Origin of the sequence: Paucibacter sediminis (assembly GCF_030254645.1) — a bacterium.
GTDB lineage: Bacteria > Pseudomonadota > Gammaproteobacteria > Burkholderiales > Burkholderiaceae_C > Paucibacter_B > Paucibacter_B sediminis.
Window position 1 is genome coordinate 3,822,841 of the sequence record NZ_CP116346.1, and the last position, 54,087, is coordinate 3,876,927.

The 54,087-nt window shown below is 67.3% G+C and carries 57 protein-coding genes and 1 other RNA gene (2 of these 58 cut by a window edge); 31 read left to right on the forward strand and 27 right to left on the reverse strand.

Going from position 1 to position 54,087, the window contains the following annotated elements; genetic code table 11:
• On the forward strand, positions 1-707 hold the 3' portion of the coding sequence (locus PFX98_RS17715; RefSeq protein ID WP_285231813.1) for a patatin-like phospholipase family protein. Its footprint begins 595 nt before the window's first position; 707 of the gene's 1,302 nt are visible here — the last part of the coding sequence; the start codon falls outside the window, past its left edge; it ends in the stop codon at positions 705-707.
• On the opposite strand, the gene PFX98_RS17720 is transcribed toward PFX98_RS17715, so the two are convergent.
• Together PFX98_RS17720 and msbA are read right to left on the reverse strand one after the other, a co-directional pair.
• Complete coding sequence (locus PFX98_RS17720) at positions 668-973, reverse strand: ComEA family DNA-binding protein (protein WP_285231814.1); 306 nt, start codon at positions 971-973, stop codon at positions 668-670. The genes PFX98_RS17715 and PFX98_RS17720 overlap by 40 nt on opposite strands.
• Before the next feature lie 3 nt (positions 974-976).
• Complete coding sequence (gene msbA, locus PFX98_RS17725; protein ID WP_285231815.1) at positions 977-2,722, reverse strand: lipid A export permease/ATP-binding protein MsbA; 1,746 nt, start codon at positions 2,720-2,722, stop codon at positions 977-979.
• Between the two features lie 73 nt (positions 2,723-2,795).
• Here msbA and PFX98_RS17730 point away from each other — a divergent pair, with 73 nt between their 5' ends.
• Positions 2,796-3,932, forward strand: a complete 1,137-nt coding sequence (locus tag PFX98_RS17730; protein WP_285231816.1) for a glycosyltransferase — start codon at positions 2,796-2,798, stop codon at positions 3,930-3,932.
• Here PFX98_RS17730 and PFX98_RS17735 read toward each other — a convergent pair.
• The 13 genes from PFX98_RS17735 to gyrA all read right to left on the reverse strand — a co-directional run bounded on the left by PFX98_RS17735 (position 3,919) and on the right by gyrA (position 18,868).
• The gene (locus PFX98_RS17735; RefSeq protein WP_285231817.1) at positions 3,919-4,908 is read right to left on the reverse strand and encodes a glycosyltransferase family 2 protein; all 990 of its coding nucleotides are present in this window, start codon (positions 4,906-4,908) and stop codon (positions 3,919-3,921) included. The genes PFX98_RS17730 and PFX98_RS17735 overlap by 14 nt on opposite strands.
• Positions 4,905-5,867, reverse strand: coding sequence for a glycosyltransferase family 32 protein (locus tag PFX98_RS17740; protein ID WP_285231818.1), 963 nt, complete (start codon positions 5,865-5,867; stop codon positions 4,905-4,907). Before PFX98_RS17740 ends, PFX98_RS17735 begins: the two co-directional genes overlap by 4 nt.
• Positions 5,864-6,607 carry a glycosyltransferase gene (locus PFX98_RS17745; RefSeq protein WP_285231819.1) on the reverse strand — a complete coding sequence of 248 codons (744 nt, stop codon included), beginning with the start codon at positions 6,605-6,607 and terminating at the stop codon, positions 5,864-5,866. The genes PFX98_RS17740 and PFX98_RS17745 overlap by 4 nt, the downstream gene beginning before the upstream one ends.
• On the reverse strand, positions 6,607-7,764 hold the full coding sequence (gene lapB / locus PFX98_RS17750) for a lipopolysaccharide assembly protein LapB (RefSeq protein ID WP_285231820.1): 1,158 nt from the start codon (positions 7,762-7,764) through the stop codon (positions 6,607-6,609). Before lapB ends, PFX98_RS17745 begins: the two co-directional genes overlap by 1 nt.
• A 2-nt stretch (positions 7,765-7,766) precedes the next feature.
• Positions 7,767-8,060, reverse strand: coding sequence for a LapA family protein (locus tag PFX98_RS17755; protein WP_285231821.1), 294 nt, complete (start codon positions 8,058-8,060; stop codon positions 7,767-7,769).
• Positions 8,061-8,100: 40 nt separating this feature from the next.
• The gene (locus tag PFX98_RS17760; protein ID WP_285231822.1) at positions 8,101-8,421 is read right to left on the reverse strand and encodes an integration host factor subunit beta; all 321 of its coding nucleotides are present in this window, start codon (positions 8,419-8,421) and stop codon (positions 8,101-8,103) included.
• Positions 8,422-8,550: 129 nt separating this feature from the next.
• Complete coding sequence (gene rpsA, locus PFX98_RS17765; RefSeq protein WP_285231823.1) at positions 8,551-10,263, reverse strand: 30S ribosomal protein S1; 1,713 nt, start codon at positions 10,261-10,263, stop codon at positions 8,551-8,553.
• Between the two features lie 150 nt (positions 10,264-10,413).
• Positions 10,414-12,417 carry a bifunctional 3-phosphoshikimate 1-carboxyvinyltransferase/cytidylate kinase gene (locus tag PFX98_RS17770; protein WP_285231824.1) on the reverse strand — a complete coding sequence of 668 codons (2,004 nt, stop codon included), beginning with the start codon at positions 12,415-12,417 and terminating at the stop codon, positions 10,414-10,416.
• Between the two features lie 18 nt (positions 12,418-12,435).
• Positions 12,436-13,314 carry a prephenate dehydrogenase gene (locus PFX98_RS17775; RefSeq protein ID WP_285231825.1) on the reverse strand — a complete coding sequence of 293 codons (879 nt, stop codon included), beginning with the start codon at positions 13,312-13,314 and terminating at the stop codon, positions 12,436-12,438.
• A 6-nt stretch (positions 13,315-13,320) separates the two neighbouring features.
• Positions 13,321-14,451, reverse strand: coding sequence for a prephenate dehydratase (gene pheA / locus PFX98_RS17780; RefSeq protein WP_285231826.1), 1,131 nt, complete (start codon positions 14,449-14,451; stop codon positions 13,321-13,323).
• A complete protein-coding gene (gene serC / locus PFX98_RS17785) occupies positions 14,444-15,553 on the reverse strand; it encodes a 3-phosphoserine/phosphohydroxythreonine transaminase (RefSeq protein WP_285231827.1) in 1,110 nt (369 codons plus the stop codon). Before serC ends, pheA begins: the two co-directional genes overlap by 8 nt.
• Before the next feature lie 34 nt (positions 15,554-15,587).
• Positions 15,588-16,202: a DUF2059 domain-containing protein gene (locus PFX98_RS17790; RefSeq protein WP_285231828.1), complete on the reverse strand. Its 615-nt coding sequence runs from the start codon at positions 16,200-16,202 to the stop codon at positions 15,588-15,590.
• The gene (gyrA, locus tag PFX98_RS17795) at positions 16,199-18,868 is read right to left on the reverse strand and encodes a DNA gyrase subunit A (RefSeq protein ID WP_285235625.1); all 2,670 of its coding nucleotides are present in this window, start codon (positions 18,866-18,868) and stop codon (positions 16,199-16,201) included. Before gyrA ends, PFX98_RS17790 begins: the two co-directional genes overlap by 4 nt.
• A gap of 265 nt (positions 18,869-19,133) precedes the next feature.
• Here gyrA and ompA point away from each other — a divergent pair, with 265 nt between their 5' ends.
• The 11 genes from ompA (at position 19,134) to PFX98_RS17850 (ending at position 26,164) form a co-directional block, all read left to right on the forward strand.
• Positions 19,134-19,793: an outer membrane protein OmpA gene (ompA, locus tag PFX98_RS17800; protein ID WP_285231829.1), complete on the forward strand. Its 660-nt coding sequence runs from the start codon at positions 19,134-19,136 to the stop codon at positions 19,791-19,793.
• Between the two features lie 90 nt (positions 19,794-19,883).
• On the forward strand, positions 19,884-20,585 hold the full coding sequence (gene ubiG, locus PFX98_RS17805) for a bifunctional 2-polyprenyl-6-hydroxyphenol methylase/3-demethylubiquinol 3-O-methyltransferase UbiG (RefSeq protein WP_285231830.1): 702 nt from the start codon (positions 19,884-19,886) through the stop codon (positions 20,583-20,585).
• Entirely contained in the window at positions 20,582-21,283 is a 702-nt protein-coding gene (gph, locus tag PFX98_RS17810; RefSeq protein WP_285231831.1) for a phosphoglycolate phosphatase, read from the forward strand. Before ubiG ends, gph begins: the two co-directional genes overlap by 4 nt.
• A 14-nt stretch (positions 21,284-21,297) precedes the next feature.
• Positions 21,298-21,670, forward strand: a transfer-messenger RNA (tmRNA) gene (ssrA, locus tag PFX98_RS17815).
• A 173-nt stretch (positions 21,671-21,843) separates the two neighbouring features.
• The gene (locus PFX98_RS17820) at positions 21,844-23,133 is read left to right on the forward strand and encodes a tyrosine-type recombinase/integrase (protein WP_285231832.1); all 1,290 of its coding nucleotides are present in this window, start codon (positions 21,844-21,846) and stop codon (positions 23,131-23,133) included.
• 23 nt (positions 23,134-23,156) lie between these two features.
• Complete coding sequence (locus tag PFX98_RS17825) at positions 23,157-23,783, forward strand: hypothetical protein (RefSeq protein WP_285231833.1); 627 nt, start codon at positions 23,157-23,159, stop codon at positions 23,781-23,783.
• Between the two features lie 134 nt (positions 23,784-23,917).
• On the forward strand, positions 23,918-24,148 hold the full coding sequence (locus PFX98_RS17830; protein WP_285231834.1) for a helix-turn-helix transcriptional regulator: 231 nt from the start codon (positions 23,918-23,920) through the stop codon (positions 24,146-24,148).
• Positions 24,149-24,157: 9 nt separating this feature from the next.
• Positions 24,158-24,469 (forward strand): helix-turn-helix domain-containing protein, encoded by a 312-nt coding sequence (locus PFX98_RS17835; protein WP_285231835.1) that lies wholly within the window; start codon positions 24,158-24,160, stop codon positions 24,467-24,469.
• Complete coding sequence (locus PFX98_RS17840) at positions 24,466-24,612, forward strand: hypothetical protein (protein WP_285231836.1); 147 nt, start codon at positions 24,466-24,468, stop codon at positions 24,610-24,612. Before PFX98_RS17835 ends, PFX98_RS17840 begins: the two co-directional genes overlap by 4 nt.
• A gap of 3 nt (positions 24,613-24,615) precedes the next feature.
• On the forward strand, positions 24,616-25,209 hold the full coding sequence (locus PFX98_RS17845; RefSeq protein ID WP_285231837.1) for a hypothetical protein: 594 nt from the start codon (positions 24,616-24,618) through the stop codon (positions 25,207-25,209).
• A 331-nt stretch (positions 25,210-25,540) separates the two neighbouring features.
• Entirely contained in the window at positions 25,541-26,164 is a 624-nt protein-coding gene (locus PFX98_RS17850; protein WP_285231838.1) for a hypothetical protein, read from the forward strand.
• On the opposite strand, the gene PFX98_RS17855 is transcribed toward PFX98_RS17850, so the two are convergent.
• Entirely contained in the window at positions 26,161-26,892 is a 732-nt protein-coding gene (locus tag PFX98_RS17855) for a hypothetical protein (RefSeq protein WP_285231839.1), read from the reverse strand. The genes PFX98_RS17850 and PFX98_RS17855 overlap by 4 nt on opposite strands.
• Positions 26,893-27,489: 597 nt before the next feature.
• Between PFX98_RS17855 and PFX98_RS17860 the strand changes: the two genes are divergently transcribed.
• Entirely contained in the window at positions 27,490-27,786 is a 297-nt protein-coding gene (locus PFX98_RS17860; RefSeq protein ID WP_285231840.1) for a GYD domain-containing protein, read from the forward strand.
• A gap of 100 nt (positions 27,787-27,886) precedes the next feature.
• Here the strand turns inward: PFX98_RS17860 and PFX98_RS17865 are convergent, their stop codons facing one another.
• Positions 27,887-30,700, reverse strand: a complete 2,814-nt coding sequence (locus PFX98_RS17865) for a TonB-dependent receptor (RefSeq protein ID WP_285231841.1) — start codon at positions 30,698-30,700, stop codon at positions 27,887-27,889.
• 241 nt (positions 30,701-30,941) lie between these two features.
• On the opposite strand from PFX98_RS17865, the gene PFX98_RS17870 reads away from it, so the two are divergent.
• Together PFX98_RS17870 and PFX98_RS17875 are read left to right on the forward strand one after the other, a co-directional pair.
• Positions 30,942-31,325 carry a VOC family protein gene (locus PFX98_RS17870; protein ID WP_285231842.1) on the forward strand — a complete coding sequence of 128 codons (384 nt, stop codon included), beginning with the start codon at positions 30,942-30,944 and terminating at the stop codon, positions 31,323-31,325.
• Positions 31,326-31,329: 4 nt separating this feature from the next.
• Positions 31,330-31,791, forward strand: a complete 462-nt coding sequence (locus PFX98_RS17875) for an EVE domain-containing protein (RefSeq protein ID WP_285231843.1) — start codon at positions 31,330-31,332, stop codon at positions 31,789-31,791.
• Here PFX98_RS17875 and feoB read toward each other — a convergent pair.
• Together feoB and PFX98_RS17885 are read right to left on the reverse strand one after the other, a co-directional pair.
• Complete coding sequence (feoB, locus tag PFX98_RS17880; RefSeq protein ID WP_285231844.1) at positions 31,784-33,658, reverse strand: ferrous iron transport protein B; 1,875 nt, start codon at positions 33,656-33,658, stop codon at positions 31,784-31,786. The two genes, PFX98_RS17875 and feoB, sit on opposite strands and share 8 nt — an antisense overlap.
• Before the next feature lie 18 nt (positions 33,659-33,676).
• Positions 33,677-33,934 (reverse strand): FeoA family protein, encoded by a 258-nt coding sequence (locus PFX98_RS17885; RefSeq protein WP_285231846.1) that lies wholly within the window; start codon positions 33,932-33,934, stop codon positions 33,677-33,679.
• Positions 33,935-34,250: 316 nt separating this feature from the next.
• Here PFX98_RS17885 and PFX98_RS17890 point away from each other — a divergent pair, with 316 nt between their 5' ends.
• The 11 genes from PFX98_RS17890 to dut are packed head-to-tail and all read left to right on the forward strand — an operon-like array spanning position 34,251 to position 44,736.
• Positions 34,251-35,234: a BMP family lipoprotein gene (locus tag PFX98_RS17890; protein ID WP_285231847.1), complete on the forward strand. Its 984-nt coding sequence runs from the start codon at positions 34,251-34,253 to the stop codon at positions 35,232-35,234.
• A gap of 26 nt (positions 35,235-35,260) precedes the next feature.
• A complete protein-coding gene (locus tag PFX98_RS17895; RefSeq protein WP_285231849.1) occupies positions 35,261-36,817 on the forward strand; it encodes an ABC transporter ATP-binding protein in 1,557 nt (518 codons plus the stop codon).
• Positions 36,814-37,935 (forward strand): ABC transporter permease, encoded by a 1,122-nt coding sequence (locus PFX98_RS17900; RefSeq protein WP_285231852.1) that lies wholly within the window; start codon positions 36,814-36,816, stop codon positions 37,933-37,935. The genes PFX98_RS17895 and PFX98_RS17900 overlap by 4 nt, the downstream gene beginning before the upstream one ends.
• The gene (locus PFX98_RS17905) at positions 37,928-38,893 is read left to right on the forward strand and encodes an ABC transporter permease (protein WP_285231853.1); all 966 of its coding nucleotides are present in this window, start codon (positions 37,928-37,930) and stop codon (positions 38,891-38,893) included. The genes PFX98_RS17900 and PFX98_RS17905 overlap by 8 nt, the downstream gene beginning before the upstream one ends.
• Positions 38,893-39,315, forward strand: a complete 423-nt coding sequence (gene cdd, locus PFX98_RS17910; protein ID WP_285231854.1) for a cytidine deaminase — start codon at positions 38,893-38,895, stop codon at positions 39,313-39,315. Before PFX98_RS17905 ends, cdd begins: the two co-directional genes overlap by 1 nt.
• A 23-nt stretch (positions 39,316-39,338) precedes the next feature.
• The gene (locus PFX98_RS17915) at positions 39,339-40,184 is read left to right on the forward strand and encodes a purine-nucleoside phosphorylase (RefSeq protein WP_285231855.1); all 846 of its coding nucleotides are present in this window, start codon (positions 39,339-39,341) and stop codon (positions 40,182-40,184) included.
• Position 40,185: 1 nt separating this feature from the next.
• A complete protein-coding gene (deoC, locus tag PFX98_RS17920) occupies positions 40,186-40,971 on the forward strand; it encodes a deoxyribose-phosphate aldolase (protein WP_285231856.1) in 786 nt (261 codons plus the stop codon).
• A 5-nt stretch (positions 40,972-40,976) separates the two neighbouring features.
• On the forward strand, positions 40,977-42,284 hold the full coding sequence (deoA, locus tag PFX98_RS17925) for a thymidine phosphorylase (protein WP_285231857.1): 1,308 nt from the start codon (positions 40,977-40,979) through the stop codon (positions 42,282-42,284).
• 35 nt (positions 42,285-42,319) lie between these two features.
• Entirely contained in the window at positions 42,320-43,042 is a 723-nt protein-coding gene (trmB, locus tag PFX98_RS17930; RefSeq protein ID WP_285231858.1) for a tRNA (guanosine(46)-N7)-methyltransferase TrmB, read from the forward strand.
• A 27-nt stretch (positions 43,043-43,069) separates the two neighbouring features.
• Positions 43,070-44,287, forward strand: a complete 1,218-nt coding sequence (gene coaBC / locus PFX98_RS17935) for a bifunctional phosphopantothenoylcysteine decarboxylase/phosphopantothenate--cysteine ligase CoaBC (RefSeq protein WP_285231859.1) — start codon at positions 43,070-43,072, stop codon at positions 44,285-44,287.
• On the forward strand, positions 44,284-44,736 hold the full coding sequence (gene dut / locus PFX98_RS17940; protein ID WP_285231860.1) for a dUTP diphosphatase: 453 nt from the start codon (positions 44,284-44,286) through the stop codon (positions 44,734-44,736). Before coaBC ends, dut begins: the two co-directional genes overlap by 4 nt.
• Positions 44,737-44,746: 10 nt before the next feature.
• Here the strand turns inward: dut and PFX98_RS17945 are convergent, their stop codons facing one another.
• Positions 44,747-45,268 carry an FKBP-type peptidyl-prolyl cis-trans isomerase gene (locus PFX98_RS17945; RefSeq protein ID WP_285231861.1) on the reverse strand — a complete coding sequence of 174 codons (522 nt, stop codon included), beginning with the start codon at positions 45,266-45,268 and terminating at the stop codon, positions 44,747-44,749.
• A gap of 42 nt (positions 45,269-45,310) precedes the next feature.
• Here PFX98_RS17945 and PFX98_RS17950 point away from each other — a divergent pair, with 42 nt between their 5' ends.
• From PFX98_RS17950 to PFX98_RS17960, 3 genes are all read left to right on the forward strand, one after another.
• Entirely contained in the window at positions 45,311-46,435 is a 1,125-nt protein-coding gene (locus PFX98_RS17950; protein WP_285231862.1) for a JmjC domain-containing protein, read from the forward strand.
• Positions 46,436-46,442: 7 nt separating this feature from the next.
• A complete protein-coding gene (locus PFX98_RS17955) occupies positions 46,443-46,943 on the forward strand; it encodes a hypothetical protein (protein ID WP_285231863.1) in 501 nt (166 codons plus the stop codon).
• Positions 46,944-47,108: 165 nt separating this feature from the next.
• Positions 47,109-47,306 (forward strand): hypothetical protein, encoded by a 198-nt coding sequence (locus PFX98_RS17960; RefSeq protein WP_285231864.1) that lies wholly within the window; start codon positions 47,109-47,111, stop codon positions 47,304-47,306.
• Positions 47,307-47,366: 60 nt separating this feature from the next.
• On the opposite strand, the gene PFX98_RS17965 is transcribed toward PFX98_RS17960, so the two are convergent.
• The 7 genes from PFX98_RS17965 to PFX98_RS17995 form a co-directional block, all read right to left on the reverse strand.
• Positions 47,367-48,152 carry an MBL fold metallo-hydrolase gene (locus tag PFX98_RS17965; RefSeq protein WP_285231865.1) on the reverse strand — a complete coding sequence of 262 codons (786 nt, stop codon included), beginning with the start codon at positions 48,150-48,152 and terminating at the stop codon, positions 47,367-47,369.
• A gap of 19 nt (positions 48,153-48,171) precedes the next feature.
• Complete coding sequence (gene bamC / locus PFX98_RS17970) at positions 48,172-49,239, reverse strand: outer membrane protein assembly factor BamC (protein WP_285235626.1); 1,068 nt, start codon at positions 49,237-49,239, stop codon at positions 48,172-48,174.
• Positions 49,240-49,413: 174 nt separating this feature from the next.
• Entirely contained in the window at positions 49,414-50,295 is an 882-nt protein-coding gene (gene dapA / locus PFX98_RS17975; RefSeq protein ID WP_285231867.1) for a 4-hydroxy-tetrahydrodipicolinate synthase, read from the reverse strand.
• A gap of 45 nt (positions 50,296-50,340) precedes the next feature.
• On the reverse strand, positions 50,341-50,898 hold the full coding sequence (locus PFX98_RS17980) for a class I SAM-dependent methyltransferase (protein WP_285231868.1): 558 nt from the start codon (positions 50,896-50,898) through the stop codon (positions 50,341-50,343).
• Positions 50,898-51,032, reverse strand: a complete 135-nt coding sequence (locus PFX98_RS17985) for a hypothetical protein (protein WP_285231870.1) — start codon at positions 51,030-51,032, stop codon at positions 50,898-50,900. Before PFX98_RS17985 ends, PFX98_RS17980 begins: the two co-directional genes overlap by 1 nt.
• Positions 51,029-52,258 carry an MFS transporter gene (locus PFX98_RS17990; RefSeq protein ID WP_285231871.1) on the reverse strand — a complete coding sequence of 410 codons (1,230 nt, stop codon included), beginning with the start codon at positions 52,256-52,258 and terminating at the stop codon, positions 51,029-51,031. The genes PFX98_RS17985 and PFX98_RS17990 overlap by 4 nt, the downstream gene beginning before the upstream one ends.
• Before the next feature lie 18 nt (positions 52,259-52,276).
• On the reverse strand, positions 52,277-53,698 hold the full coding sequence (locus PFX98_RS17995) for an amidohydrolase family protein (RefSeq protein WP_285231872.1): 1,422 nt from the start codon (positions 53,696-53,698) through the stop codon (positions 52,277-52,279).
• 87 nt (positions 53,699-53,785) lie between these two features.
• Between PFX98_RS17995 and PFX98_RS18000 the strand changes: the two genes are divergently transcribed.
• On the forward strand, positions 53,786-54,087 hold the 5' end (the start) of the coding sequence (locus tag PFX98_RS18000) for a DNA topoisomerase IV subunit B (protein WP_285231873.1). It continues 1,687 nt past the right edge of the window; the window shows 302 of its 1,989 coding nt (coding positions 1-302); its start codon is at positions 53,786-53,788; its stop codon lies beyond the right edge, outside the window.

The window sequence follows — 54,087 nt, forward strand, 5'->3', positions numbered from 1 at the left end:
ATCTGCTGGCGTCCTCGGCAATTCCCTTCATCTTCCCGGCCCAGTTGCTCGACCTGGAGGGGCAGGCCGAATGGTTTGGCGACGGTTCGATGCGCCAGAGCGCGCCGATCTCGCCGGCCATCCACCTGGGCGCCGAACGCGTGCTGGTGATAGGTGCCGGCCGCATGCATGAGCCGCCCGGGCGGCGCAGCACCCTGGTGGAGGGCCACCCCAGCATGGCGCAGATCGCCGGCCATGCGCTTTCCAACATCTTTTTGGATGCGCTGGCGGTGGACGTGGAGCGCCTGCAACGCATCAACAACACGCTCAGTCTGCTGCCCGCGGCGGCGCGCGAGGCCACGCCGCTGCGGCCGGTCGAGGTGCTGGTGATCGCGCCCAGCCGCCGCATCGATGAACTCGCCGCCGAGCACCAGCACAGCCTGCCGCCGCCGATACGCGCGATGCTGCGCAGCGTGGGCGTGGCCGGCGAGGGCAAGGCCGCCACCGGCTCGGCGCTCACCAGCTATCTGCTGTTCGAGCCCTCGTTCACCGGCGAGCTGATCATGCTGGGCATGTCCGACACCCTGGCCAAGCGTGCCGAGGTGCAGCGCTTCTTCGGCTGGCCGGCGCAGGCGCCCAAGGTCGACCCGCGCTCGATGCGCAAGCGCAGCGCCGGCTTCGCCGAGGCTCAGTCCGCCGCGGTGGCCGAGGCTGCCGAAGCTGCCTGAGCGCCCCAGGCCCGGCCCTGCACGCGCAGGCCCTGGGCCGAGAGCTTGGCGGCCAGCTTGGGGCCGATGCCCGCGACGCGGCGGCGCAGATCCTGCCAGTCCTTGAAGGGGCGCGCCGCCAGCAGGCGCTCGGCCAGCTCCGGGCCGATGCCGGTGAGCGACTCCAGCTCGGCGCGGCTGGCGCTGTTGATCTCCAGCGGGGTCGGGTCTTGCGCCCAGGCAGGCAGTGCCAGCAGGGAGGCCAGCAGTGCCAGACGCCGTCTCATGCCTCAGTCCGCAAACTGGGCCTGCACCATGGCGGCGTAGGCGCCATCGCGCGCCACCAGCTCCGCATGGCTGCCGCTTTCCAGCACGCGGCCCTGCTGCAGCACATGGATGCAATCGGCCGAGCGTATGGTGGAGAGGCGGTGCGCGATCACGATCAGGGTCTTGCGGCCCTGCCAGGCCTCGATGGCCTGCTGCACGGCGCGTTCGCTCTCGGTGTCCAGCGCCGAGGTGGCCTCGTCCAGCACCCAGATCGGCGCGTCCTTGTAGAGCGCGCGCGCGATCGCCAGGCGCTGGCGCTGGCCGCCACTGAGCTTGCTGCCGTTGGCGCCGACGGTGGTGTCCAGCCCCTCGGGCAGGGTCTGCACGAAGTCCCACAGATGGGCGGCGCGCAGCGCCTGCTCCAGCCGGGCCGCATCGCGCGGCTGGGCGTAGGCGATGTTGTCGGCCACCGAGGCGTCGAACAGCACGATGTCCTGCGAAACCACCGCGAACTGGCGGCGCAGGCTGGCGCGCGTGAGCTCGTTGATGGGCGCGCCGTCCAGCAAGACCTGACCCTCGTCGGGCTCGGCAAAACCCAGCAGCAGGTTGACGATGGAACTCTTGCCCGAACCCGAGGCGCCCACCAGGGCGGTGGTCTGGCCGGCGGCGAAGCGCAGGTCCAGGGCTGCCAGGGCGGGCTGTTCGGCGCCGGGGTAGCGCAGCGTCACGGCCTGCAGCGCGATCTCGCCGCGGCATTCGGCCAGCGCGCGGCTGCCGCGGTCGTTCTCGGCCGGGATGTCCAGCAGGCTCAGGCTGCCCTGGGCGGTGATGAGGGCATTGGTGATGGGCTGGGCCAGCTCGCTGAGATGGCGCAGGCGCGAGGTCAGCAGCAGCAGGGCGGCGATGAAGGCGGCGAACTCGCCCACGCCGCTCTGGTTCTGGCGCGCCTGCAGCAGCGCCAGGCTCAGGATGACCGACAGCCCGATGCTGGCGATCAGCTGCGAGACCGGCTGGGTGAGCGCGTTGGCGGCCGCGGTCTTGAGGGTGGCGCGCTGCACCTCGCGGGCGCGCGCGGCGAACTGTTCGCGCTCGTGGTCGGCGGCGTCGAAGCTGCGCACCACGCGCCAGGCGCGCGTCAGGTCGTCGACCTTGTTGACCAGCCGCAACTGCGCGTCGTAGGCCCAGCTGCCCATGCGACGCACGCGCGCGTTGACGCGCTTCACCACCACCGCCATCACCGGGGTGGTGATCATCGACAGCAGCGTCAGCTGCCAGTTCAGCCACAGCAGATAGCCCAGCATGGCCAGCGCCGGCAGGCCGTCGCGCAGCAGCGTGATGAGGGCGCCGCCGAGCTGGGCGACGATCTGCTGCGGGTCGTTCACCACCTTGGTGACGGCGGTGCCCGGCTGCAGGCTGGTGTAGATGCGCGCATCGGCCTTCAGCAAGGCGTTGAGCAGGGCGGCGCGCAGGTCGAACACAGTGCGCGAGACGGTCCAGTTCAGCAGGTACTGGCCCAGAAAGCTGAACAGGCCGCGCGCCGCAAACAGGCCGATCAGCACCACCGGCACCCACCAGACCGAGAAGCTGTTGGCCTTGAAGCCCTCGCCCAGCACGGTCTTGAGCAGCTGCGGTATCAGTGGTTCGGTGCAGGCGGCGCCGATATAGGCCAGGATGGTCAGCACCACGCCCCTGCCATGGGGTTTCAGGTAGACCGCCAGGCGGCGGGCGGTGGCGCTCAGGGGCTCACGGTCGGTGGGAGGCTGACTCATCTCGTTGCAAACGTTGCGAGGGGCCGATTGTCGCCGCTGCGCTGGGCCGAGGCGCCTGCCTATACTGCCCGGCATGTCTGAAAACAACATGGTCGCTGGGAGCCCGGCCGGCGCGCCGCGGCGCGTGCTGCACTTCGTCACCGGCGGTTTTTCCGGGGCCACGCAGGTCGCGCTGGACCTCTGCCTGTCGGCGCAGATGGCCACGCAGATGGGTGCGCAGATGGAGGTGCTGCTGGTGCTGCGCCGCAAGCGCAACACCGATGCGGCGCGGGTGGAGGCGATCCGCGCGCGCGGCCTGCGCGTGGAGGTCGTGCCGGGCTGGTCGCATCTGGCGACGATCTGGGCGCTGTGGCGGCTGTGCCGCGCCTGGCGGCCCGAGCTGCTGGTGGCGCATGGCTTTCCCGAGCACCTGATCGGCCGCTGGGCCGGGCTGCTGGCCGGCGTGCCCAAGCTGGTGCAGGTGGAGCACAACTCGCGCGAGCGCTACACGCGCTGGAAGCTGGCGCAGGCGCGCTGGCTGGCGGCGCGCAGCGCCAAGCTGGTGGCCGTGTCCGAAGGGGTGAAGGCGGTCCTGCTGAAGCTGGGCATGCCGGCGGACAAGACCATGGCCATACCCAATGGCGTGGACCTGCGGCCATTCGCCGAAGGCGCCGGCAAGCCCTTCGAGGAGCGCGTGGCCGGCATCGTGATGTCGGCCCGCTTTGCGCGCCAGAAGGACCATCTGACGCTGATACGCGCGCTCGGCCTGCTGAAGGGCCGCGGCCTGCGCCTGCCGCTGAAGCTGGCGGGGGCGGGCAAGGCCGCCTACCGCCAGCGCGCCGAGGCCGAGGTCAAGCGCCTCGGCCTGGAGGGGCAGGTGCAGTTCCTGGGCCATTACGGCGGCATGCCCGAGCTGCTGATGTCGCACGCTGTCTGCGTGCTGGCCACCCATTACGAGGGCATGCCGCTGGCCCTGGTGGAGGGCATGGCGGCGGGCTGCGCCTGCATTGCCTCCGACGTGGCGGGCGTGAGCGAGGTGTTGGCGCATGAGCGCAGCGGCCTCTTGGTGCCCGAGGGCGATGCCAAGGCGCTGGCCGATGCGCTGGAACGCGTGTTCTGCGAGCCGGGGCTGGGCCAGCGGCTGGCGGCCGCGGCGCGCGAGCGCGCCCTTGCCGAACATGGCGTGGAGCTGATGCGCCTGCGCTACCAGGCCCTGCTCACGACGCTCTGAAATGAAGCCACCAGCGCAGCTGCAGCCAGCGCAGCAGGCGGCCGCGCCGCAGATAGGCTTGCAGCAGTTGTTCGGGCGTGAGCGGCGAGCTGGCGCGCCACTGGCGCGCGAAACGCCGCAGCGCCTCGCTCAGGCCCTCCTGCCCAATTCGCCCGAGCCTGCTGCGCCGCTTGCTGGCACGCAGAAAGGTGCGGGCGCAGAAATGCGCGATCTCGAAGCGGGTGGCCTCGCTCAGCGCGGGCAGTTCGGCGGCATAGCCGTCCAGCGCGCTCATCCATTCGTCCAGCCTGGCGGCGCTCAGGTTCGTCAGCGCGCTGCCGGCACGTTGCCGGTAGGCGATCCAGACCTCGGGCACATGCACGAAGCGGCGCACTTGCAGGGCCAGGCGCGGATAGACCGCGAGGTCTTCGAACACCCGCCCGACCGGGAAGCGCAGGCCCGCGGGCCAGCTGGCGCGGCGCACGATCTTGGACCAGGGGTGCAACTGCCCGGCCTGAAACAAGCCGCTCAGCAGGGCATCGAGGTCCTCGCCCCGCGCCGCCCCGACGAAGCTGGGGATGTGCTGGTAGCGTGGCTTGGCGGGCTTGCTGCTGCCGTCATCGAAGGCACGGAAGTCGCACATCACCAGGTCGGGTGCCTGCGGCTGCTCGAGCAGCGTGCGGAGCCGGGGGATCGCGCCGGCTTCCATCAGGTCGTCGGGATCGACGAACCAGAGGTAGTCGCCGCGCGCGGCGTCCAGCAAGGTGTTGCGCGCGGCGCTGACGCCCTGGTTGCTCGCATGCCTGATCAGGCGCACGCGCGCATCCCCGGCCGCCAGCGTCTCGATCAGCGCGGCCGAGCCATCGGGCGAGGCGTCGTCCACGAAGACCAACTCCACGCCCGCATCGGCCTGGTCGAGGATGGAGGCCGCGCAGGCGAGCAGGTAGGGCTCGACCCGGTAGACCGGCAGCAGGATGCTGAGCCAGGGCGCCGTCATGCGCGCAAGTCCAGCAGGCGGGCGATGGCGCTGCCGCGCAGCCAGCGGCCCTTGGCCAGGCCGCGCTCCAGCACCTGGCGGTCGCCGCCGCGCAGCTTGATCAGGGCGGGCAGGCGGCGCGGGCAGGGCGTGAGCGCCAGGCGGGCGTAGAGATGGCGCTTGCGCCAACGCAGCGCGTCCAGGTAGGCGAAGGCCGAGTCCTCGGCGCGCAGCAGCGCCAAGCGGTAGATCTGGGGGGAGGCCTGGTGAGCGCGGTCCAGCAGGTCCGAGGCGGCCACATGCATGAGCAGGTAGCGCTGGAAGTCGGGGGTCAGGTCTTGCACCACGCGCGCCAGCCGGCCCTGCGCGCGCAACTCGTCCAGATAGGCTTCGGCGCCCAGATCCAGCGCATGGTCGAAGGCCGCGGCCAGGTCGCGCACAAAGGCGCTGCGGGGCACCGCGGCCATGCACCAGTTCTCGACGATGGGCAACTCGGCGCGGCTGCTGTAGCGCTGGATGTAGAAGCCGGCGTACTCGGCCTGGGCGGCCGCCCGCGCCTCATGCAGCCAGGCCAGGTCGCGCGTCAGCAGGGTGGAGGCGTCCAGCCAGATGCCGCCGTGGCGGGCCAGCAATTGCACGCGCAGCCAGTCGGCCTGGCGATAGGGCGGCAGGCTGTCGAAATCCGGCCGCAGCGCGCTGGCGGGGATCCATTGCAGCAGGCTTTGGCGGTCCAGCAGGCGCAACTCGTGGTCGGGCGCGTGGTGCCGCCAGTTGGCCAGGCATTGCTGGATGAAGGCCGGCGCCGGCGCGGGATGCCAGTAGGTCCAGAGGACCTTGGGTATGTCTGCGGCGGCGCGCGGCGCGGCAGCGCCGACCAGCAGCTCGCGAACCTGCGCCGGGGCCTGCGCGCGCAGGATCTGCCAGCACTCGCGCCCCAGCAGCGCCAGCAGCAGCAGGACCGGCAGCCCCAGCCAGATCATTCGCGCCAGTGCTCGGCGATCCAGTGCGCCGGGCGGGCGTGGCGCCAGTTGCCGTTGTTGCGGCCGGCCAGCGCGTCGGGCGGATTCATCACGCCGTGGAAGATCAAGATGCGCGCGTCCTTGGGGATGATGGGGTCGCGCCAGTAGCTGGTCGGCCAGGCCGGGATGCAGTGGTATTTGTAGCTGGCGCACCAGGACGCGTCCCAATACTTCAGCTTGCCCTGCTTGTGCATCTCGTCGGAGAGGTAGGCCTGTTCGTTGCGCACCTGCTTGCGTATCGCCTCGGCCTCGCGGCGGAACTTGGCCAGCACGTCGGCATGGGCGCCCAGCTCGAAGCGGTAGACCGAGCTGTTGCCGGTGATGCGCCAGGGGCGCTTCCAGTCATGGATGATGAGGAACTCGCCCGGCACCTCGAAGAAGGGCGTGATGTCGTCGACGATCACCACGTCCAGGTCCAGGAACAGCGCCGTGCCCTTGAGGCCGTGCAGATCTGCTTCAAAGGTGGTGAGCTTGGTCCAGCCGCGCTCCGGGATGCCGGGCGGCAGCTTGAGCTCGGGGATGGGCAGGCACTGCACCTCGGCGCGAATGCCCTCGCTGCGGTCGGTCAGGCAGACGAACTTGAAGGGCCCGCGCAGATGCCGCGCCACCATCGCATAGAGGCGATTGACGTACTCGGGGCCGTACTTGGTGCCCCATTTCATGCACAGGATGACGCGCTCGGTGGCCTTCTTCTCTTGCATCAAAGTTCTTCCACGTGACGCGGTGGGTAGCTGTCCCAGTTCAGGCAGCCGGGGCATTGCCAGAAATAATGCTGGGCTTCGAAGCCGCAGGCGGCGCAGCGGTAGCGCTGCAACGGCCGGCCGGCGCGCTCGATGGCGCTGCCCAGCAGGGTGGTCTCTTCGTCGCTGAGCTGCGCACCGGACTGCGCCAGCAACTGGCGTGCGGCCGACAGGCTGGGGTCCTGGCGCAGATGCGCCAGCAGGCGCTGGCGCTGCGCACTAGCGGCCGGTTCCAGCTTGGCGATGGCCTGCAGCAGGTGCATGCCGGGATGGCGCTGGTACTGGGCCTGCAGGGTCTGCAGGGCGGCCGGGGCGGCGTCGCAGGCGAGTGCCGCGCTGGCGTAATCGCTGGCCACCAGATTGAAGGCCTCGGGGTTGGCGGCGAGCAGCTCGGCATAGGCGGCCATGGCCTGCTGGGGCTGCTCGCGGCGCATCAGCAATTGCCCGGCCAGCACATGGGCGCGCGCGGCCTGGGGCGCGACCTTGCGGGCCTCGGCCAGCAGGGCCTGCGCCTTGTCGACGTCGCCCTCCTGGTTGCGCGCCTGCGCTTCCAGCGCCAGCTCGCAGAGGTAATGCGCGATGCGCGAGGCAAAGGAGCCCGTGCCCACCTGTTCCAGATGCTTGGCCACCTCGGCGGCCTTGCGCCATTCGCGCGAGCGCTCGTAAAGCGAGAGCAGGGCCAACTCGGCCTCGCTCTCGAAGCTGCTGCCGCGCAGCACCGCAAAAGCCTCCTCGGCGCGGTCGAACAGGCCGGCCTTGTAGAAGTCCTGCGCCAGCGCGTACTGGGCGCGCTCGCGCTCGGCCTTGGGCAGGTCGCCGCGCTGCAGGAGGTGCTGGTGCACGCGCACCGCGCGCTCGTACTCGCCGCGGCGGCGGAACAGATTACCCAGCGCGAAGTGCAGCTCGGAGGTGTCGGGGTCGGCCTGCACCGCCTCGATGAAGGCGTCGATGGCCTTGTCCTGCTGCTCGTTGAGCAGCAGATTCAAGCCCTTGAAGTAGGCCTTGGGCGCGTCGCGCTGCTCGCGCTTCCACTGGCGCGTGTCGAGCTTGGAGGCCAGCCAGCCGAGGCCGAACACCAGCGGCAGGGCAATCAGCAGCCAGCTGAGATCGAAGCCCATGGTCAGAGCCCGTCCCGCACGATCGGGGCGCTGGCGGGGTCAGGTGTTGCCGCGGCGGGCAGATCCAGCGCCACCTGGCGGGCGGCGGCACGGCGGTGGTGCCACCAGGCCGGCACCATGGCCAGCACGCCCAGGGCGCAGCCGAAGCCGAAGGCGATCAGCACGATGATGACGAGGGGCGCGCTCCAGGCGCGGCCGAAGAACCAATGCACCACCACCTCCTGGCTGTTGTTCAGCGCGAAGGCGAAGAGGGCAAAGAAGAGGAAGGCCCGGAAGAGCCAGACGAAGAGGCGCATTGGCGTGGATTCTAGAGGCTCGGCAGGCTGCCGAGGCGGCTCAATCCAGCGTGCGCGGGAGGCTGGCGTCGTCCAGCGGCAACTGCTCGTCCACCGCTTCGCGCAGGGCCTTGCCTGGCTTGAAATGGGGCACCAGCTTCTCGGGGATCAGCACCTGTTCGCCGCTGCGCGGATTGCGGCCCATGCGGGGCGGGCGGCGGTTGATGGAAAAGCTGCCAAAGCCGCGGATCTCGATGCGGTGGCCGCGGGCCAGGGCATCGGACATCGCGTCCAGTATCGTCTTGACGGCGAACTCGGTGTCGCGCTGGGTGAGCTGGCCAAAGCGCTCTGCCAGATGGGCAACGAGGTCGGAACGTGTCATGACGATCGAATTCTTGAGTGGGAGACGAAGGGAAGGAAATCAGGCTCGCCCTCGGATGAGTGGCGAGCCTGATCAGGTCACCTGACAGGGGCAGAGGCTACCAGAGCCGCCGCCCCTGCGGAGCAACGATTAGTTGCCGCCTTGATCCAGCTTGGCACGCAGCAGGGCGCCCAGGCTGGTGGTACCGGCGTTCTCACGCTCGCTGGTAGCCGACAGGCGCTGCATCGCTTCTTGCTGGTCGGCGCTGTCCTTGGCCTTGATCGACAGCTGGATGTTGCGCGTCTTGCGGTCGATGTTGACGATCACCGAGGTGACTTCGTCGCCTTCCTTCAGCACGTTGCGGGCGTCTTCCACGCGGTCGCGGGAGATTTCCGAAGCGCGCAGATAGCCGGTCACGTCGTCAGCCAGTTCGATCTCGGCGCCACGCGCATCGACCGTCTTGACCTTGCCGGTCACCGTCATGCCGCGGTCGTTGACCGAGGTGTAGGTGGTGAACGGGTCGCTGTCCAGCTGCTTGATGCCCAGGGAGATGCGCTCGCGCTCGACGTCCACGGCCAGCACGATGGCTTCGACTTCCTGGCCCTTCTTGAAGTTGCGCACGGCAGCTTCGCCAGTCTCTTGCCACGACAGGTCGGACAGGTGCACCAGACCGTCGATGCCTTGAGCCAGGCCAACGAACACGCCGAAGTCGGTGATCGACTTGACGGGGCCCTTGACGCGGTCGCCGCGCTTGACGTTCTCGGCGAACTCTTCCCAAGGATTGGCCTTGCACTGCTTCATGCCCAGGGAGATGCGACGCTTGTCTTCGTCGATTTCCAGGACCATGACTTCGACTTCGTCGCCCAGGGAGACGATCTTCGAAGGTGCCACGTTCTTGTTGGTCCAGTCCATTTCGGACACGTGCACCAGACCTTCGATGCCGGGTTCGATTTCCACGAACGCGCCGTAGTCAGCAATGTTGGTGACCTTGCCGAACAAACGGGTGTTGGTGGGGTAGCGACGTGCCACGCCGAACCAGGGGTCGTCGCCCAGCTGCTTCAGGCCCAGCGAAACGCGGTTCTTCTCGGCGTCGAACTTCAGGACCTTGGCGGTCAGTTCCTGGCCAACCGTCACCACTTCGCTCGGGTGACGCACGCGGCGCCATGCCATGTCGGTGATGTGCAGCAGGCCGTCGATGCCGCCCAGATCCACGAAGGCACCGTATTCGGTGATGTTCTTGACCACGCCCTGGACGATCGCGCCTTCCGACAGCGTTTCCAGCAGCTTGGCGCGCTCTTCGCCCATCGAAGCTTCGACCACGGCACGGCGCGACAACACGACGTTGTTGCGCTTGCGGTCCAGCTTGATGACCTTGAATTCCATGGTCTTGCCCTCGTAGGGGCTCATGTCCTTCACCGGGCGGGTGTCGAGCAGCGAACCGGGCAGGAAGGCGCGGATGCCGTTCACCAGGACGGTCAGGCCGCCCTTGACCTTGCCGGACACGGTACCGGTCACGAAGTCGCCCGACTCCAGTGCGGTTTCCAGCGACAGCCACGAGGCCAGACGCTTGGCCTTGTCGCGCGACAGGATGGTGTCGCCGTAGCCGTTTTCGATCGCATCGATCGCCACCGACACGAAGTCGCCGACGTTGACTTCAAGCTCACCTTGGTCGTTCTTGAACTCTTCGATGGGCACGTAGGCTTCAGACTTGAGGCCGGCGTTGACCACCACGAAGCTGTGCTCGACACGCACCACTTCGGCGGAGATGACCTCGCCGGCGCGCATGTCGGAGCGCTGCAGCGATTCCTCGAACATGGCTGCAAACGAGTCCATGGCGGGGGTGGCGTTCTGGGTTTGGGACATGGTATTTCCTGAGCCGTCTGGCAAGGCGTTTGCCCGTCGGCAGTTGCAAGCGAACTTGCGGGTTAAGGTTATAGAGTTCGCCGCCCTCGATGAGCAGACGCTCGGAGGGAAGGGCGGCGGGCCCGGATGCTGTGCTGATTCAACGCTGTCTCAGAACGGCCTGCGCTCGGCCCACCAAGCCAGCACCAGATCACGAGATTCTTCGATGGTCTGGGCCGAGTTGTCGAGGCTTTGCGCGTCTTGCGCGGGCTTGAGAGGCGAGGCGCTGCGACCCTTGTCGCGCGCGTCACGTGCCTCAAGATCCGCACGCAAGCCTTCCATGCTAGCCGAAATTCCCTTGGAAATCAACTGCTTATAGCGCCGCTCGGCGCGCGTGGCGGCACTCGCGGTGAGGAAGACCTTGAGCGGCGCATCCGGGAAGACGGTGGAGCCCATGTCGCGGCCGTCGGCCACCAGGCCGGGCACGCGGCGGAAGTCCAGCTGCAGCTGGTTCAGCGCGCTGCGCACCTGGGGATGGGCGGCCACCTGCGAGGCCATCAGGCCGGCGGCCTCGGCGCGCAGGGCGTCGGTGATGTCTTCCTCGCCCAGGGTGACGCGGCCCTTGCGGAAATGCAGGTCCATCGCCGGCACGATGGCGGCCACGGCCGCGCCGTCGTCCAGGTCCAGGCCGGCACGGTGGGCGGCCAGGCCGGTGGCGCGGTACAGCATGCCGGAGTCCAGGATCACGTAGCCGAGCTCATGCGCCACCTCGTCGGCCAGCGTGCCCTTGCCGGAGGCGGTGGGGCCGTCGATGGTCAGCACCGGGATGTCCTCGGGGCGCGCCGTCACCACCTCGAACAGGGTCTCGAAATAGTCCGGGAAGGTCTTGGCCACGCAATGCGGCTCGAGGATGCGCACCGGCACGGCCGAATCGGTGACCAGGCCGTTGAAGGCGGCCAGCGAGAAGCACATGGCGACGCGGTGGTCGTCGTAGGTGTGGATGCTGGCCGGCTTCCAGGCGCGCAAGGGGTGCACGCGCAGCCAGTCCGGGCCTTCCTCCACGCTGGCGCCGAGCTTGCGCAGCTCGGTGGCCATGGCGGCGATGCGGTCGGTCTCCTTGACGCGCCAGCTGGCAATGTTGCGCAGGGTGCTGGGGCCATCGGCGTAGAGCGCCATCACCGCCAGGGTCATGGCGGCATCGGGAATGTGGTTGCAGTCCAGGTCCAGGGCCTTGAGCGGCCAGGCGCCGCGCTTGACCTCCAGGGCATTGGCCTCGGCGCGCACCTCGGCGCCCATCGCCTGGGCGGCCTCGACAAAGCGCACATCGCCCTGCAGCGAGGCACTGCCCACCCCTTCGATGCGGATGGGCGTTTCCGCGGCCGCGATGGCGCCCAGCGCCACGAAGTAGGAGGCCGAGGAGGCGTCGCCCTCCACATGCACCTCGCCGGGCGAGCGATAGCGGCTGCCGGCCGGGATGGTGAAGCGTTGCCAGCCGTCCGCGCGCACCTCGATGCCAAAGCGCTTCAGCAGCTCCAGCGTGATGTGCACATAGGGCTTGGAGATCAGCTCGCCGACCACCTCGATCACCACATCCTGCGTGGCGACCAGGGGCAGCGCCAGCAGCAGGGCGGTGAGGAACTGGCTGGAGACATCGCCGCGCACGCGCACCGGCTCGGCCAGCCTGAGCCGGCTGGGGCCGCTGAGGCGCAGCGGCGGATAGCCTTCGCTGCCCAGGCAGGCGATCTCGCAACCCAGCTCGCGCAGGGCATCGACCAGATCACCGATGGGGCGCTCGTGCATGCGCGCCACGCCGGCCAGCTCGAAGGCGCCGCCCTGCGTGGCTGCCAGCAGGGCCAGTGCCGCGGTGAGCGGGCGCATCGCGGTGCCGGCATTGCCAAGGAAGAGCTGGGCGTCCTTGTTGACCAGGCGGCCACCGATGCCGGTGACCTTGAGCGGGCCACCCGGCACTTGCTCGAGCTGGCAACCCAGCACCTTGAGCGAGGCCAGCATCACCGCGGTGTCGTCGGAATCCAGCAGGTCATGCACCAGGGTCTGGCCCTCGGAGAGGCCGGCCAGCAGCAGCACGCGGTTGGAGATGCTCTTGGAGCCGGGCAGGCGCACGGTGCCGGCGGCTGCGCGCAGGGGCGGCAGGTCGAGGAAGGGGATCTTGAACATGGCGGGGAGAAAGCGGGGTCAGTTGCGGGTGCGGGGCACACCCATCTGCCATTGGCTGCGGCCTTCGGAGGCCTGCCTGAGCAGGGTCTCGAGGCCTTGCGCGTCGTCGTTCTGCATCACCTGCTCCAGCAGGTCCAGCATGTCGCGAAAGCGCTTGGACTGCGCCATCACCTCGGCCTTGTTGGCCAGCAGGATGTCACGCCAGATCGCGGGATCGCTGGCGGCGATGCGGGTGAAGTCGCGAAAGCCCGGGCCGGCCAGGCTCAGGTAGTCGCGTCCGGCGGGCTGCTTGGCGACGGCGCTGAAATAGGCATAGGCGAGCAGATGCGGCAGATGGCTGACGGCGGCGAAGGCCGCGTCATGGTTCTGCGGTGTCATCTTCAGCACCTGGCAGCCCAGCGCCGACCAGACGTCGGTGGCCTTCTGCACCAGCGCCGCATTGGTCTGCGGCAGCGGTGTCAGGATGACCTGGCGACCCTGGTAAAGCCCGGCATCGGCGTTCTGCACGCCGGCCGATTCCTTGCCGGCGATCGGGTGCGCCGGCACGAAGGAGCCGAACTGCTTGCCCAGCACGCGGCGCGCGGCCTCGACCACATCGCATTTGGTCGAGCCCACGTCCATGAAGAGCACGCCGGGGTCCACCATGTGCTTGACGGCCTTCAGCGTGGCCTCGGTGGCGGCCACCGGCACGGCCAGCAGCACGATGTCCGAGCCCGAGACGGCCAGCAGGGCCGATTCGGCAGCGATGTCGATCACGCCCAGCTTCTTGGCGGTCTCGGTGGTGGAGGGCGACTTGCTATAGCCCACCACCCGCTTCACCAGCCCGGCCTTCTTGAGTGCAAGCGCGAAGGAGCCGCCCATCAGGCCGCATCCGATCACGCCGAGTTGGTTGAACATGCTCAATCAAGCCTTTACCGGGTAGGTGCCGATCACCTTGTAGAAGGCGCACAACTGGCGCAGCTCGGCCAGCGCCGCCGCCACATGGGGCTGCGAGGGATGGCCCTCCAGATCGATGTAGAAGTAGTACTCCCATTGGCCGGTGCGCGCCGGGCGCGATTCCAGCCGCGTCATCGACACGCCATGGTTCTTCAGCGGCACCAGCAGGTCGTGCATGGCGCCGGGGCGGTTGGTCACCGAGACGATCAGGCTGGTGCAGTCGCGGCCGGTGGCTGGCGGCACGTCCATGGTCTGCGGCAGGCAGATCACGGCGAAGCGGGTGCGGTTGTAGGCCTCGTCCTGCACCGCATGGGCCACGATGTGCAGGCCGAACAGGGTGGCGGCGCGTTCGCTGGCGATGGCCGCCCATTCCGGGTGCTCGGCCGCCAGGCGCGCGCCCTCGGCATTGCTGGAGACGGCGCGGCGCTCGGCGTCCGGCAGGTGCTTGTTGAGCCAGTTCTGGCATTGCGCCAGCGCTTGCGGATGCGCCAGCACCGCCTTGATGCCGCGCAGCGAGTTGTCCTTGCACAGCAGGTTGTGGCGAATCAGGAGGCTGACCTCGCCGACCACATGCGTCGGCGTGTGCAGGAACAGGTCCAGCGAGCGCGTCACCACGCCCTCGGTCATGTTCTCCACGCCCACCACGCCGTACTGGGCGCTGCCGCTGGCGGTGGCGTGAAAGACCTCGTCGAAGCTTGAGCAGTAGATCAGGTCGGCGGCGCCGCCGAAATACTCGATCGCCGCCTGCTCGCAGAAGGTGCCCACCGGGCCCAGCACGGCCACGCGCTGCGGCGATTCCAGCGCCAGACAGGCCGACATGATCTCGCGCCAGATCGCTGCCACATGCTCACCCTTGAGCGGGCCGGTGTTGGCCTGCTGGATCTTGGTGATCACCTGGGCCACGCGGTCGGGGCGGAAGAAGGGCGTGCCGTCGCGGCGCTTGATCTCGCCCACCTGCTCGGCCACATGAGCGCGGCGGTTCAGCAGGTCGAGCAGCTCTTGATCGAGGGCGTCGATCTGGTCACGCAGTTTCAGCAGGGCCGGGTCGGCGACCGGCAGGGGAGGGTTAGGAGGAGTCGCGGGGGCTCCATCAGCCATGTTGTGCCTCAAAGTCTCTCAGATACGCCGTCAGGGCTTGCACACCCTCGAGCGGCATGGCGTTGTAGATCGATGCACGCATGCCGCCCACCGACTTGTGGCCTTTGAGTTGCAGCAGTCCACGTTCCCTGGCACCGGCCAGGAAGGCGTCGTTCAGACGTTCGTCGCGGAGGTAGAACGGTACGTTCATGCGCGAGCGGCAGCTGGCCGCCACGCGGTTTTCAAACAGGTTCGAGCCGTCGAGCGCGGCATACAGCAGTTGCGCCTTGTCGATATTGCGTTGCTCGATCGCGGCCAGGCCGGTCTTGCCGGCGTAGCCGAAGCCCTTCAGCCACTTGAACACCAGGCCGGCCACATAGATGCCAAAGGTGGGCGGGGTGTTGTACATCGACTGGGCCTCGGCCACGGTCTTGTAGTCGAAGGCGCTGGGGCAGATCGGCAGGGCATGGCCCAGCAGATCCTCGCGCACGTAGACGAGGGTGAGGCCGGCCGGGCCGATGTTCTTCTGCGCGCCGCCAAACGCCAGCCCGACGCGCGACCAGTCGATGCTGCGCGAGAGCTGGTGCGAGGAGCAGTCGATCACCAACGGCGCGTCCGAGCCGAGGGCCTTGAGGTCCGGCAGCTCATGGAACTCCAGCCCATCGATGGTCTCGTTGCTGCAGATGTGCACATAGGCGGCATCAGGGCGCAGCTGCCATTCGGCGGCGGCGGGGATGTGGCGCTGGCCTTCCGAGGCATTGGTGGCGGCGATATGCACATCGGCATAACGCCGCGCTTCCTGGGCGCTCTTCTTCGACCAGGAGCCGCTCACCACCACATCGACCTTGCCGCCGCGCGAGAGGTTCATCGGCACGATGGCGTTCTCGCCCAGGCCGCCGCCCTGCATGAAGAGGATGCGGAAGTTGGCCGGCACCTGCAGCAAGTCGCGCAAATCGGCTTCTGCGGCCTCCGCGATGGAGATGAACTCGCGGCCGCGGTGGCTCATCTCCATCACGCTCATGCCCGAGCCGTGCCAGTCCAGCATTTCCTGCGCCACCTGCGTCAACACCTCTTCGGGCAAGGCGGCCGGGCCGGCGGAAAAATTGAAGGGGCGTGACGTCATGGCGGGACTGCGGGCGGGAACGGATGGGGCGGGCTTACTTCTTGGCGGGGGCGCTGCCGGTGGCGGGCTTGCTGGCCGCGGGCGCCGGGTTGATGCCCAGCTGCTTGGCCACGCTGGTGCGCAGCGCGTTGAACTTGCCTTCCAGGCCGGGGCCCACTTCCGCCATCAGCTTCTGGCCCAGCGCGGACTGCATGTCGCCGCCCATCTGCACGTACTTCTTGTTGACGGGCGAGTCCAGGATGGCGACGAGCTGGCGCAGCTCATCCTCGGTGAAGCGCTCGTCGAGCATGGTGCCAATGGTGGTCGGGGCCAGCTTCAGCGCCGCATTGCGCAGCACTGGCGTGTTTTCCTCGACGAACTTCTTGATGTCGGCTTCGATCGCCTTGGCGGTGGCCTCGCGCTTTTCCGGCGCGACCTGGGTCTGCAGCGCGGTACCGGCTCCCTGCATCAGGTTGCCAATGGGTTGCTGCAGCACGCCGCGGGCCAGGCCCTCGATGGCGGGCTGCTGCAGCTGCAGCACCTTGGCGATCAGCTCCTTCTTGGCAGGCGAGCTGGCCGGCGTCGATGCCGATTGGGCAAGGGCAGGCACGGCGCAAGCGGCGATGACGGCGGCGGCGCAAATCTTCAACAGCGAGGTGTTCAAACTCATTCCTTGTTAGCGTCGTCGGCGTTCAGATCGCCTTCCGCGGGGTTGTCGGTGCCGGCTTCCGCCGCACCATCGATGGCGCCTTCGTTCGCATCGTTCTCGACGATGCGCTGCAGGCCGGAGAGCTTGGAACCATCGTCCAGCGCGATCAGGGTTACGCCCTGGGTGGCGCGGCCGAGTTCGCGAATCTCGCTCACCCGGGTGCGCACCAGCACGCCCTTGTCGGTGATCAGCATGATCTCGTCTTCCGGGCGCACCAGGGTGGCGGCCACCACGCGGCCGTTGCGCTCGCTCTGCTGGATCGCGATCATGCCCTTGGTGCCGCGACCGTGGCGGGTGTACTCGATGATGGAGGTGCGCTTGCCGTAGCCGTTCTCGGTGGCGGTGAGCACGCTCTGCGTCTCGTCCTCGGCCACCAGCATGGCGATCAGGCGCTGCTCGGGTTCCAGCATCATGCCGCGCACGCCGCGCGCCTGGCGGCCCATCGGGCGCACATCGTCCTCGTCGAAGCGCACCGCCTTGCCGCCATCGCTGAACAGCATCACGTCGTGCTTGCCGTCGGTCAGCGCTGCGCCGATGAGGAAATCGCCCTCATCAAGGTCCACCGAAATAATGCCGGCCTTGCGCGGGTTGCTGAAGTCCTTCAGCGAGGTCTTCTTCACCGTGCCCAGCGCCGTGGCCATGAAGATGTAGTGATCTTCCGGGAAGGTGCGGAACTCGCCGGTGAGCGGCAGCACCACGGTGATCTTCTCCTCGGCCTGCAGCGGGAACATGTTCACGATGGGCTTGCCGCGCGAGTTGCGCGAGCCCTGCGGCACTTCCCAGACCTTGAGCCAGTAGACGCGGCCGCGGTTGCTGAAGCACAGGATCCAGTCGTGCGTGTTGGCGATGAAGAGCTGGTCGATCCAGTCGTCGTCCTTGGTGGCGGCGGCCTGCTTGCCGCGGCCACCGCGGCGCTGCGCGCGGTACTCGCTCAGCGCCTGGCTCTTGATGTAGCCGGTGTGCGAGAGCGTCACCACCATGTCGGTGGGCGTGATCAGGTCTTCGGTGCCCAGCTCCTGGGCGTTGTGCTCGATCACGCTGCGGCGCGCACCCACCTTGGTCTGGCCGAACTCCTGCTTCACCTGCACCAGCTCTTCGCTGATGATGGTGGTGACGCGCGCCGGCGTGGCCAGGATGTCGAGCAGATCGGCGATCTGCGCCATCACGTCCTTGTACTCGCCGACGATCTTGTCCTGCTCCAGGCCGGTCAGGCGCTGCAAGCGCATCTGCAGAATTTCGCTGGCCTGGTCGTCGGAGAGGCGGTACAGGCCGTCTTCCTGCATGCCATACATGGCGGGCAGGCCCTCGGGGCGGAAGGCCGTGCGGCCGCCGGGCGTGGCCTCTTCGGCGCGCACCAGCATCTCGCGCACCAGCGAGGAATCCCAGCTCTTGGCCATCAGCGCGGCCTTGGCCACCGGCGGCGTGGGCGAGTTCTTGATGGTGGCGATGAACTCGTCGATATTTGCCAGCGCGACGGCCAGACCTTCCAGCACATGGCCGCGCTCGCGTGCCTTGCGCAGCTCGAAGATGGTGCGGCGGGTCACCACCTCGCGGCGGTGCTCCAGGAACACCGTGATCAGGTCCTTCAGATTGCACAGCTTGGGCTGACCGTCGATCAGCGCCACCATATTCATGCCGAAGGTGTCTTGCAGCTGGGTCTGCTTGTACAGATTGTTCAGCACCACCTCGGGCACTTCGCCGCGCTTGAGCTCGATCACCACGCGCATGCCGGACTTGTCGCTCTCGTCCTGGATATGGCTGATGCCTTCGATCTTCTTCTCGTGCACCAGCTCGGCAATGCGCTCCAGCAGCGTCTTCTTGTTGACCTGGTAGGGGATCTCGTCAACGATGATGGCTTGGCGCTGGCCGCGGTCGATGTCCTCGAAATGCACCTTGGCGCGCATCACCACCTTGCCGCGCCCGGTGCGATAGCCGTCGCGCACGCCCGAGAGGCCGTAGATGATGCCGGCGGTGGGGAAGTCGGGCGCCGGGATGATCTCCATCAGCTCGTCGATCGAGGCCTCCGGATTGCGCAGCGCATGCAGGCAGGCGTCCACCACTTCGTTGAGGTTGTGCGGCGGGATATTGGTGGCCATGCCCACCGCGATACCCGAGGCGCCGTTCACCAACAGATTGGGCAGGCGCGTCGGCAATACCAGCGGCTCCTTTTCGGAGCCGTCGTAGTTGGGCCCGAAATCAACCGTTTCCTTCTCGATATCGGCCAGCATTTCGTGGGCGATCTTGTCGAGGCGGATTTCGGTGTAACGCATGGCGGCGGCGTTGTCGCCGTCCACCGAGCCGAAATTGCCCTGGCCGTCCACCAGCATATGGCGCAGCGAAAAGTCCTGCGCCATGCGCACGATGGTGTCGTACACCGCGGTGTCGCCGTGCGGGTGGTACTTACCGATCACGTCGCCGACGATACGGGCCGACTTCTTGTAAGCGCGGTTCCAATCGTTGTTGAGCTCGTGCATCGCGAACAGCACCCGGCGGTGCACCGGCTTCAGGCCGTCGCGAGCATCGGGGAGGGCGCGGCCGACGATCACGCTCATCGCGTAATCGAGGTACGAACGCCGCATCTCCTCCTCAAGGCTGATGGGCAGTGTTTCCTTGGCGAACTGGGTCATGCGCGGGCGCGGCTGCGGCTCGGGAGAGCGTGCCGTCATCATTTAGGACAGGAAGCGGGATTCTAATTGCTCGGCCATGTAGTACTTGCGCAACATTGATTGAGAGTGGTGCGTCCAGCGCCGCCAGAATAGAGCTGTCCCATCACCCTATGGCACAATCATTTGGTCCCTAGGAGAAACCCGCGCATGCGGTTTTTTCCTTAGGTTTTAGTTCCAGTTCTGGACATTTCGCAGGGCAACTGCGGCTTTCCTTGGAAGGAGAATCATGAAGAAATTGAACCGAGTGGCGACGCTGGTGTCCGTGGCCGCAATCGCTGCTGTGGCCTCGTCGGGCGCTTTCGCCCAGACCGTGGACAACTGGCGTGCCACCGACGGCACCGTCTGGAAGAACGGCACCAACGAACTGTGCTGGCGCGATTCCAACTGGACGCCCGCCACGGCTGCCAAGGATTGCGACGGCGCGCTGAAGCCCGCCCCCAAGGTCGAGGCACCGAAGCCCGTGGCTCCGCCGCCCCCGGTGGCTCCCCCGCCCGCTCCCAAGCCCGCTCCCACGCCTCCCGCTCCCGTGAGCGAGAAGGTCACCTTCGCCGCTGACGCCTTCTTCGACTTCGACAAGGCTGTGCTCAAGCCCGAAGCCAAGGCCAAGCTGGACGACCTGGTCAGCAAGACCGGTGGTATCAATCTGGAAGTCATCATCGCCGTCGGCCACACCGACAGCGTGGGCTCCGATGAATACAACCAGAAGCTGTCGGTGCGCCGCTCCGAAGCCGTGAAGGCCTATCTGGTGTCCAAGAACGTGGAAAAGAACCGCGTCTACACCGAAGGCAAGGGCGAGAAGCAACCCGTGGCCGACAACAAGACCACCGAAGGTCGCGCCAAGAACCGCCGCGTCGAAATCGAAGTGGTTGGTACGCGCAACAAGTAATCATCCCCGCTGCGCCTGGCGCGCAGCTGCGATGCAAAGCCCCGCCCAGCGGGGCTTTTTCGTTTCCGCCTTGCGCTACCATCCCCACCCATGACGAATGCCGACCCCCAAGAGCTCGCCAAATTCAGCGAGCTGGCCCACCGCTGGTGGGATGCCGAGAGCGAATTCAAGCCCCTGCACCAGATCAACCCGCTGCGTCTGGACTGGATCAACGCGCTCAGCCCGCTGGCTGGGCAGAAGGTGCTGGACGTGGGCTGCGGTGGTGGCATCCTCACCGACTCGATGGCGCGCAAGGGCGCGATCGCGCTGGGCATCGACCTCGCCACCAAGCCGCTGCGCGTGGCCCAGCTGCACGCCATGGAAGCCGGCACCGAGAACGTCAGCTACCAGGAGATTGCCGTCGAGGCCCTGGCCGAGCAGCGCCCGGGCGAGTTCGACACCGTCACCTGCATGGAGATGCTCGAGCATGTGCCCGATCCCGCCTCGGTGGTGCGTGCCCTCGGCACGCTCGTGAAGCCGGGAGGCTGGGTGTTCCTCTCCACCTTGAATCGCAATTTCAAGGCCTTCATGCTGGCCATCGTGGGCGCCGAATACCTGCTCAAGATGCTGCCGGCCGGCACGCATGAATACGCGCGCTTCATCAAGCCGGCCGAGCTGGCGCAGATGTGCCGCGATGCGGGCCTGGAACTGCGCAGCGCCAAGGGCCTGGGCTACAACCCCTTGACCCAGCGCTACAGCATCGGTGGCGACACCGATGTGAACTACATGATCGCCTGCCGCCGCCCTCTATGAGCCTGGAACTGATGGCCGAGCCGCTGCTCGCGCCCGCGCGCCTGCTGCGTGCCGTGCTGTTCGACCTCGACGGCACGCTGATCGACAGTGCCCCGGATTTGGCCGGTGCCGCCAACGAGATGCGCGCGGAGCGCGGCCAGGCGCCGCTGGCCTACGAACTGTTGCGACCCATGGTGGGCTCAGGCGCGCGCGGCATGTTGGGTGTCTCGCTGGCGGTGACGCCCGCGCATGAGGACTTTGAAAGCCTCAAGGCCGAGTTCCTGAGCCGTTACGAACGCCGCATGCTGCAGGAAACCGCGGTCTTTGCCGATGTGCCGCCGATGCTGGCCCAGTTGCGCGCCCTCAATCTGCCCTGGGGCATCGTCACCAACAAGGCCGAGCGCTTTGCGCTGCCCATGACGCGCGCCCTCGGCCTGGCCGAGGCGGCCGGTGCCGTGGTGGGCGGCGATACCACCCCACATGCCAAGCCGCACCCGGGTTCGCTGCTGGAGGCCGCGCGCCGCATCGGCGTGGCGCCCGAGCATTGCGCCTATGTGGGCGATGACGAGCGCGACATCCTGGCCGGCCGCGCCGCCGGCATGCTCACCGTGGCGGCCTCCTGGGGCTATCTGGGGCAAGGCGGCCGTGTGGACGCCTGGGGCGCTGATTTCATCATCGATGAACCGCTGGCCCTCTTGAAATTGCTGCAGCAGGCATAATGTAAAGCTTCTCTGGGGCCGACTTGGTTTCGACGTGGGTGCGGATCCGGAGTGGGGCATGCCGAGCACCAGTTCGCTCGTAAAACCACTGGAAACAAAGTAACTGCAAACGACTCTACGTTCGCACTCGCTGCTTAATTGCAGTTGAGCTTCTCAACGGCAGGCCAATGGGCCGGGCTCAAGTCGCAAGACGGAAAGCTGAGAAGTCATTCACATTGGCTGGTTCTGTGCCGGGTTACTCGGTTCAGGACGAGATTAAGTGACTGGCGGGAAGGGTAGCGTGCCACTGCGCGACTCTTGCCGTGAGATTCAAATCAGCCGGCTAAGCATGTAGATCTGCCCGGTGATGGCTGACGGACGGGGGTTCAATTCCCCCCGGCTCCACCATTACAGAGTTCAGCGAGGTTCGCTGAAGTGCGAAAGGCCCAAGTAAATCAACGACTTGGGCCTTTTTCTTTGTCCGCCGTAGTGCAGTAACTTCCGGGGCCGACCGGGCAAAAGTTGCAGTAACTTCCGCAGTAACCGCACAATCTGGGTTACTGGATCGTGAAAGTTACTGCATGGCGCGCAACCTGATCCCCGGCGACACCACCCTCAAGGCCATCAAGCCCGGCGACGAGCGCAAGCGCTTGAACGACGGGGCAGGGCTGTACCTGCTGCTGTTCGTGAAGGGGGGCTCGCACGGCTGGCGCTTCGACTACAGCTTTGGCGGCAAGCGCAAGACCCTGAGCCTGGGCACCTACCCCGATACCACCCTGGCGCTGGCCCGCAGCAAGGCCGACGAGGCCCGCAAGCTGGTGAGTGCAGGCACTGACCCCAGCGGGGTGCGCCAGCAGGCCAAGGCCGAGCAACTGCGCCGGCGCGAGGAAGCCGTGCGTGCAGACGCCGGATTGCCGCCGCTGCACTCTTTTGAGGCGGTGGCTCGGCAATGGCTCTCCACCATCCACGAGAACAAGGTCAGCGCCGGCCACGCCGAGCGCACCCGCATCAGGCTGGAGCAAGACGTGTTTCCCTGGATTGGGCGCATGGCCATCGCGGACGTGAAGGCGCCCGACCTGCTGGCCTGCTTGCGTCGGGTGGAGGCCCGCGGCGCCATCGAAACTGCGCACCGCATCAAGCAGGCCTGCGGCCAAGTGTTCCGCTTCGGCATTGCCGAGGGCAAATGCGCGCGCGATCATGCCGCTGATCTCAGGGACGCGCTGACCCCCGTCAACGTCAAACACCGCGCCGCCATCACCGACCCCAAGCGCGCCGGCCAGCTGCTGCGCGCCATCTACGACTACGAGGGCATGCCCACCACCCGCGCCGCCCTGAAGCTGGCGCCGTTGGTGTTCGTGCGGCCGGGCGAACTGCGCAAGGCCGAATGGGCCGAGTTCGATCTGGACGCGGCCGAGTGGAAGATACCCTCGGAGCGCATGAAGCGAAGCAAGGCCGAGAAGGCCAACGGTCTGCCGCATCTGGTGCCGCTCTCGACTCAGGCGGTGGAGATCCTGCGCGAACTGCGGCCCCTGACCGGGCACGGCCGCTATGTGTTCCCCAGCCCGCGCACGGGCGAGCGGCCCATGAGTGATAACGCCGTGCTGTCAGCGTTGCGCCGCATGGGCTTCCCCAAGGACGAGATGACCGGCCACGGCTTCCGGGCGATGGCCCGCACCATGCTGGCCGAGCGCCTGCATGTGCCCGAAACGGTGATCGAGGCGCAACTGGCGCACGCCGTCAAGGACAGCTTGGGGCGCGCCTACAACCGCACCGAGTTCCTGGCCCAAAGGCGGCAGATGCTACAGCTTTGGGCGGACCATCTGGACAAGCTGCGGGTAGGTGCGGAGATTGTTCCGTTGATGAACGAATAGAGTCCTTGGTGAAAGGCGAGGCCATGTTTAAGTTCAATCCAGTTTCGGCGTCCAAGCATCTTGAGAAGTCCATCCCGCTAGGCCCAAATGGCATTGCCCAGAGGGCGTTCATCGAGTGCCTAGTTCTATTTGCTTTGGTCATTGCTCTGACTGTCGCGATGAAGCTTCTGGTTCCGACGAGCTATGAGCGGTTCAATGCGGTGTTGCACGACATTCGCATGGCGCCATTCTTTTGGCTGCTCTATCGATTGGCCATGGGCATATGGACCTACCTTTTCCGGCTCGCAAGCTACGTGCAGACCTTGAGAGACTTTGCAGTGCCGAACATTGCGCACATGCGGGTACGAATTGCCGACCTAACGCCGCAACGGCCTCCAAGCGACGCAGAGGAGAGTCCGCCGACGCCGGCTGAGTGTGTCCCACGCCCGTCGGCCGCCGACGCCGAGTCTCTCCGGACTAGGGAGCGCAACACGCTAGTCGCGCTGATTGGTGTGCTCTGCAAGGAGCAGGGAATCAACTGCCAAAGGCCAGCCGCTGCAGCGGCAACACTGAAAAGCATGACGGCCGCCCACGGACTCAGTATTGGTGAGTCAACAATTGAGAGTGTCATGAAGAAGGTTCCAGAGGCAATTGAGGCAAGGTCCAGGTAAAGGGCTCGATCGGCAATTGCCTGTCGCGCGTGGGTAGTTGCCTTTGCAGAGTGGGCAGTTGCCCCCGTAGGTGAATATGAATAGCCAGAGTTAAGCCTTCACCAGTCGCGGGCAACCCCGCAGGAAGGCAAACGATGGCGAGCTTCGTTAAACCCAGGGTCCGCAGCGAGCAACCGCTGCACGCGGCCCAGATTCAAGACGCGCTCTTGAATCTCCGCACAGTCCAAGCCCTCTCGGGTCTGGGCAAAACCTCCATCTACGAGCGCATCAAGTCCGGCGAATTGAAGCCGGTGAAATTGGGCTCGCGCTGCACCCGGTTTCGCGCCGGTGATGTGCAGGCCTGGCTGCAGGCCCAAGGCAAGTAAGGGGGCGATATGGACGAAAAAAAGACCACCCCCGAAAAGGAAGCGGCCCTCAAGAATTTGCGCGATCAGTTTAAGGGCACCGACACCTCGACTCAAATCAATTTGCTGGCGGCCGCCTTGCGCCTGTGCAGCAGCATCACCACCTACGAGGCGTCGCGCTGGCTGGACATCTACCACCCAGCCGGCCGGATCAAGGATCTGCGCGATGCCGGCTTCGAGATCCTGACCCTGTGGACCGTGGTCAAGACCGAGGCCAATGTGTCGCACCGGATCGGGCGCTATGTGCTGATCCGCGAACCGCAGCAGGAGCAGGCGGCATGAGCGGCGCCGAGCACTGGATCAACAGGCTGCAGAGCCTCGCGGCGCGCTTTCCGCAGTACGGCATAGGGCGAGACCTTGCCGGCCTGGCGGTGGCGGACCTGTGGGGCATCTATCGTTTCCTGCAGCACGTTGCGGAGGGCTGAGGCATGGGGCGCTCTGAATCGTTCCAGATGGACGAGATGGGGGCGCACGCCAGGCTGTACGAAAAGATCGCGCACTCGCCGGCTTGGCTCGCTCTGAGCTTCTCGGCCCGTGCGCTTTACATGCAGCTGCGCGTGAAGCTCAAGCAGACCAACAACGGCAACATCGATGCGACCTTGAGCACGCTTCGGCACGCCGGGTTCAAGTCGTCCAGCACGGTAGCCAAGGTGCTGCGCGAGTTGGAGGTGGTGGGCCTGATCGCCAAGACCCGGCAAGGCGGTATCGCGGCTGGCGGGCGCCTGTGCAACCTCTACAGGTTCACCGACAAGCCGGTTTTTGAGCACCCCAAGCAGGACGTGCGCGCGAGCAAGGCCACGCATGAATGGAGGGCCTGGACCGGCCTGCGCGAGGCCGAGGCCGCGATCCGCACCGCACACGCCAGCGCCAAGCTGCCCGAGGCTGAGAAAAACAGGCGCAAGGGCCAAAGATCGAATCGGATCAGTTCGAAAACCGAAGCCTTGCCGGCTGATCTCAGTTCGAAATCTGGGCCAAGCGAGCGGCCAACGCTTCGAAAAGTGAAGCTGGCTTCGGTGGCGTGAAGAGGGCTAAGTGCTTGCCGTGCAAAGGTTATCTTGGGCCAACTGCCGCGCCGCTACTTGGCGCTGCCATGGCTCGAAATTCGAACACCTTTACATGGTTGCCAGGGGTGTGGGGATCTTGTGCGATGGCGGCAAGCGCAACAACAGGGTCGACACGTTTAATTGCCAATTCAAAGGCAGGGCATTTTCTACGCGTGAGAAGCCTAGTGGTCCGCCTGCACGGCTCATGCAGGCTTTCCAACGGCCCCCACCGGGCATGCAATGGGGTGCCGCACCGGGTACGCAATCCTGTTCATTTGCCGATTGATTTCGATTTCTGTGGAGGCTTGAGATGGGCAAAGGTGGGTCTAGATTGGGAGCAGGGCGGCCGGGCTGGCGGGGCAAGACAGAGCATTGCCGCAGTCTGGACGTGCGGCGCTTTGCCTCGGCCAACATGCTGCGCACGGGCATGTGGAGTTGGCAGTGGCGCGATGCTGTTACCGGTGAAGAGGTGGCCAGCATCGGGGTGATCGGGCAGACCTACAGCGTGGTGCTGGCCTACACGGCCGGCGGCGAGGCGATCCGCACGCGCGTGCCCATCGTCAGGACCGACTGCGGCTTCGGCGGCTCGCGCCCGTGGTTTGCTTGCCCGTCTTGCAGCAGACGCGTGGCCCTGCTGTTCTTGCGCTCCAGGCACTTCGCCTGCAGGCATTGCCACCGCCTGAGCTATGGCAGCCAAGCCGCAGACCTATGCGGCCGTGCTTGGCGCCGCCAGCGCAAGATCGAGGCGCGCCTAGGCCCGGACTGGCGGCGGCCGCCGCACATGCACCTCAAGACCTACGAGCGACTGCTGAAGGCCATCTTGGCCTGCGAGCGCCAGCGCGATGCGTGGCTGTCTGGCGCGGTGGCGCGCTTGATGGGCGGGCTGGAGGCGCTGCAGAAGCGGTTTCCCAATTTGATTGGCGTCAGTGACTAAGTGCTCAGCTCGCCGTGCGAGCCTTTCGATCGATCTGCTTCCACGAGTTGTCGCAGCAGGTCGGCAGGCTGGCGCAGTTCAACCGGCGATGCATCTACAAGTTCGGCGGTGTCGCCTTCTGCAACTGCTGCACCGTTATCGCGCCCGTTCGTAACCCTTGCTTTGGTCTTGTGTGCAATTTCTGCAAGAGTTCGACCAAACTGCGCTGCGGCGCTAGAAACGGCTGTCGCTAGTTCCTTTAGGACGGAGCTGCTCAGAAGGTCCTTCGCGGTCTGAAGCACATATCCAATCACGGCCTTGATCAATTCGACGCCAAGCTGCAGCCCGTCGCAGACCTTCTGCAAAATGTCGTCGCGTTCACTATTGGTTAGCGCGTTCCAACCGTAGTAGATCGCACCGAACGCCGCGCAGGACATAGCAATCGGATTTGAAAGCGCGGCGGCGGTCGCAACAGCACCGGTCGCAGCCAATTGATTGCCGAGAATGAGTTGACCAACGGCGATGACGACGACGGAGCTCATGTAGCCAAGTCCGAAGCCGAACTTCGCTGCCTCAAGTACCCTCCCTGTTCGCTCGATCATCGGGTTGCTCGACGTCTTCATCTCGGCGATGTGCTTGTTGAAGAAGTCGTTCGCATCACCCGCGACACCATATAGGGCCTGGATTGCTTTTCCCATTGCCGAGGCCATAAAGCTAGTGCCTGCCATTAACCCAATTGCGGTCACCATTGCATTCCTTCCCTTTCGAATTGCGAGCGCTATCTTGTCAAACGAGCGCGAGTCGCGTTGACTGTAGCTGCCGGCGCGTGTGCCGGTGTGCTCAGCTCATCGGAAGAAACCCCGGTGGCGACCATTTGGCAGGCGCGGTGCAAAGGCGCGAGCGCAGCGGGACGGTCATACAGTAACTTCTGCAGTAACTACAGCGGTCGTTTTCTGCGAAAGCCTTATTTCATGCGGGTTGGCGGGCAGAGTTCGATAGACCCCGGCCCAGAGCGCTGCAGGCGCACTTGCCGCAAGGCAAGTGGGCCTGCAGACAAGCAAGAACGAAGAAGGCCCGAGCTCGTGAGAGTTCGGGCCTTTTCTTTTGGGCGACTGGCCGGGGGGGGGAGGCGGATCGACTGGCGAGATGGCGCAAGCGCCTGTCCCTTGCTGCATGTTCACAAGCGGCGGCCGGGTTGAATGCCGTCCGCCCTGGGCCTAGGCTCAAGAGCGATCCAGCCGGTCGCTTCGGGTCACCCTGCATCGCCCCCACCCCCGCGTTCGAGGCCGCCACCAGGGCTTGTGGGCAGTACCGCGGCCTCGCATCAACGCATCGAGGAGACTCGCATGGCAAGTTATACGGTATTGGCCAACTTCACCGACCAGGGCGTGAAGGGCTTGAAGGAAACCACCCACCGCGCCGAGGCCGTGGAGGCGCTGGGTCGCAAGATGGGGGTGACGGTGAAGAGCATCCAATGGGCGTTTGGCAGCTACGACCTGGTGTGCCAGTTCGAGGCTGCCGATGATCAGACCATCGCCGCCTTTGGCGCCGCCATCGCGATGCAAGGCAATGTGCGCACCCAGACCATACGCACCTTTACACGCGATGAGATGAACGCCATCTTGTTGAAGTTGCCGGGCTGAAGCGGAACGCATCACCGGCGAGAGAAAGGGCCCAGGCTTTCGCGAGCCCGGGCCCTTTGCTTTGGGCGCCTTAACGTGGTTTGCCGTGGCTAGGCACGGCTTAGAAGCGGTACCTCGCCGTCGCATAGAGCTGGCGGCCAAGCGGGTCGGTGTAGCGGCCGTCATAGCCAGACTGGTTGCCGCCGCCAGCGTTGCGGATCGAGAAGGGTGGGTCGGTGTCGAGCAGGTTGCGCACGCCCAGGGTCAGCACCAGGGCCTTGCTGGGGGCATAGCGGGTCTGCCAATCCAGCGTCTTGTACGAGCTCACACGGCGCTGGATGGGCACGAAGGCGCCGGCGGAGCCGTCGGCATTGATTTCGATGACGGGCGAGCCATCGGCGCTGCTGTAGGTCTGGTCGGTGTAGCCCGAGCGGTAGTTGAGCGCCAGCGCATGGGTCCAGGCCTCGCTGAGCGTCAGCGCGGCGTTCAAGCGGCTGATGACGCGGAAGGTCGCGTTCGAGTAGGAGTTGAAGCGGCCGATGTTCTTCTCCGTCAGGCCACCGGGCACCGCCTGCTCGGACTTCAGCATATACGTGCCGGTCCAGTTGAGGTTGAGCCGACCCCAGGGCGTGGCGGTCTTGAAGCTGTGATCCCAGTCCAGGCCCTGGTAGCGCGAGCTGGCCAGGTTGAAGGGGGTGAGCGCGGCGGCCAGCACCTCCTGCTTTTGCGCCGGGCTGTAGTAGGCGCGGAACAGGCTGTCGTAGCGCGCCGGGTTGTCGAACACCATGTCCTCGGAGAGGGTCTGGATCTGGTTGCTCAGGCTCACGTTCCACCAGTCCAGGCCCAGCGAGAGGCCGGCGCCGGGCTCGAAGCGCACGCCCAATGTGGCCTGCCTGGATTCCTCCGGCTTCAGGCCGGCCTCGCCCTGGAAGGGGTTGCCGCCGGAAAGAATCGTGTACTCGGTCGAGCCGGGGTAGCACATCACATAGCGCGGGTCCGATTTGTTGGTGATCGGGCAGGCGTGGAACTTGGAGGCGCCGCCATCCTGCAGCGGATTCACGATGGTGGTCAGGTCCGCCACCTTGAAGCCGGTGCCATAGGAGGCGCGCAGCAGCAGGTTTTCCAGCGGGTGGTAGCGCAGCGCCAGCTTGTAGGTGGCCTTGCTGGCGGCGTTGCCCTGCTCGGCGGGGCCGGCCGGCTTGCCGCTGCTGTCGAAGGTCATACCGTTGGAGACGGCGCTGTAGCTGTCGTAGCGGGTCGATGCGGTGAGGTCCAGCTGGCGGGCCAGCGGCAGCAGCAGCTCGGCATAGCTGCCCCAGTTGCGTCGGCGCGCATCCACCGGGTGGCCGCCGGGGAAGAAGTCCAGATCCGGCTGGTAGATGTAGGACTGCCGCGTCGCGTCCGCGCCCAGGCCCAGCTGGGCGCTGCCGCCGGGCAGGCGGAACAGCTCGGTGGAGCCGCGCAGGCTGAGGGTGTCGAGCTTGGAGTCGGTGCGACTCACCACCTTGTGCAGCACCAGCGGCGCCAGCGTGTCCTGTGCCGATCCGGGCGGGGCGAAGGGGTCGAAGGCGCCGCTGTCGACGAGGCCCTGGAACTTGCTGAGGTCCACATAGCCGCCATCGGCCTTGTCGCTGGCCTTGTTGACCGAATGCGTCAGCGAGACACCGTAATCCCAACCCTTGGCGCTGCCTTCCACGCCCAGCACCAGGTGCTGGGCGTCGGTGCGGAAGGCATCGGTGCGGCCGCCGGCATCGGCCAGGCGCAGATTCATGGTCGCGTTGATGACCGAGGCCGGCGCGATGCCCAGGCGCTGCAGATAGGGCGCGATCGACTTGGCATAGAGGGCGCTGTTCAGCTCGATGCCGAAGCCATTGGCCGGTGGTGCGTACTGCGCGCGGTTCACGAAGCGCGAGAACAGCGTGTCGGCAAACAGCGTGGTGTCGGCATTCAGCTTGACGTTGAGCGTGGCGGTGGCGCTGTCGCGCTTGAGCCCGGGCACGTCCTGCACCGCACCGGTGTAGTCGAAACGGCAGGTGCGTTCCACCAGATAGAGGTTAAGCCCGTTGCACTTGCCGGTGGCCAGGTAGTCGGGGCTGAAGCGCGCGGCGTTGGCGACCCCGCTCGCGTCGGTGTACTTGACGGTGGCGATGCCGGGGATGGAGTTGCCGCTCAGCTGGTAGAAGCTGTAGGCCTTGCCCTCGTGACTGAACGGGATCACGCCGCTCTTGCTGAAGCTGCGCTGGCTGGCCAGCAGGGCGCGCTGCTCGTCGTGCGCGGCCGAGACCATCAGATTGAAACCGTCGCCGTCCAGATTGCCCCAGCCCTTGGATATACCGATATTCGTGCTCTGGCCGCCGCCCTTGGCCTGCGGGGTACTGCCTGACACCGATATTTCCAGTTCGGTCTGGTTTTTCTTGAGTATGAAATTGATGACGCCGGCAATTGCATCGGAGCCGTAAAGGGTATTGGCGCCGTCGGTCAATACCTCGACGCGTTCGACCGCCGCGAGCGGGATGCTGCCCAGGTTGACGGTGGAGCCTGAGGTGGCGGGGGCGAGGCGCCGCCCGTTCAGCAGCACCAGGGTATAGCCCTCGCCGATGGCGTGGATGGAGGCCGTCTGCAGCCCGCCGCCGCCGCCGTTCACCGAGGCCGAGGCCGTGGTGAAACCCTGCATGGAGGGCAGGGCGGCGATCAGGTCGGCCACGCTGTTGACGCCGCTCTGCTCGATCTGCGCGCGCGTCACCACCTGCACCGGCAGGGCGCCCTCGGCGGCGATGCGCTTGATGCTGGAACCGGTGACGATCACGCGCTGCAGCGACGCGTCCGCCGTCGTGTCCTGGGCCCAGGCCGCGCCCGCCAGCAGGCCAGCGCTCACGGCCAGGCCGCCGGAGCAGAGCTGGCGCAGGGCGCGCGCCAAATTGGTTTCAGTAAACATGGTTTGTCTCGCTTTTTGAATATATTGGCAATCACCAGGTATCGCGCTGAGATATTAAAAGTCGAGGGAATCCACGAAATATGGTTTAAATGCGATTTCCTATATGGAACGGACATATGGATGGCGCGCCTGCCGCGCGCCATCAGGCTGCTGACACGGGCTGACAGCAGGGCCGCCTAGCATGCGGATGCGTCGCTGCAATCCCTGCGGCGACGCCGCCAACAAGCATTCAGGAGGACCTATGTCGCAAGCCACGTCGCAACCCAATTTCCTCATCCTCTACGTCGAGAGCGCCATCGCCAGCGCATCCTTCTACACGCGCCTGCTGGGCCGCGAGCCCGTCGAGGCCTCGCCCGGCTTTGCCATGTTTGCGCTCGATGGCGGCGTGATGCTGGGCCTGTGGACGCGCTCCGGTGTGCAGCCCGCCGCCAGCGCCCCGGCCGGCGCGATGGAGCTGTGTTTTGCGCAGGACAACGCCGCCGCGGTGGACGCGCTGCTGGCCAAGTGGTTGAGCCTGGGGCTGCCCATCATCCAGACGCCCACGCAGATGGATTTCGGCTACACCTTCAGCGCCGCCGACCCCGACGGCCATCGTCTGCGCGTGTTCCACGCGGTCCAGGGCTGAGCCCGTGAGCGGCCCGCGCAACTGGCTGGCGGTGGCCAGCGCCGAGCATGTGCGGCGCGGCCGGGCCGAGGGCTTTATGCAGGTCTGCCATGGCAAGGCGGCGCCGCTGCGCCGGCTCGCACCGGGCGATCGGGTGGTGTATTACTCGCCCACCGAGACCTTTGGCGGCCAGGATCGCCTGCAGGCCTTCACCGCCATCGGCACGCTGCGCCGGGGCAGCCCCTACCAGGTGGAGATGGGTGAGGGCTTCTGCCCCTTCCGCCGCGATGTCGACTGGCTGGCGGCCCGGCCGCAGCCGATCGCGCCTCTGCTGGAGCGCCTGGATCTGACGCGCGGCCAGCGCAACTGGGGCTACCAGTTCCGCTTCGGCCTGCTTGCGCTCAGCGTGGCCGATATGGACCTGATTGCACACGCCATGCAGGCAGCGCTGCCGGCGCGCGCGCAGGGCGATCTGGCGTTCAGCTGAGCAGCCAGCTGCTGACGCGGAAGGTCACGAACGAGGCCGCATAGGCCAGCGCGAACAGATAGCCCAGCATGATGAGGGGAATGCGCAGGCCGCCGGTCTCACGCTTCACCGCCGCCAGGGTGGCGATGCACTGCGGCGCGAACACATACCAGGCCAGCAGCGAGAAGGCGGTGGGCAGGCTCCAGCTCTGCGCGATCAACGGGGTCAGGGCTTGCGCCGCATCCTCGGCCGTGGCCGAGAGCGCGTAGACCGTGCCCAGCGCGCTGATGGCGATCTCGCGGGCGGCAAGACCTGGCACCAGTGCCAGGCTGATCTGCCAGTTGAAGCCGATCGGCTCGAACAGGGTGGCGAGGCCTCGACCCAGCATGCCGGCAAGGCTGTACTGGATGGCCGGCCCGGAGGCACCGTCCGGCGGCGCCGGGAAACTCGCCAGCAGCCACAGCAGCACCGTCAGCGTGAGGATGATGCCACCCACACGCTTGAGGAAGATCTCGGCGCGCTGCCACAGGCCGATGGCGATATTGCGTGCATGCGGCCAGTGGTAGGCCGGCAGCTCCATCATCAGCGGCCGGGTGTGGTGGCCGCCGGTATAGCGCTTGAGCAGCCAGGCCACCGCCATGGCGCCCACGATGCCGGCCAGGTACAGCACGAACAGCACCAGGCCCTGCAGCTCGATGCCGGCCCACAGCGCGCGCTGCGGCACGAAGGCGCCGATCAGCAGCGCATAGACAGGCAGGCGCGCCGAGCAGGTCATCAGCGGCGCGATCAGGATGGTGACCAGGCGGTCGCGCGGATTGGCGATCGAGCGCGTGGCCATGATGCCGGGGATGGCGCAGGCAAAGCTGGAGAGCAGGGGAATGAAGCTGCGCCCCGAGAGCCCGACGCTGCCCATGATGCGGTCCAGCAGGAAGGCAGCGCGCGGCAGATAGCCCGACTCCTCCAGCACCAGGATGAAGAAGAACAGGATCAGGATCTGCGGCAGAAAGGCCAGCACGCTGCCCACGCCGGCGATCAGCGCGTCCACCAGCAGGCTGCGCAGCCAGCCGGGCGGCAGGGCGCTGCCGACCTGCTCGCCCAGCCAGGCCACACCGGCCTCGATCAGGTCCTTGGGCGCCTCGGCCCAGGAAAACACCGCCTGGAACAGCAGGAACAGCAGCAGCGCCAGCAGCAGCGGGCCCAGCACCGGGTGCAGCACGAAGCGGTCGAGGCGGTCGCTGGGCAGTTCGGGCGTCTGGGCGTCCAGGCCCAGTTCGTGCAGGATGCGGTTGACCCGTGCCTGGTCCTCATGGCTGGGGTGGGCGCTGGCGGCCGCTTGCGGTGCGGACCAGGCGTCGCGCCGGTCCAGCAACTGGCGCAACTCGTCCAGGCCATGCCCCTGGGTGGCGACGGTGCGCACCACCGGCACGCCCAGCGCCTCGGCGAGCGCCTGGGCATCGATGTGCAGGCCGCGCGCGGCGGCCAGGTCGGCCATGTTCAGCGCCACCACGCAGGGCAGGCCCTGGCGCTGCAGCGACAGCACCAGGCGCAGATTGCGGCGCAGATTGGTGGCGTCGAGCACGCAGATGATCAGGTCGGGCCGCTTCTCGCCCTTGGCGCGTCCGGCCAGCACATCGCAGGTGACGCGCTCGTCGGGCGAGCGTGGGTAGAGGCTGTAGGTGCCGGGCAGATCCAGCAGGCGCAGGCTCTTGCCGGCCAGGGTCTTGAGCCGGCCCTCCTTGCGCTCCACGGTGACGCCGGCGTAGTTGGCCACCTTCTGGCGGCTGCCGGTGAGGCGGTTGAAGAGGGCGGTCTTGCCGCAGTTCGGATTACCCACCAGGGCCAGCAAGGGGCCGGCCGGGTGGATGTGGATGACCGAGGATGCCGTCATGCGAAAGATGCCGCGGGCTCAGGCCGCCACCAGCTGCACGCAGGCGGCTTCGGCCTCGCGCAGCGCAAAGGTGGATTGGCCGATACGCACCACCAGCGGGTCGCCACCGGGCAGGCCGCGCGCCAGCACGCTGACATGCTCACCGGCGACGAAGCCGATTTCCTCCAGCCATTGCGGCCATTCCGGCGCATGCGCCGGCGCCGCCAGCCCGGCCACACGGTGGGCTGCACCCAGGGAGGCACGCGCAAGCGTGAACATGGAAGCGGGCTGGGACATGGGCGGGCCTTGCGGAGCGGTTGAGAGCGACGGATTCATTCTAAATGCGAAGAAATCGCATTTAGATCCCGATGGCTTTGTTTGCCCAGATGCTTTGATTTGGCGCAATTTGCTGCGGCGCCGCGGATTTGCGCAAACGAGCAATGACGGGCGCGCAAACGTTTAGCGTTTTCCTTAGAAGCCGATACACTCGCGTTTTTTAGAATGCCTCTATCCCCGCCGGCCGCCCGTTCCGATCCGCAAGAATCGCCGTTCGGGCCCGCCCCCGTGCATGCTGGCGTCTATCCCAACCTGTGCAAGCTTGTATAGGACCGCAATGAAGCTCACTCTGTCTACGCTGGCCGGCGCTGCCCTGGCCCTTGCCGCCTCGTCCGCCGCCATCGCGCAGGCCACGCCGGCGGTGATCTTCGACATGGGCGGCAAGTTCGACAAGTCCTTCAACGAGTCGGCCTACCGTGGCGTGGAGCGCTGGAAGGCCGAGACCGGCGGCAAGTACCTCGAATTCGAGATCAGCAACGAGACCCAGCGCGTGCAGGCGATCCGCCGCATGGCCGAGCGTGGCGCCAGCCCCATCATCTCGATCGGCTTTGCCCAGGCCTCGGCGCTGGAGCAGGTGGCCAAGGAGTTCCCCAAGACCAAGTTCGCCATCGTCGACATGGTGGTGAACCAGCCCAATGTGCAGTCGCTGGTGTTCAAGGAGCATGAGGGAAGCTTCCTGGTCGGCGCGATGGCCACGCTCAGCAGCAAGACCGGCAAGGTCGGCTTCGTGGGCGGCATGGACATCCCGCTGATCCGCAAGTTCCAGTGCGGCTACGAGCAGGGCGCCAAGGCGGCCAATGCCAAGACCGAGGTGTTCTCCAACATGACCGGCACCACCGCCACCGCCTGGAACGACCCCACGCGCGGCGGTGAGCTGGCCAAGGCCCAGTTCGCCAAGGGCGTGGACGTGGTGTTCGCGGCCGCCGGCGGCACCGGCACCGGTGTCTACCAGGCCGCCAAGGATGCCGGCAAGCTGGCCATCGGCGTGGACAGCAACCAGAACCATATCCAGCCCGGCACCATGCTGACCTCCATGGTCAAGCGCGTGGACGTGGCGGTCTACAACGTGCTGAAGGACTGGAAGGCCGGCGTCAGCGTGCTCGGGCTCAAGGAGGGCGGCGTCGACTACGCCGTCGATCAGCACAACGCCAAGCTCATCACGCCCGCGCTGAAGACCAAGGTCGAGGCCTACAAGGCCGACATCATTGCCGGCAAGATCAAGGTGGCCGACTACATGGCCGACAACGCCTGCAAGTATTGAAGAAGCAGCCAATAGCAGAGCGGCCCATGTCTGATTCCAAGCGCGCGCCGGCGGTCCGGCTGTGCGAGATTTCCAAGCGCTTCGGCGCGGTGCAGGCCAACCGCGGCGTGACGCTGGCGGTGGCGCCCGGCACGGTGCATGGCATCGTGGGCGAGAACGGCGCCGGCAAGTCCACGCTGATGGCCATCCTCTACGGCTACTACCAGGCCGACGAGGGCCATATCGAGGTGGGCGGCGAGCGCGTCAGCATCGCCAACTCGCACCAGGCGATCGCCCTGGGCGTGGGCATGGTGCACCAGCACTTCATGCTGGTGGACACGCTGTCCTGCCTGGACAACGTGATGCTGGGTGCCGAGCCCACCTTCTTCCTGGCACGCGGCAAGCGTGCCGTGCGCGCCAAGCTCGAGGCCCTGATGCAGAGCACCGGCCTGCAGGTGCAGCTCGACGCGCTGGTGGGCGAACTGCCGGTCGGCGAGCTGCAGCGCCTGGAGATCCTCAAGGCCCTGTATCGCGGCGCCAAGATCCTGATCCTAGACGAACCCACGGCGGTGCTGACCCCGCAGGAGACCGAGCAGCTGTTCGAGACCCTGCGCAAGCTGCGCGCCCAGGGCACCACGATTCTGCTCATCACGCACAAGCTCAAGGAAGTGATGGCCTTGTGCGACGAGGTCACGGTAATGCGCGCCGGCCAGGTCATCAAGACCACGGCGATCGCCGCGACCAGCCCCGAAGACCTGGCCGAAGCCATGGTGGGCCGCAAGGTGAATCTCGGCCGTGCCGAGACACAGGCGGCGCGGGGTCAGGCCTTGCGCCTGCAGGCCTCGGGCCTGCGCCTGCGCGACGCCCATGGTGTGCCGGCGCTGGCGGGCGTGGACCTGCAGTTGCGCGCCGGCGAGATCGTCGGCGTGGCCGGTGTTTCGGGCAATGGCCAGAGCGAGCTGCTGGAGGTGCTGTCCGGCATGCGCGCGCCCGAGGCCGGCGAGCTGCAGCTGGGCGAGGTGCGCTTCACGGCCGGCGCCTGGCTGGCGCCCAAGCGCGCGCGCGAACTCAAGCTGGCCCATGTGCCCGAGGATCGCCACCTGCTGGGCATGGTGATGAGCTTCCCGGCCTGGGAAACCGCCGCCCTGGGCTACCACGAGCAGGCACAGTACCGTGCCGCGCCGTTGGGCCTGGCGATGGACCAGGACCATATGCGCGCGCAGACGGCGCAGATGATGGAGCGCTTCGACGTGCGCCCCCGCGATGCGCAGCTGGGCTCGTCCAAGTTCTCCGGCGGCAACCAGCAGAAGCTGATCCTGGCGCGCGAGATCGGCCAGCAGCCGCAGGTGCTGCTGGTGGGCCAGCCCACGCGTGGCGTGGACATCGGCGCGATCGAATTCATCCATGGCCAGCTGCGCCGCCTGCGCGACGAGGGCTGTGCGGTGCTGCTGGTGAGCAGCGAACTGGACGAGATCCTGGCCCTGGCCGATCGCGTGCTGGTGATGAACTGCGGCCGTATCACCGGCGAACTGGGTATTGCGGAATGCGACGAAAAGACATTGGGCCTCTTGATGGCCGCACAAGCTGAGGTGGCCGCCGCATGAGCAATGCGCAAGCTTTTCAGATGCCGCGCTGGATGGATCTGGTGCTGCTGCCGCTGTGGAATCTGCTCGTCGCCCTGCTGGTGGCGGGCGGCGTGGTGCTGCTGATCGGCGAGAGCCCGTTGCAGGCGCTGTCCATCCTGCTCAACGGCGCGTTGGGCAATGCGCGCGGGCTGGGCTACACGCTCTACTACGCCACCACCTTCATCTTCACCGGCCTGGCGGTGGCGGTGGCCTTCCATGGCGGCCTCTTCAATATCGGTGGCGAGGGCCAGGCCACCTTCGGCGGCCTGGGCGTGGCCCTGCTGGCCCTGTGGCTGGGCCACCGCCTTCCCGCCTGGCTGGTGCTGCCCCTGGTGGTGCTGGCCGCGGCGCTGTTCGGCATGTTGTGGGCGGCGGTGCCGGCCTATCTGCAGGCCTGGCGCGGCAGCCACATCGTCATCACCACCATCATGTTCAATTTCCTGGCCGCCAGCCTGAACGTCTATCTGCTGGTGAACTGGCTGCGCCCGGCCGGCTCGATGTCGGTGGAGAGCAGTAACTTCGCCGACGGCGCGCGCATGCCGGCGCTGCATCAGCTGGCCGAGAAGCTCGGCCTCGAGCTGCCTTCGTCGCCCTTGAACCTGAGCCTCGTGCTGGCCCTGCTGGCCTGCTGGTTCGTGACCTGGTTCCTGTGGAAGAGCCGCGCCGGCTATGCGCTGCGCGCGGTGGGTTCGGCGCCGCAGGCCGCGCATTACGCCGGCATGAATCCGCGCCTGCAGGTGCTGATCGCGATGGGCATCTCCGGCGCCCTGGCCGGCCTGGTGGGCGTGAACGAGATCTCGGGCGTGCAGGGCAAGCTGACGCTGGACTTCGTGGCCGGCGCCGGCTTCACCGGCATCGCCGTCTCGCTGATGGGGCGCAACCACCCGCTGGGCATCATCCTGGCCTCGCTGCTGTTCGGCGTGCTCTACCAGGGCGGCGTCGAGGTGTCCTTCGAGCTGCCGCGCTTCAGCCGCGAGATGGTGGTGACGGTGCAGGGCCTGATCGTCCTGTTTGCCGGCGCCATGGCGATGGTGAGCGCGCCGATGTTTGCGCGCCTCTATGCCTCGTTCAAGCGCAGGGAGGCTGCCCGTGGATGAGGTCCTGATCGGTTCGGTGCTGGCGTCCACGCTGCGCGTCACCACGCCCTTGCTGCTGTGCGCCCTGGCGGGCCTGATCTCGGAGCGCTCCGGCGTGATCGACATCGGCCTGGAGGGCAAGATGCTGTTCGCCGCCTTTGCCGCGGCGGCCGCCGCCAGCGTGGGGCATTCCACCGCGCTGGGCCTGGTGGCGGCGATGCTGGTGGCCTGCCTGCTCTCGCTGCTGCACGGCTTTGCCTGCGTCACCCACCGCGGCGACCAGGTGGTGTCGGGCGTGGCCATCAATATGGTGGCGGCCGGCCTGACCGTGGTGCTGGGTATCGCCTGGTTTGCCCAGGGCGGCCAGACCCCGCCCATCGATGCCGCGGTGCGCCTCACCGGCCTCAGCGCCGCCTTTGCCGAGCCGGTGGAGGGCAGCTGGTGGGCCTCGGTGATCGGCCATGGTCTCCTGAGCCACAACATCCTGGTCTACCTGGCCTTTGCCCTGGTGGGCGGCGTGTGGTTCTTCCTCGAGCGCACCAAGCCCGGCCTGCGCCTGCGCGCGGTGGGCGAGAACCCGGCCATGGTGGATGCGGCCGGCGTCTCGGTGCCGCGCCTGCGCTATGCCGCCTTGCTGCTCAACGGCCTGCTGTGCGGCCTTGCGGGCAGCTATCTGACGCTGGCGCAGAACGCCAATTTCTCGCCGAACATGACGGCGGGGCGCGGCTTCATCGCGCTGGCGGCGATGATCTTCGGCAAATGGAAACCCTTGCCCACCATGGCAGCCTGCCTGCTGTTCGGCTTCCTCGACGCCGCCGCCATCCGGCTGCAGGGGGTGGCCATCCCTGGCGTCGGCGAGGTGCCGGTGCAGGCGATCCAGGCCTTGCCCTATCTGCTGACCGTCGTGCTGCTGGCCGGTTTCATCGGCCAGGCGCTGGCGCCCAAGGCGCTGGGCCGGCCCTATATCAAGGAACGTTGATGTTGCAACTTCCACCCGATGTGCTGCAGCGCCTGCTCGCTGCCGCGCAGGCAGCGCGCGCACGCTCCTATGCGCCTTACTCCAAGTACGCGGTGGGTGCCGCGGTGCTGGACGAGCAGGGCCATGTCCATGCCGGCTGCAATATCGAGAATGCTGCCTATCCTCAAGGCTGGTGCGCCGAGGCCACGGCTCTGGGTGCGATGGTGATGGCGGGTGGCCGCCAGGCGCAGGCGGTGCTGGTCACCGGCCCCGGCCCCGACATCATCACGCCCTGCGGTGGCTGCCGCCAGAAGCTGCGCGAGTTCAGCCTGCCGGCATCGCTGCTCATCATTGCCGCCGATCCCAGCGGCGTGAAAGCGCAGTGGACGCTGGAACAACTCTTGCCGGCCAGCTTTGGCCCGGACCATCTGAAGCACCTCTGAACGGTGCACCGGAGACACGCAACATGATCAACAACAACGAACTGAACCCCCTCATCGACGCCAGCGTCGCCCGCCTGCAGGCCGAATTTGGCGCCGCCCCCGAAGTCGCGGTGGTGCTGGGCTCGGGCTGGGCCGGCGCGGTGGACCAGGTGCAGGGCGCCAAGCACCTGGCCTATGGCGAGCTGCCGGCCTTCCCCCGGCCCAAGGTCGAGGGCCATGTCAGCGAGGTGGTGGTAGGCATGATGGGCGGGCAGCGCGTGGCCATGCTGCGCGGCCGCGCCCATACCTACGAAAGCGGCGATTGCACCGGCATGGCCGGCGCGCTGCGCAGCCTCAAGCGCTGGGGCGTCAAGGTGCTGATCCAGACCAATGCCTCGGGCTCGCTGCGCCCGCACATGCCGCCCGGCAGCCTGATGCTGATCGCCGATCACATCAACGCGCCGCAGCGTTCGCCCCTGGTGGGCGAGCCCGGCAGCGAGCGCTTTGTGGACATGAGCAGCGCCTATGACGCCGAGCTGCGCGCCCATGCCAAGAAGGTGGCACAGACGCACAACCTCAAGCTCGGCGAGGGCACCTATGTCTGGGCCCTGGGCCCGCAGTTCGAGACCCCGGCCGAGATCCGCATGTTTGCCGCCTGGGGCGCCGATGCCGTCGGCATGAGCACCGTGCCCGAGACCATCCTGGCGCGCCATGCCGGCCTGCGCGTGATGGGCCTGGCCCTGATGACGAATATGGCCGCCGGCCTGTCGGCCGAGGCCCTGACCCATGCCCTGACGCTGCAGCAGGCGGCCGTGTCGGGCGAGCGCGCCGCGGCCTTCCTGGCGCAGTTGGTGGCCGGCCTGACCGAACTGGCTTCGCTGCGGGCCTGATATGAGCACTACTCAAGACCTGACCCCGCAGGAAAGCGCCCGCCTGGCCCTGCAATGCCTGGACCTCACCAGCCTGAATGATGCCGACACCGAGGCCGACATCGAGGCCCTGTGCCGCCGCGCCCAGAGCGCCCATGGCCCGGTGGCCGCGGTGTGTGTCTGGCCGCGCTTCGTGGCGCTGGCGCGGCGCCTGCTGCCGGCCGAGATCCAGGTGGCCGCGGTGGCCAATTTCCCGGATGGTGCGCTGGACCTGCCGCGCGCGCTGGCCGATGTGGCGGCGATCGCCCAGGCCGGCGGCAACGAGGTGGACGTGGTGCTGCCCTACAAGGCCTTGATGGCGGGGCAGGGCAGCGAGGTGGCCGAGTTCCTGGCCGAGGTGCGCCATGCCAGCCGGCCGCTCACGCTCAAGGTCATCATCGAAAGCGGCGAGCTGGCCACGCCCGAGCTGATCGCCGAGGCCACCCGCCTGGCCCTGATGGCCGGTGCCGATTTCGTCAAGACCAGCACCGGCAAGAGCCGCGTCTCGGCCACCCCCGCGGCCGCCGCGGTGATGCTGCAGGAGATCGCGGCCAGCGGCCTCTCGGCGGCCGGTTTCAAGGCCTCGGGGGGCATCCGCTCGGTGGCCGACGCGCACGGCTATCTGCTGCAGACCCGTGCCAAGCTGGGCGAGGGGGCGTTGAACGCGCGCCGCCTGCGCTTCGGCGCCAGCGGTCTGCTCAATGACATCGAGGCGGTGCTCGCGGGCCAGGCCTCGGCAGCGCCTTCCAGAGCCTCCAGCGCCTACTGACGAACATGCTTGCTCAAGAAATCATCCGCGCCAAGCGCGACGGCCATACCCTGTCCGAGCCGCAGATCCAGCACTTTGTGCGCGGCCTGGTGGACGGCAGCTGGAGCGAGGGCCAGGTGGCCGCGCTGGGCATGGCGGTGTTCCTGCGCGGCATGGGCCGCGATGAAGCGGTGGCGCTGACCCGCGCCATGATGCATTCCGGCCGCGTGCTGGCCTGGCCCGACATGCCCGGCCCGGTGCTGGACAAGCATTCCAGCGGCGGCGTGGGCGACAAGGTCAGCCTGATGCTGGCGCCCATGGTGGCGGCCTGCGGCGGCTATGTGCCGATGATTGCCGGCCGCGGCCTGGGCCATACCGGCGGCACGGTGGACAAGCTCGAGGCCATCCCCGGCTACAACACCATGCCCGCGCCCGCGGACTTCGACCGCCTGGTGCGGCGCCTGGGCTGTGCCGTGATCGGCCAGACCGGCGACCTGGCCCCGGCCGACAAGCGCTTCTACGCCTGCCGCGACGTCACCGCCACGGTGGAGAGCGTGCCGCTGATCACCGCCAGCATCCTGTCCAAGAAGCTGGCCGCCGGCCTGCAGGTGCTGGCCATGGACATCAAATGCGGCAATGGCGCCTTTGCCGACACGCCCGCCTTTGCGCAGGAGCTGGCCGAGAGCATCGTCAGCGTGGCCGGCGGCGCCGGCCTGAAGACCCGCGCCCTCATCACCGACATGAACCAGGTGCTGGGCTACGAGGTGGGCAACGCCCTGGAGATCCACGAGACGCTGGACTACCTGACCGGCAAGCGGGTGGAGCCGCGCCTGCACGAGGTGACGCTGGCGCTGGCCGCCGAGATGCTGGTGCTGGGTGGCTTGGCGGCCGACAACGGCGCCGCGCGCGCCAAGCTGCAGGCCGGACTGGACAGCGGTGCCGCGGCTGAAAAATTTGCGCAGATGGTGGCGGCCCTGGGCGGCCCGGCCGATCTGCTGGAGCGCCCGCAGCAATACCTGACCCCGGCGCCCGTGGTGCTGCCGGTGCCGGCGCCGCGCGACGGCGTGCTGAGCGCCATGAAGACGCGCGAGATCGGCCTCATCATCGTGGAGATGGGCGGCGGCCGCCGCCAGGCCGGCGATGCGATCGACTTCCGCGTGGGCCTCTCCGAGGTGCGCCATCTGGGCAGCAGCTTCAAGGCAGGCGAGACCATGGCCCTGGTGCATGCGGCCGATGAGGCCAGCGCGGCGCGCGCCGTGGCGGCCTACCAGGCCGCCTGCACGCTGGGCGAGGCCTATGTGCCCACGCCCATCGTGATGGCGACGGTGGGCTAGACTCCTGCCCCCTGCTGTCCTTCGCTTTCCCCGCCATGACCGACCCCGCCGAGTCCCCCGCCGAGCCGACTGACGCGCCCGAGCGCCGCCGCATCAAGAGCTTCGTGACGCGCCCCGGACGCATGGGCACGGGCCAGGTCAAGGCCCTCGCCGAGCTGGGCCCGCGTTTTGTGCTGCCCTACACGCCTGGTCAGCGGCTGGATCCGGTGGCCCTGTTCGGCCGCGAGGCGCCGCTGGTGCTGGAGATCGGCTTCGGCATGGGCGCGGCGACGGCGCAGATTGCGCAAAGCCTGCCGGACCACGACTTCCTCGGCTGCGAGGTGCACGAGCCCGGCGTGGGCGCGCTGCTCAAGCTGATCGGCGAGCAGCAGATCGCCAATATTCGCATCTTCCAGCACGATGCCGTCGAGGTGCTGGAGCAGATGATCGCGCCGGCCTCGCTGGCGGGCGTGCACATCTTCTTCCCGGATCCCTGGCACAAGAAGCGCCACAACAAGCGCCGCCTGATCCAGCAGCCCTTTGTCGCCAAGCTGGTGCAGCACATCCGCCCCGGCGGCTACCTGCATTGCGCCACCGACTGGGAGCCCTATGCCCAGCAGATGCTGGAGGTGCTGGCGGCCGAGCCGCTGCTGGAGAACACCGCCAGCGCTGCCGATGGCTATGCCGAGAAGCCGGCCTACCGGCCGCTCACCAAGTTCGAGCACCGCGGCATCCAGCTCGGCCATGGCGTCTGGGACCTGGTGTTCCGCAAGCGCTGAGCAGGCACTGTTAGAGTGCCGCTTCATATGTCTGAAGCACAACAACTCCAGGGCAAGCACATCCTGCTGGGCCTCTCCGGCGGCATCGCCTGCTACAAGATCGCCGAGCTGACGCGCCTGCTCAGCAAGGCGGGGGCGACGGTGCAGGTCATCATGACCGCCGCCGCCGAGGCCTTCATCACCCCGGTGACCATGCAGGCGCTCTCCAACCGCAGCGTCTACACCAGCCAGTGGGATGCGCGCGAGGCCAACAACATGGCCCACATCAATCTGAGCCGCGAGGCCGATCTGATGCTGATCGCACCCGCCAGCGCCGATTTCATCGCCAAGCTGGCGCAGGGCAGGGCCGATGAGCTGCTGAGCCTCACCGCCTTGGCGCGCCCGGCCGAGCGCTGCGCGCTGCTGGTGGCTCCGGCCATGAACCGCGAGATGTGGGCCCACCCCGCCACCCAGCGCAATGTGGCGCAGCTGCGCGCCGATGGCGCGCTGGTGCTGGGCCCGGCCAGCGGCGACCAGGCCTGTGGCGAGATCGGCGATGGCCGCATGCTGGAGGCCCAGGAGTTGCTGGACGAGGTGATTGCCTTCTTCCAGCCCAAGCTGCTGGCCGGCAAGACGCTCTTGATCACCGCCGGCCCGACCTTCGAGCCCATCGACCCGGTGCGCGGCATCACCAATCTCTCCAGCGGCAAGATGGGTTTCGCGATCGCACGTGCCGCCGCCGAGGCCGGCGCCCAAGTCACCCTGGTGGCCGGCCCGGTGCACCTGGCCACGCCGCGCGGCGTGCGCCGCATCGACGTGCAGACGGCCCAGCAGATGTTTGAGGCGGTGCTGCCGCGCGCCACCGAGCACGATGTGTTCGTGGCCACCGCCGCGGTGGCCGACTGGCGCCCGGCGCAGATGAACGAGCACAAGATCAAGAAGCAGGACGGCACGAAGACGGCGCCGACCTTCGAACTGGCCGAGAACGCCGACATCCTGGCGGCGGTGGCCGCCTTGCCCGATGGACCCTATTGCGTGGGCTTTGCCGCCGAGAGCCAGGAGCTCGTCAAGCATGCACGCGAAAAGCTGTTGCGCAAGAAGGTGCCGCTGATCGTCGGCAATCTGGGCCCGGCCACCTTCGGCCGCGACGACAACGCCCTGGTGCTGGTGGATGCCGCCGGCGAGCGCGAGCTGCCGCACAACGACAAACTCCATCTGGCCCGCCAACTCGTGGCCGAAATCGCGACCCGACTGCAACAAGCATGACCACCACTGTTGATCTGAAAGTGCTCGACGCCCGCATGGCCGAGCAGCTGCCCGCCTACGCCACGCCCGGCAGCGCCGGCCTGGACCTGCGCGCCTGCCTGGATGCGCCCGTGACCCTGGAGCCCGGGCAGACCAGCCTGGTGCCCACCGGCCTAGCCATCCACATCGGCGACCCTGGCCTGGCGGCCATCATCCTGCCGCGCTCGGGCCTGGGCCACAAGCATGGCATCGTGCTGGGCAATCTGGTCGGCCTGATCGACTCCGACTACCAGGGCCAGCTGATGGTGAGCTGCTGGAACCGCGGCAGTACCACCTTTGTCATCAACCCCATGGAGCGCATCGCGCAACTGGTGCTGGTGCCGGTGGTGCAGGCGGCGTTCCGCGTGGTCGAGGAATTCAACGCCTCCGATCGAGGCGAAGGCGGCTTCGGCTCAACCGGCAAGCACTGAAAAAAACCGTTCAGTGCAGCTGCGCGTCGGGAGGCGCGCCGGTGGCGACGCTGAACACCGCCTCGCCCAGGCTGCCCACCTCGATCTCGGCCTCGGTGGCCTCGCGCACATCGCGCACGCGCAGATGCATGCGCAGGCCGATGCCGGCGAGCGGGTGGTTGCCGTCCAACACCGCATGCTCGGGATAGAGCTCGGTGACGGTGTAGATGGCCTCGGCCGGCATGTCCTTGGTGGTGGCGCCTTCGGGCATGCCTTCGAACTGCATGCCCACGTCGACGTTCTCGGGCAGCACGCTGCGCGGCTCGAAGCAGACTAGGCCGGAGTCGTAGTCGCCAAAGGCATCGTCGGGCTGCAGGGCCAGGCTGGTTTCATAGCCGGTTTCCTGGCCGGCGATGGCCTCTTCCACCTTGGCGAACAAGTCGTCGCCGCCGTAGAAGAACTCGAGAGGGTTGACCAGTTCGTCGATCAACTGGCCTTGGGCGTCTTCCAGTCTCCAGCTCAGGGAGACGACGCAGGGGGCAGAAATTAGCATGGCTCAATTGTTTCACATCGGCGCAGGGCGACAATCGCCGCCATGAATATCAAGCTCTCCACACCTCTGCTGGGCGGTCTCAGCCCCGAACAATTCATGCGGCGCCATTGGCAGAAGAAGCCGCTGCTGGTGCGTCAGGCCTTGCCAGGCATCCGCCCGCCGGCCTCGCGCAGCGAACTCGCCGCACTGGCCGCCAGCGAGGACGTCGAGTCGCGCCTGGTCTCGCAGTTCAGCGGCAAATGGGCCCTGAAGCAGGGCCCCGTCGCCAAGCTGCCGCCCTATAGCAAGCCGGGCTGGACCCTGCTGGTGCAGGGCCTGGACCTGCATCTGCAGAACGCCCATGAGCTGCTGTCGCAGTTCCGCTTCGTGCCCGAGGCGCGCTTGGACGATCTGATGATTTCCTATGCCAGCGATGGCGGCGGCGTGGGCCCGCATTTCGATTCCTACGATGTGTTCCTGATCCAGGTGCATGGCCAGCGCCGCTGGCGCATCGGCCGTCAGGGCGTGGCCACCACCGGCGCGCTGCGCGCGGGCGTGCCCGTGAAGCTGCTGGCGGACTTCGAGCCCGAGCAGGAGTTTGTGCTCGAGCCCGGCGACATGCTCTACCTGCCGCCCGGCTGGGCCCACGACGGCATTGCCATCGGCGAGTGCATGACCTGCTCGGTGGGTTTCCGCACGCCCTGGCGTGCCGAGCTGGCGCGCGAGCTGCTGCAGCGCCTGATGGACGATGACTCCCAGGCCTATGCCAACAAGATGTATGCCGACCCCAAACAGGCCGCCACCAAGGCGCCGGGCGAGATTCCGCAGCAATTGCTGGACTTCGCGCGCGACGCCACCGAGCGCGCGCTGAAGGAGCCGCTGGCGCTGGAGCGCGCGCTGGGCGAGGCGCTCACCGAGCCCAAGCCGCGCGTCTGGTTCGAGCAGGGCGGCGTTCTGCCCGCGGGCGCCGGCATCGCGCTGGATCGGCGCAGCCGCATGATGTACGACCGCGCCCATGTCTTCATCAATGGCGAGTCCTTCCGCGCCGCCGGCCGCGATGCGCAGCTGATGCGCCGCCTGGCCGATGCGCGTGCCCTGAGCGCCAAGGACCTGGCCAAACTCTCCGATGGCGCGCGCGAGCTGCTGGAGATCTGGGTCGAGGACGGTTGGGTGCAAGCCCAGCAGTGAGGAAAGCATGGAACTGCAGACAGGCATCCTGAATTCGCGCGAGGAGGTGCTCGCGGCGCTCAAGACCGGCCTGCTGCAGGCCCTGGCCCAGGGCGGGCGCGAGCAATGCTGGCTGGACAAGGACTTCTGCGATTGGCCGCTCTCGGACCCCGAGGTGCTGGCCGCGCTGAAGGCCTGGGCCCTGCCGCATCGCCGCCTGCATCTGCTGGCGCATCACTATGAGGGCCTGCGCCGCGCCCATCCGCGCTTTGTGAGCTGGCGTCAGAACTATGGCCATGTGGTGGAGGCGGGCAGCTTCACGGACGAGGACATGGCGCTGGCTGGCGGGCGCAAGCTCGATGCCCTGCTGCTGGCGCCGGGCACGCTATGCCTGCGCGTGCTGGATAGCGAGCATTGGCGCGCGGTCTTGTCCGCAGAGCGCCCGGATGAACTGCTGGCCCGTGAATGGTTTGATGCGATTCAGCAACGCTCAAGCCCTTCCTTTAGTGCCACGACATTGGGTTTGTAAGGAGACCGCAATCAACCCCCTATAATCGCGGGCTAGGCGAGGGAGCGCTCGAGGTTTCCCCCGTCTTGATCTGCTGGGGCTTGCCACTGCGTTTTGCTGTCAGAGGCGGTGCTCCATTAATTACCGGTAATTGATCTTCGTCTCACCGAATCTTTGAGGACAAGTATGAAAAAGTCGATCCTGTTGGCCTCCCTGCTGGCTGCTGTTGCCCTGACCGCCTGCGGCAAGAAGGAAGAAGCTGCTCCTGCACCGGCTCCTGCTGCTGCTCCCGCTCCTGCTGCTTCGGAAGCCGCTTCGGCTCCTGCAATGGAAGCTTCGGCACCCGCCGCCGCTGACGCTGCTTCGGCCGCCGCCAGCAAGTAATCGGTTTTCTTCCGATCACGCAAAAGCCGCCTGGGCGCAAGCCCAGGCGGCTTTGTCGTTTTAGCTCAGAACCTGCCAGTCAACGCCAGTAGCCTGCTCGGCGATGCGTATCTCGCAGCCGCCCGCCGTGCCGCGCGCGGCCAGCAGTTCGGCCATGGCGAGCTCCGGCAGGTTGTTGCGCTCGCTCAGGTGCGCGGCCACCACCTGGCGCAGGCCGGGATGCAGGCAGGCCGCCAGCAGCTCGGCCGCCTGCTGGTTCGAGAGATGGCCGTGGCTGCCGAGGATGCGCCGCTTCAGGCTCGCCGGGTAGCTGGCGTTGCCTCTCAGCATCTCCACATCGTGATTGCATTCCAGCAGCAGGGCATGGCAGCCGGCGAGGGCATCGCGCATGCCGGGGCTGATGGAGCCGGCGTCGGTGAGCACGCCCAGATGGCGGGCGCCGTCATGGCAGCGCAGCTGCAGGGGCTCCATGGCGTCGTGCGGCACCGCAAAGGGCTGCAGGCACAGGTCGCCCAGCGGGATGGCCTCGCCGGCGCGCGCCACATGGCGCAGCTTGGCGTCGACATCCTCGGCGCGCAGCGCCTGCCAGGTGCCGGCACTGGTCCAGATCGGGATGCCGTGGCGCTGTGCCAGATTCAGCGCGCAGCCGATGTGGTCGCCATGCTCATGGGTGATGAAGATGGCATCCAGATCGTCGGGGCTCAGGCCGCGCAGGCCCAGCCGGCGTGTCAGTTCGCGCAGGCTGAAGCCGGCATCGATCAGCACCCTGGTGCTGGTGATGCCCTGACTGGCCTCCACCACGGTGGCGTTGCCGCCGCTGCCGCTGCCCAGGCTGCAAAAACGCATGGCCAGCGGCGCTGCCGCCTCAGCGCAGATCGTCCATCAGCAGGTTCAGGATGCGCTTGGCGATCTCACCGGTCTGCTGCTGGCCCTTGTCGTCCAGCACCATCACCGTGCTGCGCTCGCCCTCGGACTTGACCGAGACGCGATAGCGCGCCGCGGTCTGGCCCTTGTCGCCGCCGAACAGCTTGCTGAAGAAGTTGGGCTCGTCCTTGCCGGCCTCGTTGGGATCGGCATAACGCAGGAAGAACAGGCCCTGCTTGCGGTCGCGGTCTTCCACCGTGAAGCCATGGCGATCCAGTGACTGGCCGACGCGGCGCCAGGCGCGCTCGAAGCCTTCGTTGACCTGCAGGCTGGTGGGCACGTCCGACAGCGCGCGCGTGCCGGCATGTACGGCGGCCGTGGCTGGTCCCTTGGCGGGCGCGGCCGGCGCGGCGGCCAGCACGGCCTTGGCCTGCTCGTCCTTGGCGCCCAGCTTGAGCATCAGGCGCGAGAGCATTTCGGCTTCCAGCTGCGGGTCGGCGGGGCGCGGCTGCCAGGCCGTGTTGTCGCGCTGGTTGTTTGTGTAGACCTCGACCATGCCGCGGTGGCTGACATAGATCTCGGTGCCGCCATTGACGCGCTCCAGGCGGGTGCGAAACTTGTCGCGCTCGCCGGTGGAGTAGAGGCCGTCCAGCACCTTGCCGATGGTGCTGCGGATCAGGTCCTGCGGCAGCTTGGCGCGGTTCTCGGCCCAGCTGGTTTCCATCACGCCCACTTCGGTCTGTTCGCTGGCGAGCTCGAAACCGCGCTCGAGCCAGAAGCCGCGCACCTGCGGCCAGAGCTGTTCGGGCGTCAGCGAGCTGCGCAGCCAACGCTGCTCACCCGAGCGCTCGATGCGCAGATCGCCCACCTGGTCCAGCGCCACCTTGCTCATGCTGCCAGCGCTGGGCTTGGCGGTGGTGGAGGCCTGCTGCATGGCGGAGGCGCTCACCACGCCGCCCTGCACCTGGGCGCGGCCATCGCGTGCCAGCTGGGTCAGATCGGGCGGCACATCGAGGCCGGTGGTCTGGCGTGCACCGCTGCGGTAGTCGACCTTGTCGGAGGAGAACATGTTCTCGATCGAGCTGCAGGCCGTGAGCGAGGTGCCGACGAGCAGCAGGCAAGCCAAGCGGACCGCGGTCGGTGCGGCAGTTGCTTTGAAAGTTGGGGTCACGCTGGACATCTCCGAAGGTCAGGCATGCGCCCATGCGCATGCTGTCAGGGTCGCAATGATAGGGGCTGTGGCTTAGAGCAGGCCTGCGTCGCGCAGGGCCTGGCTCACCAGTTCCTGGCCGCCGGCGGTGAGTGGCGTGATCGGCAGGCGCATATGCGCCTGGATTCGGCCGAGCTTCTCCAGCGCCCATTTGGTCGGGGCCGGGCTGGGCTCGCAGAACAGCTGCTTGTGCAGGCTCAGGAGCTGGAAGTGGATGCGCTTGGCCTCGGCCACATTGCCGGCCAGCGCGGCCTTGCAGAGCTCGTGCATGGCGCGCGGCACCACATTGGCGGTGACGCTCACATTGCCATGGCCGCCCAGCAGCATCAGCGCGATGGCGGTGCCGTCGTCGCCCGAGTAGATCGAAAAGCCTTTGGGGGCATGCTTGATCAGGTAGGCGGCGCGCTCGATATTGCCGGTGGCCTCCTTGACGCCGAACACGCCCGGCAGGGCGGCGCAGCGCAGGGCGGTGTCGGGCAGCATATCGGCCACGGTGCGGCCGGGCACGTTGTAGAGCATCATCGGGATGTCCACGGCCTCGGCGATCGCCTTGTAGTGCTGGTAGATGCCTTCCTGCGAGGGCTTGTTGTAGTAGGGCACCACCGACAGCGTGCAGTCCGCACCCACCTGCTTGGCGTAGCGGCTCAGCTCGATGGCCTCCGCGGTGGAGTTGGCCCCGGTGCCGGCCATGATGGGCACCCGGCCGGCGGCATGTTCGACCGCCGCGCGAATGATCTCGCGGTTCTCTTCCATGCTCACGGTGGGCGATTCGCCGGTCGTGCCGACCACGCCGATGACGTCCGTGCCTTCGGCGATATGCCAATCAATCAAACGGCGCAGCGCGGCGTAATCGACGCTGCCATCTTCCTGCATCGGCGTCACCAGGGCGACGATGCTGCCTGCTATCGGTTTCATCAGGATTCCTCGTAATCGGCGGATTCTACTCAGCGCCGCAGCCGCTCAGCCAAAGGGAAGCTGATGACGGGGGTAGACCCCAGGCTGTGCCGCGGCGCGAACCGCAGCAACGCGCTGCACATAGCGCGGGTTGACGCCCGCGTCGTCGAGGAAGCCGTCCTCATAGCCCAGCACGCGCAATCCGGCGCAGGCCTGCAGCAGCTCGCCGGGCTGGAGCAGGAAGTCGGCACGCGCCGGCCGGCCCACGCTCTGCTGGCCATCGGCGAAGGTCTCATAGATCAGCCAGCCGCCGGGCGCCACCGCGCTAACGATCCGCGGCAGCAGCGGCCGCCACAGGTAGTTGCTCACCAGCACCAGCTCGAACTGGCGTTCGCCCAGCGGCCAGGGGCCGGCTTCGAGGTCGGCAACGATCAGTTCGCCAAGCCCCTGCAGGCCGGCCAGGGCCGCGGCGTCGCGGTCCACGCCGGTGACGCGCAGGCCCTGCTGGGCCAGATGGCGCAGATGGCGGCCGCTGCCGCAGGCCAGGTCCAGCGCGCTGGCACCGGCCCGCAGCGCCTGCGGCCAGCGCGTCAGCCAGGAGGAGGGGCTTGCGCTTATGCTCATCAGAAGCAGGCCCAGACCTGCTCGGCCAGCTGCTGCATCAGGCTGGGCTGCGCATAGGCGAGGAACACCAGGGCCAGCGCGGCCAGGGCCGCCAGCACGGAAGCTATCCGCCAGAGCCGGCCGCGGAGTCTCATGCGCGCGCCAGCGTGGGTCGCACGATGGCGCCCTCGCGCACCGGCAGGTTCACCAGCGCGGCCAGCACGCCCAGGGCCACGGCCAGCCACCACACCACGTCGTAGCTGCCGTTCAGGTCATAGAGCTTGCCGCCCAGCCAGACGCCCAGGAAGCTGCCGATCTGGTGGCTGAAGAACACGAAGCCGCTCAGCATCGACATGTGCTGGATGCCGAAGATCTGCGCCAGCACCGCATTGGTGGGCGGCACGGTGGACAGCCACAGCACCCCCATCACCGCGCTGAACAGGTAGACGCCCATCGGCGTGATCGGTACCGACAGGAAGATCACGATCGCGATGGAGCGCAGCGCGTAGATGGCCGAGAGCAGATAGCGCTTGGGAAAGCGCTGGCCCAGGCTGCCGGCGGCATAGGTGCCGAACACATTGAACAGGCCGATCAGGGCCAGCGCATAGGTGGCCACCTCGGGGCTGAGACCCTGGTCCTTCAGATAGCTGGGCATGTGCACGCCGATGAACACGACCTGGAAGCCGCAGACGAAATAGCCCGCCATCAAGAGCTGGAAGCTGCGGTAGCCAAAGGCCTCACGCAGCGCCTGCATGATGCTTTGCTGGTGGGCATGGGCCACCGGCGCCGTCTTGGGCTCGCGCAGGCCCAGCGCCAGCGGCGCGATCACGCAGGCGGCCAGCGCCAGGATGTAGAGCGCGTTCTGCCAGCCGGTATGGCCGATCAGCCAGTTCTCCACCGGCACCATCAGGAACTGGCCGAAGGAGCCGGCCGCGGCCGCCACGCCCATCGCCCAGGAGCGCTTGTCGGCCGCGACATTGCGGCCGATCACGCCATAGATCACCGCATAGGTGGTGCCCGATTGCGCCAGGCCGATCAGCACGCCGGCGCTGCCGGTGAAGGCCAGGCCCGAGGTGGAGAGCGCCATCAGCACCAGGCCCAGGGCATAGAGCAGGCCGCCCGCCACCAGCACGCGGAAGGGGCCGAAGCGGTCGGCCAGCATGCCGGTGAAGGGGCCGGCGGCACCCCAGGCGATGTTCTGGATCGCCAGCGCGAAGGCGAAGGTCTCGCGCGTCCAGCCACGCTCCAGCGTGATGGGCTGCAGCCAGAGGCCGAAGCCATGGCGTATGCCCATCGAGATGGTGACGATCATGGCGCCGCACAGCAGCACCTGCTGCAGCGACAGGGTGGGGCGTTGGGGGAGGGCGGTATGGGCAGTCATCGGCGCAATGTAGCGAGTTCAGCGTTTGTGCGCTGACGCGGCCTTGACAGCCGGCCTGCCCGTGGGCTTGCTGGCGGGCTTGCCGCTGGCCTTGCCCTTCTTCCCACTCTTGACAGGGCTTTTCTTGCTTGCTGCGGTGTCGGCCGTGCCGCCCGCCGTGCTCGCCACATCGTCCATCAGGGTCAGGATGCGGCCCTGCTTGACGCGCAGCAGCGGCTGCTCCACGGCGGCCGGGTCCTGCAGCGGATGGCCCGCCAGCACCAGGAAACTCGCGTCACAGCCGGGCTCGAAGCAGCCCAGGCGGCGCTTGGGGAAGATCGCCCTGGGCGTGTCCTGGGTGGCGATGCGCAGCAGCTCGGCGGGGCTCAGCACGCCCAGGGCGGCGAGGCTGCGGAACTCCGCCAGGGCCGTGCCGGTGAACACATCCGAGCCCAGCAACAGGGGCACGCCGGCGTCCCTGAGCATTTGCAGATTGCGTTTTTGCACTTCGCGAATGCGCGCCTGCAAATCGGCATCGGCCTTGAAGAGGCCGGTGGCGGCAGTGGTGGTGATCACCGCGATCTTGCGCTGCGCCGCCAGCTCGATGCTGGCCGGGCTCAGCAAATAGCTTTCGGGCGCATCGCCGTGATGCGGGAAATAGCCGGGCAGGTGGGCGATCTGGTCGACACCGGCGCGCACCGCGGCCTCGAAATCGGCGGCACTGTCGACATGGGCGGCCACGCGCTGGCCCGAGGCGTGCGCCATGCGCACGATCTCGGCCGCCACCTCGGCCCGCAGGCCCAGCTTGCCCATCAGCTCGGGGCGGCCACGCAGGTCTTCGCGCTCGTGGTAGCTGAGCACCAGCTTGATCAGCTCACTCTTGCGCGCCTGCACCAGCGGCCATTTCTCGCGCACCTGGGCCGGGCTGTTCATCACCAGCACCGCCTTGTCGGCCACATCGGCCAGGGTCACGGCGGGCTGACCCTCGCTGGCGGGGCGCAGCAGCATCTCCAGCGGGTGGCCGTCGGAGGAGGTGATGCAGGCGGTGACGAAGGCCACGTCGGGCGCATCGGCGCCGCCGGCCAGCTTGCGCACCGGCGCCACGCCGGCCGGGTCGCCGCACAGCATGGCGGCGTAGAACACGCCGTCCTGCAGATAGCTGCGCGCAAACTGGCCATAGCCCCATTCGTTCTGCAGATTGTGGTTGTGCGCCTCGCCCAGCGGGGAGATCAGGTACTGGCCCTTGAGTTCCATACGGCGGTTCACGCGCCTGGGCTTCGCGGCCACGAAGCGGCCGTCTTCCACATAGAGGCTGCCGCGGCGGAACTCGCTGCCGTCGAACCACTGGGCGTTGCGCAGCTCCATGCTCATGGCCGGGCTGGCCTTGAAGGGCGGCGGGCTGGTTTGCGCCAGGGCATTGCCGAGGCCCAGGGCGCACAGCGCGAGAAATAGAAGACGCATCGTGTTGGCGCAGCAGAAATCAGGCGCGCATGCTACGCCCCTTTCGGCCCGCCGAAGCCGAGCCACAGCCTCCCTACAATCCGCGCCATGGCAACGAAACCTTCCGCATCACCCACGCCGTCCAGCTATGGCGAAGCCTCGATCCGCGTGCTCAAGGGCCTGGAGCCCGTCAAGCAGCGGCCGGGCATGTACACCCGCACCGACAATCCCCTGCACACCATCCAGGAGGTGATCGACAACGCCGCCGACGAGGCCCTGGCCGGCTTTGGCAAGCGCATCGACGTGATCCAGCATCTCGACGGCTCGATCTCGGTGGCCGACGACGGCCGTGGCATCCCCTTCGGCCTGCACCCCGAGGAGGGCGTGCCGGTGGTGGAAATCGTCTTCAC

Bases quoted from the DNA above. Each gene is read 5' to 3' on its own strand.
- PFX98_RS17720 (WP_285231814.1), bottom strand. From the start codon at position 973: ATGAGACGGCGTCTGGCACTGCTGGCCTCCCTGCTGGCACTGCCTGCC.
- serC (WP_285231827.1), bottom strand. From the start codon at position 15,553: ATGACGTCACGCCCCTTCAATTTTTCCGCCGGCCCGGCCGCCTTGCCC.
- PFX98_RS17845 (WP_285231837.1), top strand. From the start codon at position 24,616: ATGGGGCGCTCTGAATCGTTCCAGATGGACGAGATGGGGGCGCACGCC.
- rpsA (WP_285231823.1), bottom strand. From the start codon at position 10,263: ATGTCCCAAACCCAGAACGCCACCCCCGCCATGGACTCGTTTGCAGCC.
- PFX98_RS17960 (WP_285231864.1), top strand. From the start codon at position 47,109: ATGAAAAAGTCGATCCTGTTGGCCTCCCTGCTGGCTGCTGTTGCCCTG.
- PFX98_RS17760 (WP_285231822.1), bottom strand. From the start codon at position 8,421: ATGACACGTTCCGACCTCGTTGCCCATCTGGCAGAGCGCTTTGGCCAG.
- ubiG (WP_285231830.1), top strand. From the start codon at position 19,884: ATGACGAATGCCGACCCCCAAGAGCTCGCCAAATTCAGCGAGCTGGCC.
- PFX98_RS17835 (WP_285231835.1), top strand. From the start codon at position 24,158: ATGGACGAAAAAAAGACCACCCCCGAAAAGGAAGCGGCCCTCAAGAAT.
- dapA (WP_285231867.1), bottom strand. From the start codon at position 50,295: ATGAAACCGATAGCAGGCAGCATCGTCGCCCTGGTGACGCCGATGCAG.
- pheA (WP_285231826.1), bottom strand. From the start codon at position 14,451: ATGGCTGATGGAGCCCCCGCGACTCCTCCTAACCCTCCCCTGCCGGTC.
- PFX98_RS17900 (WP_285231852.1), top strand. From the start codon at position 36,814: ATGAGCAATGCGCAAGCTTTTCAGATGCCGCGCTGGATGGATCTGGTG.
- PFX98_RS17885 (WP_285231846.1), bottom strand. From the start codon at position 33,934: ATGTCCCAGCCCGCTTCCATGTTCACGCTTGCGCGTGCCTCCCTGGGT.
- PFX98_RS17740 (WP_285231818.1), bottom strand. From the start codon at position 5,867: ATGATCTGGCTGGGGCTGCCGGTCCTGCTGCTGCTGGCGCTGCTGGGG.
- PFX98_RS17770 (WP_285231824.1), bottom strand. From the start codon at position 12,417: ATGTTCAAGATCCCCTTCCTCGACCTGCCGCCCCTGCGCGCAGCCGCC.
- PFX98_RS17775 (WP_285231825.1), bottom strand. From the start codon at position 13,314: ATGTTCAACCAACTCGGCGTGATCGGATGCGGCCTGATGGGCGGCTCC.
- PFX98_RS17985 (WP_285231870.1), bottom strand. From the start codon at position 51,032: ATGAGACTCCGCGGCCGGCTCTGGCGGATAGCTTCCGTGCTGGCGGCC.
- lapB (WP_285231820.1), bottom strand. From the start codon at position 7,764: ATGGGCTTCGATCTCAGCTGGCTGCTGATTGCCCTGCCGCTGGTGTTC.
- coaBC (WP_285231859.1), top strand. From the start codon at position 43,070: ATGTCTGAAGCACAACAACTCCAGGGCAAGCACATCCTGCTGGGCCTC.
- PFX98_RS17980 (WP_285231868.1), bottom strand. From the start codon at position 50,898: ATGAGCATAAGCGCAAGCCCCTCCTCCTGGCTGACGCGCTGGCCGCAG.
- PFX98_RS17830 (WP_285231834.1), top strand. From the start codon at position 23,918: ATGGCGAGCTTCGTTAAACCCAGGGTCCGCAGCGAGCAACCGCTGCAC.
- PFX98_RS17745 (WP_285231819.1), bottom strand. From the start codon at position 6,607: ATGCAAGAGAAGAAGGCCACCGAGCGCGTCATCCTGTGCATGAAATGG.
- PFX98_RS17730 (WP_285231816.1), top strand. From the start codon at position 2,796: ATGTCTGAAAACAACATGGTCGCTGGGAGCCCGGCCGGCGCGCCGCGG.
- PFX98_RS17895 (WP_285231849.1), top strand. From the start codon at position 35,261: ATGTCTGATTCCAAGCGCGCGCCGGCGGTCCGGCTGTGCGAGATTTCC.
- PFX98_RS17990 (WP_285231871.1), bottom strand. From the start codon at position 52,258: ATGACTGCCCATACCGCCCTCCCCCAACGCCCCACCCTGTCGCTGCAG.
- cdd (WP_285231854.1), top strand. From the start codon at position 38,893: ATGTTGCAACTTCCACCCGATGTGCTGCAGCGCCTGCTCGCTGCCGCG.
- PFX98_RS17915 (WP_285231855.1), top strand. From the start codon at position 39,339: ATGATCAACAACAACGAACTGAACCCCCTCATCGACGCCAGCGTCGCC.
- deoC (WP_285231856.1), top strand. From the start codon at position 40,186: ATGAGCACTACTCAAGACCTGACCCCGCAGGAAAGCGCCCGCCTGGCC.
- PFX98_RS17790 (WP_285231828.1), bottom strand. From the start codon at position 16,202: ATGAGTTTGAACACCTCGCTGTTGAAGATTTGCGCCGCCGCCGTCATC.
- PFX98_RS17755 (WP_285231821.1), bottom strand. From the start codon at position 8,060: ATGCGCCTCTTCGTCTGGCTCTTCCGGGCCTTCCTCTTCTTTGCCCTC.
- PFX98_RS17995 (WP_285231872.1), bottom strand. From the start codon at position 53,698: ATGCGTCTTCTATTTCTCGCGCTGTGCGCCCTGGGCCTCGGCAATGCC.
- msbA (WP_285231815.1), bottom strand. From the start codon at position 2,722: ATGAGTCAGCCTCCCACCGACCGTGAGCCCCTGAGCGCCACCGCCCGC.
- PFX98_RS17945 (WP_285231861.1), bottom strand. From the start codon at position 45,268: ATGCTAATTTCTGCCCCCTGCGTCGTCTCCCTGAGCTGGAGACTGGAA.
- PFX98_RS17955 (WP_285231863.1), top strand. From the start codon at position 46,443: ATGGAACTGCAGACAGGCATCCTGAATTCGCGCGAGGAGGTGCTCGCG.
- PFX98_RS17855 (WP_285231839.1), bottom strand. From the start codon at position 26,892: ATGGTGACCGCAATTGGGTTAATGGCAGGCACTAGCTTTATGGCCTCG.
- bamC (WP_285235626.1), bottom strand. From the start codon at position 49,239: ATGTTCTCCTCCGACAAGGTCGACTACCGCAGCGGTGCACGCCAGACC.
- feoB (WP_285231844.1), bottom strand. From the start codon at position 33,658: ATGACGGCATCCTCGGTCATCCACATCCACCCGGCCGGCCCCTTGCTG.
- PFX98_RS17965 (WP_285231865.1), bottom strand. From the start codon at position 48,152: ATGCGTTTTTGCAGCCTGGGCAGCGGCAGCGGCGGCAACGCCACCGTG.
- PFX98_RS17860 (WP_285231840.1), top strand. From the start codon at position 27,490: ATGGCAAGTTATACGGTATTGGCCAACTTCACCGACCAGGGCGTGAAG.
- PFX98_RS17865 (WP_285231841.1), bottom strand. From the start codon at position 30,700: ATGTTTACTGAAACCAATTTGGCGCGCGCCCTGCGCCAGCTCTGCTCC.
- ompA (WP_285231829.1), top strand. From the start codon at position 19,134: ATGAAGAAATTGAACCGAGTGGCGACGCTGGTGTCCGTGGCCGCAATC.
- PFX98_RS17890 (WP_285231847.1), top strand. From the start codon at position 34,251: ATGAAGCTCACTCTGTCTACGCTGGCCGGCGCTGCCCTGGCCCTTGCC.
- PFX98_RS17820 (WP_285231832.1), top strand. From the start codon at position 21,844: ATGGCGCGCAACCTGATCCCCGGCGACACCACCCTCAAGGCCATCAAG.
- PFX98_RS17850 (WP_285231838.1), top strand. From the start codon at position 25,541: ATGGGCAAAGGTGGGTCTAGATTGGGAGCAGGGCGGCCGGGCTGGCGG.
- deoA (WP_285231857.1), top strand. From the start codon at position 40,977: ATGCTTGCTCAAGAAATCATCCGCGCCAAGCGCGACGGCCATACCCTG.
- PFX98_RS17825 (WP_285231833.1), top strand. From the start codon at position 23,157: ATGTTTAAGTTCAATCCAGTTTCGGCGTCCAAGCATCTTGAGAAGTCC.
- gph (WP_285231831.1), top strand. From the start codon at position 20,582: ATGAGCCTGGAACTGATGGCCGAGCCGCTGCTCGCGCCCGCGCGCCTG.
- PFX98_RS17840 (WP_285231836.1), top strand. From the start codon at position 24,466: ATGAGCGGCGCCGAGCACTGGATCAACAGGCTGCAGAGCCTCGCGGCG.
- PFX98_RS17950 (WP_285231862.1), top strand. From the start codon at position 45,311: ATGAATATCAAGCTCTCCACACCTCTGCTGGGCGGTCTCAGCCCCGAA.
- trmB (WP_285231858.1), top strand. From the start codon at position 42,320: ATGACCGACCCCGCCGAGTCCCCCGCCGAGCCGACTGACGCGCCCGAG.
- PFX98_RS17735 (WP_285231817.1), bottom strand. From the start codon at position 4,908: ATGACGGCGCCCTGGCTCAGCATCCTGCTGCCGGTCTACCGGGTCGAG.
- gyrA (WP_285235625.1), bottom strand. From the start codon at position 18,868: ATGACCCAGTTCGCCAAGGAAACACTGCCCATCAGCCTTGAGGAGGAG.
- PFX98_RS17870 (WP_285231842.1), top strand. From the start codon at position 30,942: ATGTCGCAAGCCACGTCGCAACCCAATTTCCTCATCCTCTACGTCGAG.
- dut (WP_285231860.1), top strand. From the start codon at position 44,284: ATGACCACCACTGTTGATCTGAAAGTGCTCGACGCCCGCATGGCCGAG.